The 57671-nt window shown below is 64.6% G+C and carries 56 protein-coding genes (1 of these 56 running past the window's edge); 22 read left to right on the top strand and 34 right to left on the bottom strand.

Going from position 1 to position 57671, the window contains the following annotated elements; all coding sequences use genetic code 11:
• Window positions 1-2578, bottom strand: the 5' portion of a protein-coding gene (locus tag CXY72_RS04110; RefSeq protein ID WP_104126437.1) for an efflux RND transporter permease subunit. It extends 722 nt beyond the left edge of the window; the window shows 2578 of its 3300 coding nt (coding positions 1-2578); the start codon lies at window positions 2576-2578; its stop codon lies beyond the left edge, outside the window.
• A 52-nt stretch (window positions 2579-2630) separates the two neighbouring features.
• On the opposite strand from CXY72_RS04110, the gene CXY72_RS04105 reads away from it, so the two are divergent.
• Window positions 2631-3245, top strand: coding sequence for a YitT family protein (locus tag CXY72_RS04105; protein WP_233197649.1), 615 nt, complete (start codon window positions 2631-2633; stop codon window positions 3243-3245).
• Between the two features lie 95 nt (window positions 3246-3340).
• Here CXY72_RS04105 and CXY72_RS04100 read toward each other — a convergent pair whose 3' ends face one another.
• Window positions 3341-4519, bottom strand: a complete 1179-nt coding sequence (locus CXY72_RS04100) for a M20/M25/M40 family metallo-hydrolase (RefSeq protein ID WP_104126428.1) — start codon at window positions 4517-4519, stop codon at window positions 3341-3343.
• A 141-nt stretch (window positions 4520-4660) separates the two neighbouring features.
• On the opposite strand from CXY72_RS04100, the gene CXY72_RS04095 reads away from it, so the two are divergent.
• From CXY72_RS04095 to CXY72_RS04080, 4 genes are all read left to right on the top strand, one after another.
• The gene (locus CXY72_RS04095; protein ID WP_104126427.1) at window positions 4661-5455 is read left to right on the top strand and encodes a CPBP family intramembrane glutamic endopeptidase; all 795 of its coding nucleotides are present in this window, start codon (window positions 4661-4663) and stop codon (window positions 5453-5455) included.
• An 87-nt stretch (window positions 5456-5542) separates the two neighbouring features.
• The gene (locus CXY72_RS04090) at window positions 5543-6451 is read left to right on the top strand and encodes a DUF4097 family beta strand repeat-containing protein (protein WP_104126426.1); all 909 of its coding nucleotides are present in this window, start codon (window positions 5543-5545) and stop codon (window positions 6449-6451) included.
• A complete protein-coding gene (locus CXY72_RS04085; protein ID WP_104126425.1) occupies window positions 6448-7197 on the top strand; it encodes a PadR family transcriptional regulator in 750 nt (249 codons plus the stop codon). Before CXY72_RS04090 ends, CXY72_RS04085 begins: the two co-directional genes overlap by 4 nt.
• Window positions 7198-7345: 148 nt before the next feature.
• Complete coding sequence (locus CXY72_RS04080) at window positions 7346-9487, top strand: APC family permease (protein WP_104126424.1); 2142 nt, start codon at window positions 7346-7348, stop codon at window positions 9485-9487.
• A gap of 37 nt (window positions 9488-9524) precedes the next feature.
• Here the strand turns inward: CXY72_RS04080 and CXY72_RS04075 are convergent, their stop codons facing one another.
• A complete protein-coding gene (locus CXY72_RS04075) occupies window positions 9525-10610 on the bottom strand; it encodes an NAD(P)-binding domain-containing protein (RefSeq protein ID WP_104126423.1) in 1086 nt (361 codons plus the stop codon).
• Between the two features lie 152 nt (window positions 10611-10762).
• Here CXY72_RS04075 and CXY72_RS04070 point away from each other — a divergent pair, with 152 nt between their 5' ends.
• The gene (locus CXY72_RS04070; RefSeq protein ID WP_104126422.1) at window positions 10763-11056 is read left to right on the top strand and encodes a DUF3073 domain-containing protein; all 294 of its coding nucleotides are present in this window, start codon (window positions 10763-10765) and stop codon (window positions 11054-11056) included.
• Window positions 11057-11181: 125 nt separating this feature from the next.
• Here CXY72_RS04070 and purM read toward each other — a convergent pair whose 3' ends face one another.
• Genes purM through CXY72_RS04055 form a run of 3 tightly spaced genes read right to left on the bottom strand, consistent with a single transcriptional unit; the run spans window position 11182 to window position 14411 of the window.
• Window positions 11182-12303 carry a phosphoribosylformylglycinamidine cyclo-ligase gene (purM, locus tag CXY72_RS04065; RefSeq protein WP_104126421.1) on the bottom strand — a complete coding sequence of 374 codons (1122 nt, stop codon included), beginning with the start codon at window positions 12301-12303 and terminating at the stop codon, window positions 11182-11184.
• Window positions 12300-13889, bottom strand: coding sequence for an amidophosphoribosyltransferase (purF, locus tag CXY72_RS04060; RefSeq protein ID WP_104126420.1), 1590 nt, complete (start codon window positions 13887-13889; stop codon window positions 12300-12302). The genes purM and purF overlap by 4 nt, the downstream gene beginning before the upstream one ends.
• 12 nt (window positions 13890-13901) lie before the next feature.
• Window positions 13902-14411, bottom strand: a complete 510-nt coding sequence (locus CXY72_RS04055) for a hypothetical protein (RefSeq protein ID WP_104126419.1) — start codon at window positions 14409-14411, stop codon at window positions 13902-13904.
• A gap of 38 nt (window positions 14412-14449) precedes the next feature.
• Here CXY72_RS04055 and CXY72_RS04050 point away from each other — a divergent pair, with 38 nt between their 5' ends.
• The gene (locus CXY72_RS04050; protein WP_104126418.1) at window positions 14450-15367 is read left to right on the top strand and encodes a ribokinase; all 918 of its coding nucleotides are present in this window, start codon (window positions 14450-14452) and stop codon (window positions 15365-15367) included.
• 281 nt (window positions 15368-15648) lie between these two features.
• Here the strand turns inward: CXY72_RS04050 and CXY72_RS19465 are convergent, their stop codons facing one another.
• The gene (locus CXY72_RS19465) at window positions 15649-15825 is read right to left on the bottom strand and encodes a hypothetical protein (protein ID WP_158252460.1); all 177 of its coding nucleotides are present in this window, start codon (window positions 15823-15825) and stop codon (window positions 15649-15651) included.
• Between the two features lie 31 nt (window positions 15826-15856).
• On the opposite strand from CXY72_RS19465, the gene CXY72_RS04045 reads away from it, so the two are divergent.
• Entirely contained in the window at window positions 15857-17260 is a 1404-nt protein-coding gene (locus tag CXY72_RS04045; RefSeq protein WP_104126417.1) for a recombinase family protein, read from the top strand.
• A gap of 165 nt (window positions 17261-17425) precedes the next feature.
• Here CXY72_RS04045 and CXY72_RS04035 read toward each other — a convergent pair whose 3' ends face one another.
• The 5 genes from CXY72_RS04035 to CXY72_RS04020 all read right to left on the bottom strand — a co-directional run bounded on the left by CXY72_RS04035 (window position 17426) and on the right by CXY72_RS04020 (window position 22100).
• A complete protein-coding gene (locus tag CXY72_RS04035) occupies window positions 17426-18211 on the bottom strand; it encodes a hypothetical protein (protein ID WP_233197648.1) in 786 nt (261 codons plus the stop codon).
• A gap of 340 nt (window positions 18212-18551) precedes the next feature.
• A complete protein-coding gene (locus CXY72_RS04030; RefSeq protein WP_104126415.1) occupies window positions 18552-19553 on the bottom strand; it encodes a GTP pyrophosphokinase family protein in 1002 nt (333 codons plus the stop codon).
• The gene (locus CXY72_RS04025) at window positions 19505-20800 is read right to left on the bottom strand and encodes an HNH endonuclease signature motif containing protein (protein WP_233197650.1); all 1296 of its coding nucleotides are present in this window, start codon (window positions 20798-20800) and stop codon (window positions 19505-19507) included. The genes CXY72_RS04030 and CXY72_RS04025 overlap by 49 nt, the downstream gene beginning before the upstream one ends.
• Window positions 20761-21240, bottom strand: a complete 480-nt coding sequence (locus CXY72_RS19975) for a hypothetical protein (RefSeq protein WP_233197647.1) — start codon at window positions 21238-21240, stop codon at window positions 20761-20763. The genes CXY72_RS04025 and CXY72_RS19975 overlap by 40 nt, the downstream gene beginning before the upstream one ends.
• Window positions 21241-21722: 482 nt before the next feature.
• Entirely contained in the window at window positions 21723-22100 is a 378-nt protein-coding gene (locus CXY72_RS04020; RefSeq protein ID WP_104126413.1) for a sterol carrier family protein, read from the bottom strand.
• 52 nt (window positions 22101-22152) lie between these two features.
• Between CXY72_RS04020 and purD the strand changes: the two genes are divergently transcribed.
• Window positions 22153-23418 (top strand): phosphoribosylamine--glycine ligase, encoded by a 1266-nt coding sequence (gene purD, locus CXY72_RS04015; protein WP_104126412.1) that lies wholly within the window; start codon window positions 22153-22155, stop codon window positions 23416-23418.
• Between the two features lie 56 nt (window positions 23419-23474).
• On the opposite strand, the gene CXY72_RS04010 is transcribed toward purD, so the two are convergent.
• From CXY72_RS04010 to CXY72_RS04000, 3 genes are read right to left on the bottom strand one after another with little or no spacing between them, the layout of a single operon-like run.
• On the bottom strand, window positions 23475-25001 hold the full coding sequence (locus CXY72_RS04010; protein WP_233197646.1) for an acetyl-CoA carboxylase carboxyltransferase subunit alpha/beta: 1527 nt from the start codon (window positions 24999-25001) through the stop codon (window positions 23475-23477).
• 2 nt (window positions 25002-25003) lie between these two features.
• On the bottom strand, window positions 25004-26212 hold the full coding sequence (locus CXY72_RS04005) for a CaiB/BaiF CoA-transferase family protein (protein ID WP_104126411.1): 1209 nt from the start codon (window positions 26210-26212) through the stop codon (window positions 25004-25006).
• 38 nt (window positions 26213-26250) lie between these two features.
• Window positions 26251-27618, bottom strand: coding sequence for an SLC13 family permease (locus CXY72_RS04000; protein ID WP_104126410.1), 1368 nt, complete (start codon window positions 27616-27618; stop codon window positions 26251-26253).
• A 125-nt stretch (window positions 27619-27743) separates the two neighbouring features.
• On the opposite strand from CXY72_RS04000, the gene CXY72_RS03995 reads away from it, so the two are divergent.
• The 3 genes from CXY72_RS03995 (at window position 27744) to CXY72_RS03985 (ending at window position 30373) form a co-directional block, all read left to right on the top strand.
• A complete protein-coding gene (locus CXY72_RS03995) occupies window positions 27744-28445 on the top strand; it encodes a FadR/GntR family transcriptional regulator (protein WP_104126409.1) in 702 nt (233 codons plus the stop codon).
• A gap of 14 nt (window positions 28446-28459) precedes the next feature.
• Window positions 28460-29410, top strand: coding sequence for a phosphoribosylaminoimidazolesuccinocarboxamide synthase (locus CXY72_RS03990; protein ID WP_104126408.1), 951 nt, complete (start codon window positions 28460-28462; stop codon window positions 29408-29410).
• Window positions 29411-29521: 111 nt separating this feature from the next.
• Complete coding sequence (locus CXY72_RS03985; protein WP_104126434.1) at window positions 29522-30373, top strand: VOC family protein; 852 nt, start codon at window positions 29522-29524, stop codon at window positions 30371-30373.
• A 41-nt stretch (window positions 30374-30414) separates the two neighbouring features.
• On the opposite strand, the gene CXY72_RS03980 is transcribed toward CXY72_RS03985, so the two are convergent.
• Entirely contained in the window at window positions 30415-31134 is a 720-nt protein-coding gene (locus CXY72_RS03980; protein ID WP_104126407.1) for a TetR/AcrR family transcriptional regulator, read from the bottom strand.
• Between the two features lie 96 nt (window positions 31135-31230).
• Here CXY72_RS03980 and kynA point away from each other — a divergent pair, with 96 nt between their 5' ends.
• From kynA to purQ, 5 genes are all read left to right on the top strand, one after another.
• Window positions 31231-32085, top strand: coding sequence for a tryptophan 2,3-dioxygenase (gene kynA / locus CXY72_RS03975; protein WP_104126406.1), 855 nt, complete (start codon window positions 31231-31233; stop codon window positions 32083-32085).
• The gene (locus tag CXY72_RS03970) at window positions 32082-32981 is read left to right on the top strand and encodes an amidohydrolase (RefSeq protein WP_104126405.1); all 900 of its coding nucleotides are present in this window, start codon (window positions 32082-32084) and stop codon (window positions 32979-32981) included. Before kynA ends, CXY72_RS03970 begins: the two co-directional genes overlap by 4 nt.
• Entirely contained in the window at window positions 32978-34270 is a 1293-nt protein-coding gene (locus CXY72_RS03965) for a kynureninase (protein WP_233197645.1), read from the top strand. The genes CXY72_RS03970 and CXY72_RS03965 overlap by 4 nt, the downstream gene beginning before the upstream one ends.
• Window positions 34271-34366: 96 nt before the next feature.
• The gene (locus CXY72_RS03960; RefSeq protein WP_104126403.1) at window positions 34367-34651 is read left to right on the top strand and encodes a phosphoribosylformylglycinamidine synthase subunit PurS; all 285 of its coding nucleotides are present in this window, start codon (window positions 34367-34369) and stop codon (window positions 34649-34651) included.
• Window positions 34651-35349 carry a phosphoribosylformylglycinamidine synthase subunit PurQ gene (gene purQ, locus CXY72_RS03955; RefSeq protein ID WP_104126402.1) on the top strand — a complete coding sequence of 233 codons (699 nt, stop codon included), beginning with the start codon at window positions 34651-34653 and terminating at the stop codon, window positions 35347-35349. The genes CXY72_RS03960 and purQ overlap by 1 nt, the downstream gene beginning before the upstream one ends.
• A gap of 230 nt (window positions 35350-35579) precedes the next feature.
• Here purQ and CXY72_RS03950 read toward each other — a convergent pair whose 3' ends face one another.
• Window positions 35580-36005, bottom strand: coding sequence for a (2Fe-2S) ferredoxin domain-containing protein (locus tag CXY72_RS03950; RefSeq protein WP_104126401.1), 426 nt, complete (start codon window positions 36003-36005; stop codon window positions 35580-35582).
• Between the two features lie 226 nt (window positions 36006-36231).
• On the bottom strand, window positions 36232-36747 hold the full coding sequence (locus CXY72_RS03945; protein ID WP_104126400.1) for a hypothetical protein: 516 nt from the start codon (window positions 36745-36747) through the stop codon (window positions 36232-36234).
• A gap of 46 nt (window positions 36748-36793) precedes the next feature.
• Between CXY72_RS03945 and ykgO the strand changes: the two genes are divergently transcribed.
• Window positions 36794-36916, top strand: coding sequence for a type B 50S ribosomal protein L36 (gene ykgO / locus CXY72_RS03940; RefSeq protein ID WP_104126399.1), 123 nt, complete (start codon window positions 36794-36796; stop codon window positions 36914-36916).
• A gap of 378 nt (window positions 36917-37294) precedes the next feature.
• Window positions 37295-37756: a DUF3817 domain-containing protein gene (locus tag CXY72_RS03935; protein WP_104126398.1), complete on the top strand. Its 462-nt coding sequence runs from the start codon at window positions 37295-37297 to the stop codon at window positions 37754-37756.
• A 42-nt stretch (window positions 37757-37798) separates the two neighbouring features.
• Here CXY72_RS03935 and CXY72_RS03930 read toward each other — a convergent pair whose 3' ends face one another.
• Genes CXY72_RS03930 through CXY72_RS03905 form a run of 6 tightly spaced genes read right to left on the bottom strand, consistent with a single transcriptional unit; the run spans window position 37799 to window position 44480 of the window.
• Complete coding sequence (locus tag CXY72_RS03930; RefSeq protein ID WP_233197644.1) at window positions 37799-39001, bottom strand: alcohol dehydrogenase catalytic domain-containing protein; 1203 nt, start codon at window positions 38999-39001, stop codon at window positions 37799-37801.
• Window positions 38968-39756 carry a phosphonatase-like hydrolase gene (locus CXY72_RS03925; protein WP_104126396.1) on the bottom strand — a complete coding sequence of 263 codons (789 nt, stop codon included), beginning with the start codon at window positions 39754-39756 and terminating at the stop codon, window positions 38968-38970. Before CXY72_RS03925 ends, CXY72_RS03930 begins: the two co-directional genes overlap by 34 nt.
• A complete protein-coding gene (locus CXY72_RS03920; RefSeq protein ID WP_104126433.1) occupies window positions 39753-40919 on the bottom strand; it encodes a TIGR03364 family FAD-dependent oxidoreductase in 1167 nt (388 codons plus the stop codon). Before CXY72_RS03920 ends, CXY72_RS03925 begins: the two co-directional genes overlap by 4 nt.
• Window positions 40916-42610, bottom strand: a complete 1695-nt coding sequence (locus CXY72_RS03915) for an ABC transporter permease (RefSeq protein ID WP_104126395.1) — start codon at window positions 42608-42610, stop codon at window positions 40916-40918. Before CXY72_RS03915 ends, CXY72_RS03920 begins: the two co-directional genes overlap by 4 nt.
• The gene (gene phnC, locus CXY72_RS03910; RefSeq protein WP_104126432.1) at window positions 42607-43509 is read right to left on the bottom strand and encodes a phosphonate ABC transporter ATP-binding protein; all 903 of its coding nucleotides are present in this window, start codon (window positions 43507-43509) and stop codon (window positions 42607-42609) included. Before phnC ends, CXY72_RS03915 begins: the two co-directional genes overlap by 4 nt.
• A 17-nt stretch (window positions 43510-43526) precedes the next feature.
• Window positions 43527-44480 (bottom strand): phosphate/phosphite/phosphonate ABC transporter substrate-binding protein, encoded by a 954-nt coding sequence (locus CXY72_RS03905; protein WP_233197642.1) that lies wholly within the window; start codon window positions 44478-44480, stop codon window positions 43527-43529.
• 195 nt (window positions 44481-44675) lie between these two features.
• Here CXY72_RS03905 and CXY72_RS03900 point away from each other — a divergent pair, with 195 nt between their 5' ends.
• Window positions 44676-46268, top strand: coding sequence for an AMP-binding protein (locus tag CXY72_RS03900; protein WP_104126394.1), 1593 nt, complete (start codon window positions 44676-44678; stop codon window positions 46266-46268).
• A 127-nt stretch (window positions 46269-46395) separates the two neighbouring features.
• Here CXY72_RS03900 and CXY72_RS03895 read toward each other — a convergent pair whose 3' ends face one another.
• The 6 genes from CXY72_RS03895 to CXY72_RS03870 all read right to left on the bottom strand — a co-directional run bounded on the left by CXY72_RS03895 (window position 46396) and on the right by CXY72_RS03870 (window position 52511).
• Complete coding sequence (locus tag CXY72_RS03895; protein WP_104126393.1) at window positions 46396-47763, bottom strand: NAD-dependent succinate-semialdehyde dehydrogenase; 1368 nt, start codon at window positions 47761-47763, stop codon at window positions 46396-46398.
• A 144-nt stretch (window positions 47764-47907) separates the two neighbouring features.
• Complete coding sequence (locus CXY72_RS03890) at window positions 47908-49107, bottom strand: S9 family peptidase (protein ID WP_104126392.1); 1200 nt, start codon at window positions 49105-49107, stop codon at window positions 47908-47910.
• On the bottom strand, window positions 49104-50087 hold the full coding sequence (locus tag CXY72_RS03885) for a hypothetical protein (RefSeq protein ID WP_104126391.1): 984 nt from the start codon (window positions 50085-50087) through the stop codon (window positions 49104-49106). The genes CXY72_RS03890 and CXY72_RS03885 overlap by 4 nt, the downstream gene beginning before the upstream one ends.
• Window positions 50084-50572, bottom strand: coding sequence for a hypothetical protein (locus CXY72_RS03880; protein ID WP_146071044.1), 489 nt, complete (start codon window positions 50570-50572; stop codon window positions 50084-50086). Before CXY72_RS03880 ends, CXY72_RS03885 begins: the two co-directional genes overlap by 4 nt.
• A 164-nt stretch (window positions 50573-50736) precedes the next feature.
• Complete coding sequence (locus CXY72_RS03875; protein WP_104126389.1) at window positions 50737-51384, bottom strand: response regulator transcription factor; 648 nt, start codon at window positions 51382-51384, stop codon at window positions 50737-50739.
• Window positions 51381-52511 carry a sensor histidine kinase gene (locus CXY72_RS03870; RefSeq protein WP_104126388.1) on the bottom strand — a complete coding sequence of 377 codons (1131 nt, stop codon included), beginning with the start codon at window positions 52509-52511 and terminating at the stop codon, window positions 51381-51383. Before CXY72_RS03870 ends, CXY72_RS03875 begins: the two co-directional genes overlap by 4 nt.
• Window positions 52512-52671: 160 nt before the next feature.
• On the opposite strand from CXY72_RS03870, the gene CXY72_RS03865 reads away from it, so the two are divergent.
• Both CXY72_RS03865 and CXY72_RS03860 read left to right on the top strand, forming a co-directional pair.
• Window positions 52672-53385: an ATP-binding cassette domain-containing protein gene (locus CXY72_RS03865; RefSeq protein WP_104126387.1), complete on the top strand. Its 714-nt coding sequence runs from the start codon at window positions 52672-52674 to the stop codon at window positions 53383-53385.
• Window positions 53382-54158 carry a hypothetical protein gene (locus CXY72_RS03860; RefSeq protein WP_104126386.1) on the top strand — a complete coding sequence of 259 codons (777 nt, stop codon included), beginning with the start codon at window positions 53382-53384 and terminating at the stop codon, window positions 54156-54158. The genes CXY72_RS03865 and CXY72_RS03860 overlap by 4 nt, the downstream gene beginning before the upstream one ends.
• Window positions 54159-54275: 117 nt before the next feature.
• Here the strand turns inward: CXY72_RS03860 and CXY72_RS20535 are convergent, their stop codons facing one another.
• The 4 genes from CXY72_RS20535 to CXY72_RS03840 all read right to left on the bottom strand — a co-directional run bounded on the left by CXY72_RS20535 (window position 54276) and on the right by CXY72_RS03840 (window position 57137).
• A complete protein-coding gene (locus tag CXY72_RS20535) occupies window positions 54276-54548 on the bottom strand; it encodes a GNAT family N-acetyltransferase (protein ID WP_104126385.1) in 273 nt (90 codons plus the stop codon).
• Window positions 54549-54643: 95 nt separating this feature from the next.
• The gene (locus CXY72_RS03850; RefSeq protein WP_233197641.1) at window positions 54644-55144 is read right to left on the bottom strand and encodes a hypothetical protein; all 501 of its coding nucleotides are present in this window, start codon (window positions 55142-55144) and stop codon (window positions 54644-54646) included.
• 134 nt (window positions 55145-55278) lie between these two features.
• Entirely contained in the window at window positions 55279-55689 is a 411-nt protein-coding gene (gene lepB, locus CXY72_RS03845) for a signal peptidase I (protein WP_104126384.1), read from the bottom strand.
• Window positions 55690-55694: 5 nt separating this feature from the next.
• On the bottom strand, window positions 55695-57137 hold the full coding sequence (locus CXY72_RS03840) for a multicopper oxidase family protein (protein ID WP_233197640.1): 1443 nt from the start codon (window positions 57135-57137) through the stop codon (window positions 55695-55697).
• Window positions 57138-57671: the final 534 nt, after the last annotated feature.

Here is a 57671-nt window from a genome sequence, read left to right as displayed (position 1 = left end):
GGGTGTCGAGGGCGACCGATCCTGCGCGGGTCGGGATCTGCAGGGCTGCGAGATCAGCGGATGTCGTCGGCGGCGACTGCGCCGACAGGTACACGGTCAGGTTGGTCTCGTCGATCACAAGCGATCCAATGGAGCTCGGCTGCATGGCCCGTGACACGAGCGTGCCGAGAGCGAATTCGCTCAACCCGGCAGCAGCCGCAGCCTTCCGGTCGACCGTGACGGCCAGGTACGGAAGCGAGGAGGCGAGAGTGTTCGCGCTCTCCCTGATCGCCCCGAGTTTTTGCACTGCAGTGAGAATGGACGTCGTCGCGGTCTGGAGGTCGGCATCCGTTGCGGCCGTGATTTCGACGGCGATGTCGGAGGAGGCCCCGAATCCGCTTGCCGCAGCCACCGAGATCTCGCCCACGTCGCCCAGTGCCGCCAGTGCTGTGCGCGCCTGGTTTTGCACCGCATCGGCGTTGGCACCGTCGGCTGTGGTGATCGAATAGGTCACGGCGCTCGAGCTGGGCGCACCGCCGCGGAACGCGCTCGCTGCGCTTCCGCCGCCGATCGACAGCTGCACGATGTCGATACCGTCGAGGCCCTGCAGCGCGGTCTCGACCGAAGCGGATGCCGCATCCTGCGCGGCCAAGCTGCTGCCCACTGGCAGTGTTTGCGTCACTCGAAAGGTGTTCTGCCCGGTTGACCCGAGAAAGTTCACCTTCATGAACGGCACGAGCGCGGCCGTTCCGCCGAGCACGAGAACCGCTAGCAGCAGCGTCGCGACGGCATGCTTGAGCGTGAATCGAATGACCGGCAGATACCTCTGCTGCAGCCGTCCCGGGTTCTCTCCGGCCTCGGCTGCTGCCGATAGCCCGATTGAAGCGGATGCCGCTGCTGCGTGCCGCGAGTGGGCGCCGTTCGCCGGAGCGAGCGCGTGATCCACCGCAGCCGGACCGGCACCGAGCACGCCGTCAGCGGCCAAGCCAGCAGGGGCCAATCCGGCAGTGGCTGCCTCCTGCGGCACGATTCCGGGTGCCAGGTCGGTGGGGCGCTCATCATCGACAGCCACCAGAGTTCTCGGCGCCCGCAAAAACCAGAACGCGAGCACGGGAACGATGGTCAGTGACACGAGCAGCGAGGCGAGCAGGGCGATCGTCACGGTGAGCGCGAATGGGCGAAACAATTCCCCGGTCGATCCGCCAACGAAGGAGATCGGCAGGAACACCGTGACCGTGGTGACCGTCGACGCGGTGATGGCCCCCGCCACTTCGCGCACCGCGAAGACGATCGTGGCGGCGCGGTCGGCGCCGGCAACAAGGTGCCGTTTGATGTTTTCAATGACCACGATCGAGTCGTCGACAACCCGGCCGATGGCGATCGTGAGCGCTCCGAGGGTGAGGATATTGAGCGAATATCCCACTCCCTGTAAGCCGATGAAGGTGATCAGTACCGAGGTCGGAATCGAAATGGCGGTGACAAGGGTGGCGCGCACCGAAAGCAGAAACAGCAGAATCACGATGACCGCGAAGCCGAGACCGAGCAGACCTTCCTGGGTGAGTGCGTCTATCGACTGCTGGATGAACGGCGCCTGGTCGAACACGACCGTGAACGTGGCCGGTGCGACGGCCGCCTCGAGCTGCGGCAGGATCGCACGCACCGCCCTGGACACGTCGACCGTGTTCGCGGCGGGCACCTTGGTGACGGCGATAGTGAGGGCCGGTTTGCCGTTTACCCGGGAAATGCTGGTGATCGGGTTTTGCACCAGGGCGACCGTCGCGACGTCGCCGATGGTTGTGGGGGCGGCATCCGCTGCGGCACCGATGCCAGCACCGACGCCGGCGCCGGTGAAGCCGGCCGAGCTGGCCACGAGCGGGAGCGCGACGATGTCCTCGACCGAGCCGAGTTTGCTGCCGGCCTGCACGGACAATGTCGTGTCACCCTCGGTGATGGCGCCGGCCGGAACCAGCGACCCGTTCTGCTGGAGTGCATCCCGGAGGTTTTGCGTGCTCCACCCGCGCGCGGCGAGCTCATCGACGTTGGGCGTGATCGTGACGCGGCGGCCGATATCGCCGACCAGGGCGGCGTCGCGCACGCCGGCCACGTCCCGAATGTCACCGAGCACGCTGCGCTTCAACTGGTCAGCGAGCGCCACGGTGTCACTCGAGGCGACCGCGAGCGAGATCACCGGAAAGTCATCGATACTGCCGCTGATCACCTGCGGGTCGACGTCGGCCGGCAGCACGCTCTTAATGCGGTTGATTGCCTGGTCGATTCGGGATTCGGCCTTGACCAGGTCGGTGCCGTAGGTGAACGTGGCGCTCACCAGCGACGAGTTGGTGTTGCTCGTCGTCGATGTCGTTTCGAGGCCGACGAGGCCCTGGATGGCGGTCTCGATCGGGGTTGAAACGTCGTCGTTGACGACCTGCGGCGACGCCCCCGGGTAGCTGGTCGACACGAGCAGCTGCGGGAGCTGCAAGGACGGAATGAGCTCCTGCTTGAGGCCGGTCAGGGCCAGGCTGCCGAACACGGCCGCCACAATGGTGATGAGGGCGATCAGTGCCCGGTTCTTCATGCTCACTACCGCGAGAAAATGCACCCGCTCAGTATGCCAGTACACACAGTGCGCCCGACCTTTAGACTGAATCCTCGTGACTCGTCGACTGATCCAATTGCTGATTGGCCTTTTTCTCTACGGAATCGGCATTGCACTGATTGTGCGCGCTGGTATCGGCGTGGCCCCCTGGGATGTGCTCACCCAGGGGATCGACAATCACACGCAGCTCGGCTTCGGGCTGATCACGATTCTGCTGAGCGGGGTCGTGCTCCTGCTGTGGATTCCCATTCGACAAAAGCCCGGTGCCGGAACGCTGCTGAACGCCGTGCTCGTGGGGCCGGCAGCCGATGTAGGCCTGTGGCTGATTCCTGCCAACCTCGATCTCTGGGCGCGCATCGTGCTGTTCGCTATCGGTCTCCTGACCGTGGCCGTCGCCACCGGCCTCTATATCGGGGCGCACTTCGGCCCCGGCCCGCGCGATGGCCTGATGACCGGCCTGCACAAGCGCACCGGCTGGAAGATCTGGATCGTGCGTACCGGCATCGAGGTGATCGTGCTCGGCATCGGCTGGGCGCTCGGAGGCAACGTGGGAATCGGCACCGCACTGTTCGCCGTACTGATCGGCCCTCTCTGCCAGCGCACGATCCCACTCTTCGCAATCAAGCGTGCCGTCCGCGCGGCCGATCCCGCCCCCGCCACAACCGCCTAGGGGCGCCGAACGGTGCGCGAAAGGATGCGGTCGACGGAGGACAACATCAGGTCGCGCGCACACTCCGTCTTCCCCAGGTCAAGCGGTCAAGCGGATCAGATGGCTGCAAGCCCGCAGAACTCGGTGATCGTGCCCTCGAGAATCTCGGCGAGCGCCCGCACCGATTGCGCGTCAGCCCACTCGATGTCGGCGTGCAGACCTTCACCGTCGGCGCCGAAAACGACGCAGGGTATGCCGGCTTCAAGAATGAGTCCCGCGTCGGTCCAGAACGGTTCGCCTCGCGTGACCGCTGGGTGCCCGAGGACCCGCTGCGCATTGGCCGTCAGCGCCCGCACGATAGGCCATTGCGGCTCGGCCTCAAAGGCAGCGCGGGCCACCAGTCTGGTCAGCGCGAACTGGAACTGCGGTTCTTCCACAGTCAACGCGGTCAAGAGTGCGAGCAATTCGGTCTCGACACTCTCGGGTGACTGACCGGGCAGCATCCGTCGTTCGACGGTGAGTACGCAGCGAGCAGCGACCGTGGCCGCGTCGTCGCCGCCGGCAATCTGCGACACCCGAACGGCGCCGTGGCCCAGGGTGGCATGCGCCGGGGCTGCGTTGAGCCGTTGCTGCAGGCCGTCGAGGGCGCGTAACACGAGGCCGGCATGCCAGATGGCGTCGACGCCGAGCTCGGGCTGTGAGCCGTGTGCGGCGCGGCCGGTCAGCTCGAGTTCAAACCAGGCGAAGCCGCGGTGCGCTGTGGTGAGTTCGAGGCTGCTCGGCTCGACCACCAGGGCGGCGTCGGCCCGAAAGCTGCGCAGCACCTCCTCGGTGCCGATGCTGCCGAATTCTTCGTCGGCGACCAACGTCACGATCACATCCCCGGCCAACTCACCAGCGGATGCCCGCGCCGCCGCCACAAGAATGGCCGCGACCCCGCTCTTGGTATCGACGGCCCCGCGCCCGTACACCCGGCCGTCTCGGAGATCGCCGCTGAACGGATCGATCGCGCCGAAAGCGACGCCGACCGTATCGAGGTGGGCGTTGAGCATGAGTGAGCGGCCGGTGCCGGTGCCGGTGCCGGTGCCGCGCTTCACGCCGACGACCGACGGGCGCCCGGGGGTCTGCTCCAGCACCGTGACGTCGAAACCGTGCTGCCGCAGCCATTCACTGCACCAGATCGCGATCTCGCCCTCCCCCGAGGCTCCCGGCACGAGGTCGGGATTGACCGAATCGATGCGCACGAGCTGCTGCAAAATCGTGACGGGGTCGCTCGCAGGGGGTAGACGGGTCATCCCTAAAATCTAGGCCCTCCCGCGAGTGCCACAGAATCGTTGCTGCCGGCGTGGTGAAGCATCCAGTCGCCCGCATCGCGGTGCCACGCAACCGTTTGCCCGATCTCTCGGAATTGGGCGCTGCTCTCGGTAGGGTGCAGCATGGGCGAAAGGGCGCGGTGGGGGCTGGTTCCGGCGGCGCTGGTGAGCGCATCCGCTGTGCTGCTCTGTGCCTTGCGGATGCCGCTTCCCGGCTACGCGACGCTGGCCGCAGCGCTCGTGCTCGCGTTTCTGATCGACCGGGCTTTGTTTCGTGACCTGTTGCTGCTTGCCATTGGTCTTGGCATCATCAGCTCGATCTCGGTCGCGGCGAACATCAGCTACCCCAACATCGCGCTCATGGGCACGGTACTGAGCCTGTCGGTGCTCGTGCCGTACCTGCTCTCGCGCTACTACTTTGGGGACCACGCGATTCGATTTCCGATTCGCACCGGGCAGCGCTGGACCAGGCTCGAACGGGCCTACCTGCCGCTCGTGGTGCTGCTCGGATATCTTATTCTGCCGAGCTATTTCATCGGAAGCGGTGCGTACCAGAACTGGCCAGCGGTGACCACGCCCGATGAGATCGCCCGGCTGTTCGTGGGTGTGGGTTTTGTGGGCATCTGGGATGAACTGTTCTTCATCTGCATCGCGTTCGCCCTGCTGCGGCGGCATTTCCCCGACTGGCAGGCGAATATCCTGCAGGCCGTGATCTTCTCGTCGTTCCTCTGGGAGCTCGGCTACCAGTCGTGGGGTCCGCTGCTGACCGTGCCGTTCGCGCTGCTGCAGGGATACACCTTCGCCCGCACCCGATCGCTGACCTATGTCGTCTGCGTGCACCTGCTCTTCGACCTGGTGGTGTTCCTCGTGCTCGTGCACGCTCACAATCGCAACTGGCTGGCCATTTTTCTGTACTGACGCTCGTGCACCTCTCAGGAACGCGCTATATCGTGTCTTCACAACACGCGATATAGCGCGAGTTTATATTTGTGAAAGGACAACCCAGTGTCACTGGAAAAATGGCTGGTCACCCCCGGGCAGACCAAGATAATCGACGTCGAACTGGTGCGTAAGCTCAAGGTCGGCCTCATCGGCGGGACGGTCGACATCATCGGCCACGACGAGCCCGGTGCGCGCATCGAAGTGCACGGCGTCCTCGGCAAAGACTTGAAGATCTCGATGGACGGCGACCGCCTCGAGATCGACCACCCGCAGCTGCGCTGGGATAACTTCATCGAGGTGTTCGCGTCATTTCGTGGCACCGCACGCGCCGAGGTGAGCATCTCCGTCCCCCGCGACGTCGCGCTTCGCTTCGGAGTCGTCACGGCCGATGCCCTCGTCTCAGGACTGCGCAACGACGCCAAGCTCAGCACCGTCTCGGGCGATATTGTCATCGACGACGTGCAGGGCAACCTCGACCTCAACGCGGTGAACGGAGAAATCTCGGTGCGCAATCACGTCGGAGCGATTTCCGTGCACACCGTATCGGGCGATATCACAGCCAGCGGCAGCATCCGTCAATTCACGCTCGACGGGGTCTCGAGCAACGTGTTCCTCGACCTGGCCGGTTCGCCGGACCAGATCGTGACGAACACGGTCAGCGGCAACCTCACTGTGCGGCTCGAACCCGGCGTCACCGCGCGCTACCACCTCAACACCCTCTCCGGCACACTCCAGCTCGACGAGCACACCGTGCGCACCGCTTTCGGCAAAGGCTACGAGGGCTCCACCGGCGCCCTCGACGGCAGCTGGCTCGACCTGCGCTCCAACTCCGTCTCTGGCGACATCTCGGTCGTGCGCACCGAGACCGTGCGCACCGAGACCGTCGGCGCCGAACCAACCAGCGCGACAGCAACCAGCGCAGCGGATGCCGCACCGCCAGCCTCCCCCGATACCCGGCAGGACCCGGCATGAGCGCCATGTTCGCCCACGGCAGCCTGCGCCTCTACCTGCTGAGTCTGCTCGCCGAGCGGCCCCGCCACGGCTACGAGCTGATCCAGACGCTGAGTGACCGGTTCGGCGGAACGTACAGCCCGAGCGCCGGCACGATCTACCCGCGGTTGGCCAAGTTCGAAGAGGAAGGACTCGTCACCAAGCAGTCCGACGGCCGCAAGACCGTCTACGAGATCACCGATGCCGGGCGCGCCGAACTGCTCGCCCGCAACGGCGAACTCGGAGCACTCGAAGACGAGATGACTGACTCCGTGCGGCGCCTCGCCGACCAGGTGCGAACCGGCGTCAATTCCGCCATGAAAACCCTGCGCGCCGACCTCGCCTCGGCCGCGCGGCAGGCCCGCGATGCCACCAAGGCCGACCCGCGCGGCTACGACGGCACAGCCGGTTCGTGGGATCCATCGGGCTCGCCGACCTGGGAGCGACCGCGCCCGACGCCGACAGCCGCCGAAGAACCGCCGCCCGAGACCTCGAGTACCGAGACCTCGACCACCGAGACCTCGACCACTTCGGCATCGACTGCGCGCCACGACTCCACGCGTGCTCTGCGCGAGGCTGACATGGTGCTGAATGAGTTTCGGCAGCAGCTGCGTGCCGACCTGCGCACGCGGGCCTACCGGTCCACCCTGTCGCCCGACACCGTGCCGTCACTCCGCCGACAGCTCGCCGACGTGCGCGCAAGCATCCTCGCCACCCTGCACCCGTAGCCCCGCACGGCCTGGTCTGGTCTGGTCTGGTCTGTAAGGCCGGCAATTTTCGGGACACGCCGTTTCTTTCGGCTGCGACGCACGGCGTGTCGAAAATTTGCCGGTTGGACATCGGCCGATCGATTTGACACGGAACCGGGTAGGTGTAATGTCAACCCTCGTGACACCCGAGGCGAATGCCCCCGTACCAGAGAACCGATCACCCAAGCGGTGGATCATCGGCGATCCGCTCCCCACCGAGCATTTAGACGGCCAACTGCTGCCCAAACACCTCGCCCTGCCCATCTTCGCGAGCGACCCGCTGTCGAGCGTGGCGTACGCGCCGCAAGAACTCCTCATGATCCTGACCCTCGGTGGGCTTGCCTTCCTGAGCTTCGCTCCGTGGGTCGCCGCGGTCGTCGTCGTGCTGCTCGTCGTTGTGGTCGCGTCCTACCGCCAGCTGATCAAGGCGTACCCATCAGGCGGCGGCGACTACGAGGTCGCCCACAAGAACCTGGGTGAGAAAGCCGGCTTGGTCGTCGCATCCGCCCTGCTGGTCGACTACGTCATGACCGTGGTCGTGTCGGTCGCGAGCGGCGTGGACAACATCATCTCGGCGATACCCGCGCTGGCCCCCCTGCGCGTCGAACTCGCCGTCGTGTTCATCATCTTGCTCGCGGCAGCCAACCTGCGCGGCGTTCGGGAGTCGAGCAAGGCCTTCGCCGTGCCGACCTACCTGTTCATCGGCAGCGTGCTGCTCATGATAATCGTCGGCCTTGTTCGCGCACTGCTCGGCGATGCACCGGTGGCCGAATCGGCTGGCTATGACGTGCAGGGCGAGAACCTCGCGCAGGCCGCTTTCATCTTGCTGCTGCTGCGCTCCTTCGCGAGCGGATGCTCCGCCCTGACCGGTGTGGAAGCGATCGCCAACGGGGTGCCAGCGTTCAAACACCCCAAGGTCAAAAACGCCCAGCGCACGCTCACCCTCATGGGCGGAATCGCCATCGTACTGTTCGTCGGGCTGACCACCCTCGCCCTCATCTCCCAGGTGCACTACGCAGAACGTGCCTGCGACCTGATTGGCTGGGCCGAGTGCGCCACGGCTCCACAGCGCAGCCTCATTGCGCAGGTCGCCGCGGCAACGTTCGGCGACTACTCCATCATGTTCTTCGTGCTGCAGGCAGCCACAGCGGCCGTGCTGCTGCTCGCTGCGAACACGGCTTTCAACGGCTTCCCGCTGCTCGGATCGGTGCTTGCCCGCGACTCCTACGCGCCGAAGTCGCTGAGCACGCGCGGTGACCGTCTCATCTACTCCAACGGGGTTGTGCTGCTCGCCCTCGCCGCCTGCGTGATCATGGTGGTCTATCGGGCCAACCTCACCGTGCTGATCCAGCTCTATATCATCGGTGTGTTCGTGTCGTTCACGCTCGGCCAGACCGGCATGGTGCGACACTGGCTGAAACTACTCAAGAAGAATCCGCCGAACCGGGGCTCGATCATTCTGAGTTTGTCGATCAACGGTTTCGGCGCGGCACTGACCGGTGTCGTGCTCATCGTCGTCACCGTGACGAAATTCACCCACGGCGCCTGGCTGGTGTTCGTGATGATGCCGGTGCTGTTCTTTCTCATGATGGGCGTCAACCGCTACTACCGCGACGTCGCGAAGGAGATCGAAGTCGACCCGATCACGACCTTCGGCTCGCAGGGCGATCATGCAATCGTGCTCGTGGGCAAAATGCAAAAGCCCGTGCTGAAGGCCCTCGACTACGCCATCGCGGCGCGGCATGTCAGCTTGGAGGCCGTGCATGTCTCCATCGACACCGTCGAGACCAAGGAACTCAAACGTGCCTGGGTCAGGCAGAACATCCAGGTGCCGTTACGCATCGTCGCCTCACCTTACCGCGACATCAGCTGGCCACTGATCAACTACATCAAGGAGCGTCGCGAGGATCATGGCTCCGAGGTCATCACCGTGTACACACCGATCTACATCGTCGGACATTGGTGGGAAGGCCTGCTGCACAACCACAAGGCGCGCCGGCTGCGTCAGAAACTCATGCTCGTGCACGGCGTCACCATTGCCCTTGTGCCCTGGCTGCTCGACTCCTCTGAGCTCATCTACGGCCGCCGCTCCCGTCCGATCCCCGGTCAGGACCGTCGCGGCGAGCCCGTGCGCTCCCGGCCGGTGTCGCGCCGGCCGCTCGCTCCCCCCACGGGATCGGCCGAGACCGCGACGAAGTCGACCCCGATCGTCGGAACTGTTCCGTCGCAGTCGCGACCGTCGGCATCCCGTCGCCGCAAGCGCAAGTAGCAGCGTCACCGCTCCAGCAGAACTGTCGGGCGTCGCGCTATAGCCTGGCCATGATCTGCCGGGCGATGATGCGACCGGCCCGATTGGCGCCGACGGTGCTCGCCTGCGGGCCGTAACCGGCGAAGAAGATGCGCGGGTCCGTCCAGGACGCACCGGATGTAACCGAGACGCCACCGGCCTTCTCGCGCAGCTTGAGCGGGGCCAGGTGTCGCAGCTCCGGGCGAAAACCGGATGCCCAGACGATCGCGTCGGCCTCGGTGAAGGTTCCGTCACTCCACCGCACGCCGGTTGGCTCAATGCTCGAAAACATCGGACGAGCCACGAGCAGTCCCCGGTCGATGCCGGCCGCGATGCGGCGGGTGACCGGCACCCCGGCACCGCTGACAATACTCGGGAGGGCTTTGCCAGCCCGGGCCGCGCGATCCTGCGACATCACGGCAGCTACAGCGGTCACCTCCGCGAGCTCGTCGGTGTGACTGAAATCGATCGGACGACGTGCTACCCAGGTCAACTCGCTCGCCACCCCTTCGAGCTCGAGCAGGAACCCGATCGCCGAGGTGCCGCCGCCGACGACGATCACCCGCTGGCCCGCGAATTCGTCGCTCGAGACGTAGGTCGCCGTGTGCACCTGGGTACCCTCAAAGGTGCTCGCTCCGGGGTAGTGCGGCACGAACGGCGCACCCCAGGTGCCGGTCGCGTTGACGATCATGCGCGCGTCCGTTTTCTGGTCACCGAACACCGGGGAACTCGTGGCCACGACCAGGTTCGACTGCATCGGAACGACGCTGGTGACGCTCACGGGCCGCACCACGTTCAGCTCGAAGTGCTGCTCGTAGTCGCGGTAGTAGTCGCTGACAACGTCGCGGGCCGGCACTGTGTGGTCGGCCGTGTCAAAGCTCAGGCCGAGTTCTTTCATGCCGGGAAGGTCGTTGACACGGTGCGCCGACCCGAGCTGCAGGGCCTGCCAGCGGTGCTGCCAGGCGCCGCCGGTGCTCGGGCCCCGGTCGAAGATAATGAAATCGCGGCCGGCCACCAGCTCAAATCGACGCAGGTAGAAGCCGACGGACAGCCCGGCCTGGCCGGCGCCGATGATGACGATGGGCACGCTGACGTTGCCCGTCATGTCCCCCCATTCCTACGGATTAGCCGTGCGAACGACGTCCGCGGGGCACAAGGCCCATCATGCTAAACTAAACTCTAGTTTTTACACATTCCGTTCGGCAAATCCCGAGGGTCTCGCGACCTGCTCGGCCAGGCATCGTAAGGGGGTCACGCATGGGGCGCGGCCGTCAAAAAGCAAAGCACACCAAGGTAGCTCGGGAGCTGAAGTACTTCAGCCCGGATACCAACTACAACGCGCTCGAACGCGAGTTGACCGGGCATCCATCCGATCCTCGCCTCGACGAGGACCTCGCCAAGTGGCCCGAGTACGAAGCGGACAAGGCCAAGAGTGCGAGCGGTGACGGAGCCACGGATTCGTCGGATTCCACGGAGGACGACGATGATCCTGACGATGATGACCGGTACGTGGACCACTACGCGCCCGAAGACGAGAAGAAGCGCGCCTAGTCCGTAACGGCGGGCGGTGATATCCGCTCGCCCGTGGCGCGCTGCTTGACTACGGTCGGCGTTTCATTCGGCGTTGCCCGTGTTGCCGACAGCAGTCGTGCCCTGCCTTCGACGGTTACGCAGCGCTACTTCGCGTACGTCCCGACGAGGCGCACTGCGCCGCCGTTGACGCCCTTGGCACCCTGCTCGAACCCGGTTAGGTCGTGCGCAGCGCGCGAGACGCGGCCGGTGACCCAGGCGGGAATTCCGCTCGTGGCCAGGCGGGCGATGACCGATGAGGCAGAGGCCGCATCCACGACGGCGAACATACCCACTCCGAGGTTCCAGGTTCCCTCCGCGCTTTCCAGCGTGGACCTGGCCATGTCGCCGAGCACCCGGAACACGGGCGCCGGCGACCAGGTGGACCGGTCCACCTCGACCCACGACCCGACGGGTAATACGCGAGCAAGGTTTGCGGCGATGCCGCCGCCGGTGACGTGGCTGAGCGAGTGGATGGCGCCGGCCAGCTCGGGCTCATCGAGCACGTCGAGCAACGGGCCGGTGTAGAGGCGGGTCGGCTCCAGCAGGACTTCGCCGACCATGCCGCCCAGTTCAGCCGACATGTCGGTGTAGCCGATGCCGCGTTGCGCCAGGATGTGGCGCACGAGCGAGTAGCCGTTGGAGTGCAGGCCGCTGGAGGCCAGCGCGATGACCACGTCACCGGAGAGCACCTTCTCGGCGCCGAGCACCTGGTCGGCCTCGACCACGCCGGTGGCCGCGCCGGCCACGTCGTAGTCGTCTGGGCCGAGCAGGCCGGGATGTTCGGCGGTTTCACCACCGACGAGGGCGGTTCCGGTCTCGGAGCAGGCGCGGGCGATGCCGGCCACGATCGAAGCGATGCGCTCGGGCACGACCTTGCCGCAGGCGATGTAGTCGGTCATGAACAGCGGGCGCGCACCGACCACGATGATGTCGTCGACGACCATGCCGACCAGGTCTTGGCCGATGGTGTCGTGCTTGTCGATCGCCTGGGCGATGGCGACCTTGGTGCCGACACCATCCGTCGACGTGGCCAGCAGGGGCTGGCGAAATTTGGTGAGGAACGACACGTCGAACAAGCCAGCGAAGCCGCCGACACCGCCCCAGACCTCGGGGCCGTGGGTCTTGGAGACGGCCGACTTCATAAGCTCAACGGCAAGGTCACCGGCCCGGGTGTCGACTCCGGCTGCTGCATAGCTCGCGTTGGTCGAAGTGCTGGAGTTGCTCATTCTGGTCTTCCCGGGTCACCGAACGGTACTTGGCCCAATCGCGCAAGGGCTTCTTCTCTGCGTACGGCCGGCTCCAGTACGGCTTCCAGTTCGGAATCCGGGCCGGGGTCGCATCCGTTGGAGGCGGCAGGGCGCTCGAGCAGGTTCTTGCCAAGGTGCTGCGCTTCCGGCAATGCGATCGGGTAGATGCCCGTGAAACAGGCGGTGCAGAGGCGTTCGCGCGGCTGTTCGGTGGCTTCGATCATGCCGTCTTCGGAGAGGTAGCCGAGGCTGTCGGCGCCGATCGACTGGCGTACTTCGTCAATTTCGAGGCCGGTTGCGACGAGTTCGGCGCGGCTGGCAAAGTCGATTCCGTAGAAGCACGGCCAGGTGATCGGCGGGCTCGAGATGCGCACGTGCACCTCGGCGGCGCCGGCCTCGCGCAGCATGCTCACGAGAGCGCGTTGTGTGTTGCCGCGCACGATCGAGTCATCGACCACGATGAGTCGTTTGCCCTTGATCACGTTCTTGAGCGGGTTCAACTTCAAGCGGATGCCGCGCTGCCGGATGGTCTGCGACGGCGCGATGAACGTGCGGCCGACATAGGAGTTCTTGACTAGGCCCTGGCCGAACGGGATACCCGACGCCTGCGCGTAACCGATGGCTGCGGGGGTGCCGGATTCCGGCGTGGGAATGACGAGGTCGGCCTCGACGGGGTGCTCGGCGGCGAGCCGGCGGCCCATTTCGACCCGGGCTTCGTGCACGCCGCGGCCCGCGATGGTGGTGTCGGGGCGGGCGAGGTAGACGTACTCGAAAACGCAGCCCTTAGGGTCGGCCTTCGCGAATCGTTGTGTGCGCAGCCCGTTCTCGTCGATGGTGATGAGCTCACCCGGCTCGACCTCGCGCACGAAGCTGGCGCCGACGATGTCGAGGGCCGCGGTCTCGGAGGCGACGACCCAACCACGTTCGAGGCGACCGAGCACGAGCGGCCGCACCCCCTGCGGGTCGCGGGCCGCGTACAGGGTGGTTTCGTCCATAAAGACGAGGCAGTACGCGCCGCGGAGGCGCGGCAGCACTTCGAGCGCTGTGGCTTCGAGAGTGTGGTCGAGATCGCCGGTGAGCAGGGCGGTGATCACTGCAGTGTCGGTGGTGTTACCGCGGGCCAGTTCGCCATCAACCTGCGGATATCGTTCGCGCACGAGCTGCAGCAGCTCGGCGGTGTTGGTGAGGTTGCCGTTGTGGCCGAGGGCTACCGTTCCGCTCGAGGTACGGCCGAGGGTCGGCTGCGCGTTCTGCCAACTCGATGAACCCGTCGTGGAATACCGGGTGTGGCCGACGGCGATGTGCCCGAGCAGGGTACTCAGCGAGGCCTCATTGAAGACCTGCGAAACGAGTCCCATGTCTTTGTAGATGAGGATCTTGCTGCCGTCACTCGTGGCGATTCCAGCCGATTCCTGACCGCGGTGTTGCAGCGCATACAGCCCGAAGTAGCTGAGTTTAGCTACCTCTTCGCCGGGAGCCCAGACACCGAAGACGCCGCAAGCGTCTTGCGGCCCCTTTTCGCCTTGAAGAAGATCGTGATTTAACAGTCCGTCGCCACCGGGCAAGCCGCAGCCTCTTTACTTCTCGTTGAACGCTTGAAAATCATCGGTGGGAGCGCCGGAGCCAGGCTCAGCGGTACGCAGTTCGTTGGTACGTGCTTCGTTCGCCCCCAGTCTATCGGCGACGACGGACACGTGCGATCGACCGATGATCCGGTCGATGATGAGGGCAACGACCGCGCCGAGCGTCGTGCCGACGGCGAGACCGCCGAGCAGCAGGAAACCGAAAATCTGCACCCGGTCGTACTCGTTGTTCTCGGGAAAGGAGATCGTGAGGATCAGGGCGAGCAGCACGCCGACAATGGCGCCGAGCAGCATGAAATTGCGGTACCGCGGCGCCCGATGCACGGTCACGGTCGCGTCCCCCAGTACGGTCTCGCTAGCGGACGCGCTGCCAGTTGCGCTGTCGGTCTCGCTGTCAGTCGGGCTGTCGGTCTCGCTGTCAGTCGGGCTGTCGGTCTCGCTGTCAGTCGGGCTGTCGGCAACGGTATCGTTCGACGGGTCCTGGGGCTGCTCGGTGGAACTCACCCGCTCATTGTCCCATGGACAGATGGAAGACTGGCTCTATGAACACGATTGCGGTACTCGGAAGCGCCAATATGGACCTCGTCGTACGCCAGGCGCGCCTCCCCCTGCCCGGTGAGACGATCTTCGGGGCCGGTTTCAGCACGGTCCCGGGCGGCAAGGGACTGAATCAGGCGGTTGCTGCCGCTCGACTCGGCGCGGACGTGACCTTTCTGGGAGCGGTGGGAGCGGATGCCTACGGAACCGAGCTGCGCGCGCTGCTGGTGAGCGAGGGCATCCGTTCTACCGAACTCGCCACAGCGGATGCCCCCACCGGCACCGCCCACATCTCCGTCGTGGACAGCGGCGAGAATTCCATCGTCGTGGTGTCGGGAGCCAACGCCACCGTCACCACTCTGAGTGTGGAGCAGCGCGCGGTCGTTGCCGATTCGTCGTTTCTGGTCATGCAGTGCGAGCTGCCGACCCGGGTATTGGTCGAGGGACTCGCGCTCGCTCGCGCGGCCGGTCTGTTCACGGTGCTGACCCCGGCGCCGGTGGTGCCGCTGCCGCCCGGCTTTCTCGCCTCGGTCGACCTCGTCGTGCCCAACCAGGGTGAAGCCGCCGAACTCACCGGGGAGAGCGACCCGGTTCGTGCGGCGGAGGTGCTCAGCGCCGGCGGCACCTGGGCGATCGTGACTTTGGGTTCGGAAGGATCGGTCGTGGCCTTCGACGGCGAAGCCCTGGGCCTCGCCCCGGCTCGCCCGGTGACGGCGGTCGATACGACTGCGGCGGGCGATACCTTCGTCGGAGCGCTCGTGGCGCACCTGGCGGTCGGTTACGTGCGCGGCACCGCGATCACGCCCGATCAGATGATCGAGAGCGTGCGGTACGCCACGATCGCGTCCTCGATCGCGGTGACCCGCGCCGGGGCCACCACCTCGATGCCCGCCCAAGCCGAGGTTGACGCAATCCTCCACTAGCGCTCGAGCGCACAACAAAAACCCGATTGGGTAGCTCTACCGGGCTCTTTCGCGCTCTCCCGGTTCAGGAGTGGGTGCGGCGTGCGGGGTCACGGCAGCAGAATCCGGTGCGAGGGATTCTGCATCGACGTCATGCCGAAGGCCGCCCATCCCGAACGTGTCATCCACATCAGCAAACGGGACCTCCACCCCTGCCAAGCGTGTGTCCAGGTCAGAGCCTCGGAACGTCGTCCGTGACGGCGGCGCGAGCTTGATTCGCCTGCAGTAGCAAGGTGAGGGTGTTACTTGTTCCAGGTGGGTTTTTCGACGGATGTGGCCGCGCGGTTTTGGCCGGCGGGGCGCCAGGTTTCGGTGGGGTCGAAGACGAGGGGGCCGCGGATCCAGGGTCGGCCGTCTCGCATGTCGATATCCCAGCCGGAGGTCTCGATGCTGGCATGGCCGGCGTTACACAGCAGCACCGCGTTAACGATCAGTTGCTAATGTGACCTTATGACCAAGAGCGCTCACGCAGCGATTTACGCCCGCATCTCACGCGATGTTACCGGCGAAGGTTTGGGCGTAGAGCGCCAGCTCGCGGACTGCCGACAACTGGCCGCCGACCGCGGCTGGACTGTCGCGGAGGAGTACGTGGACAACGACATCTCCGCCTACAAGGGCAAGCGTCGCCCATCCTATGAGCGGATGCTCGAGGACATCGCCGCCGGACAGCGTGACGCGGTGATCGTCTACAACACCGACCGGTTGACCCGCCGCCCGATCGAACTCGAAGAGTTCGTGCAAATCTGCGAATCCGCTGGGGTGCAGCAATTTGCCACCGTCACAGCCGACATCAATCTCGGCAATGACGACGGCATGTTCATGGCGCGCATCCTCGCCGCCGTTGCCGCGAAAGAGTCGGGCCGGAAGTCGGAACGGCAGAAGCGCAAGGCCCGCGAAACAGCCGAGGCTGGAAAGCCCAACGGGGGGAATCTTCGCCCGTTCGGGTACGAGCGCGACCAATTGACTGTCGTCGAATCCGAAGCTGTCGTGGTCCGCATCCTCGCGGGGCGTTACCTTGCGGGCGAGTCGTTGATGTCGCTGACGAGTTGGTTGCAGGAGGAGGGTGTGTCCTCAGTGGCGGGGATGCCGTGGCGGACGAGCGCACTCCGCCAGACGCTTACCAATCCCAGAATCGCTGGACTGCGGGCTCACAACGGTGAGGTCGTCGCCACGGCGGTATGGCCGGCCATCATAACGCCGGCCACACACGAACAACTGGTGGCGATGTTCGCCCGAAAGAAGGTCACGGGACGACGCGCCCCCCGCCGCTATCTGCTGTCGGGCCTTCTGCGCTGTGGCAAATGCGGGAACAAGCTTTTCAGCGCCGCACGCCAGGACACCCGCCGCTACGTATGTATGTCCGGACCCGACCACGGCGGCTGCGGGAAGTTGACCATCGTCGCAGCGCCGGTCGAGGAATGGCTCGCGGAAGCCGTGCTTCTGCGCGTGGACAGTCCCGCGATGACGGATGCCCTCGCAGGACGAGTCGCCTCCGACGAGCGCCACGCTGCGCTTCTGGCTTCCTTAGAAGCAGACCGAGCGCAGGCGAAGGAACTTGCTGAGCTGTGGTCGGCCAAAGTCATCTCCACGGAGGAGTGGAAAGCCGCCCGTGAACCACTGCAGACTCGGATATTCAACACCGATCGGCAACTGGCGCAGCTCACGGGCACCAACACTCTCGACGGCGTTGTTGGCCACGGTGAAGAACTCCGCACAAGCTGGGAGTCCTTGAATCTCACCAGGCAGGCAGCGATCGTCGCCGCCGTCCTCGACTACGCCACCATCACGCCAAAGACCAGCTCCGGACGCTCCACAGTGGACCCGAACCGAATCATTGCAACTTGGCGGCTGTGAGCGCCGGGGGGCTGCGGTCGCCGCTCCGCGGCGCTCCCGCAGCATCCCGACCCCTCATCAGGACGCCCAACTGGGCAACAACCCCGGCATCGGTGACCACCACGGGCACTCCCTGGGCCAGACAAGACGCTTCAAGCCACACCTTGAGAGCTTCACGATCGACGCTCATCGGCCCCACTGCGCCCAAATAGCCGGGGGAGCTTTCCAGTCCTCCACCGTGGACGATGACCATTGGGAGGACGGCTCGCCCCCAAAAATGCTCGATACCTGAGCGAGTACATCGGTTGCAGAATCGCCCGTCACAACGACCGGTTGTGGTTGGAACCCTTGCCCGACGTCATAGCGGTGTAGGCCCAACACGCGAGCGTCCGGGTCAGTGAACGTTTTGGCCACGTACTTTGACAGGTAGCCAGCGGCGACCCTCGCTTCGGATAGAGACCCCGAACCGACCGGCAGGTTCCCCAGGAGCTTTATGTGCACGAACCCGTGCCCCCAGGCTTGCTCGATCAATTTCCTCTGGACGAATCGACCGACCGCGAAATGGGCATGCAATCCGTGCCCGGTCTTGTGCCACTCCGGTACCCACACATACGGGAACGCCTCGCCGCCGAGCTGGGTGCGGAGGGAACGAAAGAATTCGCCCAGATGTTCCCGAACGACTTCGGGATCATGGCATCCGTCGCCGCGATAGGTGAGCGTTCCGAGTCGGTTCAGCCGATTGGCAGCGCAATAGCGGCGTAGACGAGCGCGGGCACGTCGGCCAGCTTCAATGGCCGCCCGCTCCGGATCCGCCGCGAAGCCGCGGGCCACGTACTCAGGCGTGCGACGGCTGGCTGAGATGATCGTCCCGCCGCCCTCGTGCGCATCGACGTAGAGCGAAAACGTCCACCGCGGGCCGGAGCGACGCAACGGGTTGAGACGTGGAAGTGGGTCAGTGAAAACAGTAGGCAAGTGGACCTTCTCGATGGCAGCGAAATATGGAAGGTCACATCCATAAGCTGCTGCCCAACGAGCGATGGGCGCCTGACCTATGGCGTCGCTCAACCCCTCCGAGTAGGGTCCCTCTACAAATTGGTTTATGCGGCAGGCTCCTCGGAGGCACCCGTTTATTCCGCTACTCGCCCCAAGGCGGTATCTGCAAACCCATGTCTAGCAGACCAAACGACGACCTTGTCATTCCCACAGCAAACCCCAACCTTAAGCACCGTGGTTCTGCCGCGGGCTAGTGGCCCTGCGGGCCTCTAGCCCTTGCCATCAGGTTTGTTTTTCTGTTCCGAGTTATGTTGCTTATTCAAGTAAAGCGGCGCGCTGCGCGCGCGCACATGTCGAGGAAGACTTGGTCGTCCTCGGAGGTGGCCGGGGATAGTTCATCCCGCACCAAACCGAATGATCCATCTCGCGAAGCCACTCTGTACAGATACAGGTAGAAGAGACCGATGCCACCTGAAAAGCTGGCGAATCGTTCGCAGTCCCCCCGCTCGCCGCTAGTATCTGGCAGGTTGAGCCAATCAACCGCCACTGTGCTGACTGCCGCGGAATGCTGTTCGAGAGCCTCTCGAACGTCACCGAGGGTCTTATAGCCAAATCGGATTAGCTCTTGGGCCCGCGCCCCAGCGAATCTCGGTGTAATCGATTCGAGAGGGGCTCCGTACTGGGTTGAAATACTCGTGTCCAGGTCGTTCATCGCGGAGTCTTCTTGAACAAATGCCATGATCGATTCTTGGTTGATCTCGGCATCCCCACCACCTTGAATCCTTTTCGTGACGTCTTCTGCGTACTTGATTGCAGCATTCCTGATGCTTTTGAATTCCTCATCCGCGAGTTCAAGAAGTCCAGCTAATCTGGAAAATCGACGACGCAGCGGTTGTGGGATGGCATCCGGTGACTTATACCCGAGGTCGTGTTCTATCTCGGCCCACGTATGTTGCAAGATTGATCGGATCTGTATCTCGAACTTTAGTCCCGCATATCGAGCGTATTCCGGGAGTTGAATTCGTGCGCTGTTTAAGGAAACAACGTAGTGAAGCGAGAGGTACCCGAAGCGATCGGGATCCAGCAGCGTACGCTTATCTACCGAATAAGTCTCGTCTACGGCAAAATGCTCCTCTATTTCTAAGCCTACGAGGTCCACTTGATCAGCAAAATATGTGATTATCCGGAGACCCAAAAGGTCATGCAATCCTTCTATACCCGCCAATCTTGCACCTTGACGAGTGCCCTTCGTGACAGCGCTTGACTTGGTTTTTACGCGACTTGAGATTGTGTGAATGGGGATGTTGGCGGCCAGCAACATCTGCTCGACGATGGACTCCGTAACCGGACCAAAAGCCTTGTACCGGCCAATTTTCGTCTCATAGTCATCCTGTAATTCCAACGTGTCCAATGGTGCCCCCAACCAATGCCAACCAAATGGCGAATTACCTGCACTCTACCGTCAAGTGGGGTGAGGTCGTATTGACGATTTTTGCCGTTGTCGATATCGGTGCGGCCACCCTCACGCCATGGTTTCAGGTGGTGTACCTGGGTGAGCTGGGGTGGCACGGTGCAGCCGGGGATGACGCAGCCGCCGTCCCGGACAGCCAACGCTCGGCGTTGCTGGGCGGTGAAGAATCGGTTACTGGTGCCGAGGTGCAGGATCTTGCCGTTGTGGCCGAACAGCACCGGTTGATACCCGCCGGCGCAGATCAATTCGTCGACCTGGGTGGTGGTGAGCGGTCCGTCGATGCCGCCGATCCAGCCGGCGCCGCGGCCAGTGAGGAGGTCGTTGATGTTGATGCGCACGAGCACGGTGGGCGCCGCGCCGCCCATGGTCGGGGCACCCGGGTGCCGTGCGGCGGCTTCGAACACTGCGCGGAGGATGCCAGCCTGTTTTTCGCTGCGCGAGCGGGTGTCGTCGGGTTGCTGCGGGCACGGATCGTGCACGTCTGGACTCGGCGGGTCGAAACTGAGCGGGTCGGGTGGGTCGCTGCCCAGCCTGTCGCCGACCTCGCCGACTTCGCCGGCCGCGACGACCTCGACGCTCGTTTCCGAAGCTGGCTTGTCGTTGCTTTCGGTTTCACGAAACGCGACCCGGGCACGCGGAGTGCTGTCGAAGACTCGGGTCGTGCCGGGAACCGGGGTCGCGGTGTTTTCGGCCCCGGGGACCGGGTTGGCCGCCGCGGCGGAGAGGAAAGCGTCGAAGACGTTGCTGACAATGGCTCGATCGAGGGTGGTGAACCAGCCGTTTAGGCTGTAGCCGCCGTTACTGAGGTTACCGAAGGTCAGCCAGCTGCGCCGCTCGGGCGGGGTTTCGCCGGGCGCGGTGCCGTCGGGGGCGAGGCGGGCCTTCCATTGGATGCCCTGCTGCCGCAGCAACTCCGGCGCGAACGCGATACCGGCACCGGGAAGCCCCTCGGTTTCAGGGGCGATCGCGCCGGAGCCGCTGGCGACCAAGGAACGTTCCACCCGGTCGAGATCCTCCACCAGGACGGAGGATCGCAGGCCGTCGAGCACCGACACGATCACGCGCGCCTGCTCGAGCCCGAGTTTCCCACACTGCAGTGCTTCACCGAGAACGGGGTAGGTGGGGGGCGGCCGAGGAGCATCCGCTGGCCGGCTTTCTCGCCGAGCGCGGACCGCTGGCGAACCTCGGCTCGGGACAGCCGGGCGAGGGTGCAGATCAGGTCTACGCCGCTGCGACAGCCGAGGCGACGGGCCAGCGTCGGCGCGGCCTGAGCGGTAGATGCCTGAGCGGTAGATGCCTGAGCAGTAGATACCTGAGCAGTAGATACCTGAGCAGCGGCGCTCTGGGCCGCGGCAGCATCGAAATACACGGACCGGCGCAGCACATCTGTGGTGGAAAGCACCCGGGCACCATCGAGCACCCGGCCCACACTTTCCAGCGCGAGCAGCACGGTCAGCGATTCTTCATCACCGAGCAGCCCGAACGACACACCACGCAACGCCGCCAATAGAATCTCCCGAGCCTGCTCCACCGCCACAATCACGGGTGTGAACTGGACTCACTCGGGTTTTCCATGAACATGGGCGCCATTGCCTCCTTTGCACCATTTTACCGCGAATCGAACACAAAAACGAGAAAACCTCAGAAGTATTCCAGGTTCCAAATTGGGGCGATCGATGCAAATTCGCGATGGTAGCTGCTAATTCTGCATGGTATTCCCTTGGCCAGCCCTCGTGATTCACCGCCGCGGCGGTCTGGCTTCTATCGAAGTCATAAACGATTCTTCGTCAGAATTAAGCCCCCGAACAATTTCGCCGGCCCCACGGCTCGACACAGCCAATTCTCCGCCACCGATGAATGACCGCAACGGTCATCGTCACTGAGTTGGCTCGTGGTCTCCCTGCACCCTGACGACCCTGACGACCCTGCACCCTGACGACCCTGCACCCCGACGACTGTGCACCGCGACGACTGTGCACCACCTTCCGCCCGTGCCTCGCTGGCATCGAAACTCAACGCTCAGGGGAGGGGCAGCACCGGCACATGCCCGATCAGGGTGGCCCGGGACCCGGAGGCGTGGATGGCGCCGCTCGCCAGGCCGTCCGCCCAAGGCAGGGCGCCGGTGGCGAGCGCGAGCCAGGTAACGGCATCCGTTTCGATGACGTTGGGCGGTGTGCCGCGGGTGTGGCGCGGGCCGGCGACACACTGCACGGCGCCGAACGGCGGCACGCGCACCTCGAGGGTGTTGCCCTCAGCCTGTTCGGCCAGCAGCTGCAGGGTGTAGCGCACGGCTTGCGCCCGGATGTCCCGGCTCGCGCTGGTACCCGCAGCGACCGCCGCGAGGGCCGCTCGCACGGCCGCCCGGCCGGCTCCGTCGTCGATGCGCGCTCGTGCCATGCTTCCAGTCTGCCCGATCCGCCGGGCCCGGGGCATCGGGTAGCCTGAAGTGGTGAAAATTCTGGTCCTTGGTTCCGGTGCCCGCGAGCACGCCATCATCACCGCGCTGCTTCGTGAGCAGCCGCGACCGAGCGTCGTATGCGCTCCCGGCAACGTCGGTATCGCCGCCGAAGTTGCGGTTGTAACGCTTGACCCCAACGACCCGGTCGCCGTCACCGACTATGCCGTGTTGAACAGCATCGAACTCGTCGTCATCGGCCCGGAGGCCCCGCTCGTGGCCGGAGTCGCTGACGCCTTGCGTGCCCGCGCTATCGCCGTATTCGGGCCCGACCGGGCCGCCGCTGCCCTCGAGGGCAGCAAGACCTTCGCCAAACGCATCATGGATGAGGCCGGGGTTCCCACCGGCCGCGCCGTGCGCGCGGGCTCACTCGCCGAAACCGAGGCTGCGCTCGACGAGTTCGGAGCGCCCTACGTGGTCAAGGCCGACGGCCTCGCCGCCGGCAAGGGCGTGCTGGTCACATCGGATCACGCCGCAGCCCTCGCCCACGCCACCTTCTGGCTCGAACACGGCAGCGTGCTCATCGAAGAGTTCCTCGACGGCCAGGAGATCTCGCTGTTTCTGCTCAGCGACGGCCACAGCGTGTTACCGCTCTCGCCCGCCCAGGACTACAAACGCGCCCTCGACCATGACGCCGGCCCGAACACCGGCGGCATGGGCGCGTACTCGCCGCTGCCCTGGCTCGACGCCCGGTTCGGCAGCGAGAACGAGTTCGTCGACGAGATCATCGAGACGGTGGCGTTGCCGACGATCCGCCAGCTCGCCGCCGAGGGAACCCCGTTCGTCGGGTTGCTCTACTGCGGACTTATTTTGACGGATGCCGGCATTCGCGTCATCGAATTCAACGCGCGTTTCGGAGATCCAGAGACCCAGGTCGTGCTGCCGCGCCTGATCACTCCGCTGTCTGGCCTGCTGCTGGCCGCCGCGACCGGCGTGCTCGGCGGGCTGCCCCGGCCCGAGTTCTCCGCCGACGTGGCCGTGACCGTGGTCGTCGCGAGCGAAAATTACCCAGAAACCCCGCTGGTCGGGCGCGAGATCACCGGATTGGACGGCGCGCTGCGGGTGCCCGGCGTCACGATCGCACACGCCGCGACGGCGGCTCGGGGTGACACGATCGTGTCCACCGGCGGCCGAGTGCTCAGCGTCGTCGCCGTGGGCGCCTCATTCCTCGAGGCCCGCGCGCGCGCCTACGAGGCGCTCAGGCAGGTGTCGCTCGCGGGCTCACACTATCGAACCGACATCGCCGCCCGCGTCGCCTGACTGACGCCGCGACGCCGCGCGACAGGCGATGGCGGGGCCATCGCCTGTCAGCGAGCTCAGGTGCGTCGACCCATGGCCCGAAACTTTGCTACCCGGCGCGGCAGCAGCTCGTCTACCGGCACGCGTGCGAGTGTGGACAGCTCGTACTCGATGGCCGCCGCCATCCGCTGGCAGAATGCGCGGCCTTCCTTCGCTGCATCCGGGCGCTCGTCGACGATGTGGTCGACGATGCCGTTGGCACAGAGCGACGCAACGTTCACGCCCTGTGCTTCCGACATAGCCGGGGCGAATTCCGTCGTTCGGTGCACGATGGCGCTCGCGCCCTCGGGCGGCAGCGGGGACAGCCAGGAATGCTGCGCGGCGATGGTGCGGTCGGCCGGTAACAGTGCGAGCGCCCCACCGCCCGCTCCTTGGCCGAGTAAGACCGACACACTGGCCGACCGCAGGCCGATGAGCTCGTGCAGGGAGCGGGCGATTTCACCGGCCATCCCACCCTCCTCGGACTCTTGCGACAGGGCGGCCCCGGCCGTATCGATCACGGTGAGCAGCGGCAGCCCGAGTTCCTCGGCGAGGCGCATACCCCGGCGGGCCTCGCGCAGCGACCCCGGGCCCATCGCGGTGTCGCGTGACGGCCGCGGACGGATGTGACCCAGAACGATGCAACTCTGCTGCCCGAAGCGCGCCAGAGCGAGCATGAGCCCCGGGTCGTTCTCGCCCTCGCCCGTGCCGTTGAGCGGCAGCACGTCATGGGCGCCATAGGCGAGCAGCTGGCGCAGGTCGGGCCGACGCGGGTTCCGCGAGATTTCGATGGATGCCCACGCTCCAGCGGGAGCGGGCCGCACCTGCAGGCTCTCCGGGGCCGCCACCGGGGTGGTCGCCTTGCCGGTGAGGATGGTGAGCGCCCGGTCGACGATTTCCGGCAGCTGCTCCGGCGGCACGACGGCATCGATCAGGCCGTGGTTGAACAGGTTTTCGGAGACCTGCACATTTTCCGGAAACTTTTTTCCATAAAGTGCTTCATAGACCCGCGGGCCCAGGAACCCGAGCAGCGCGCCCGGCTCCGCCACCGTGACGTGCCCGAGCGATCCCCACGATGCCATCACCCCGCCCGTAGTGGGGTGCCGCAGGTAGACGAGATACGGATGCCCCGCCTGCCGGTGCGCCCGCACTGCGGCAGTGATCTTCACCATGGAGAGAAAGGCGAGCGTGCCCTCCTGCATGCGGGTACCGCCGGAGGCCGGCCCGGCCAGTACCGGCAGCCCCTCGCGGGTGGCGCGTTCGATCGCGTCGACGATCCGGTCCGCGGCGGAGAGCCCGATGGAGCCGGCCAGGAACGCGAACTCGCTCACCACGATCACTACCCGATGCCCGCGGATCAGACCCTCACCCGTCAGCACGGATTCGTCGGTCCCGCTCTTCTGCCGAGCCTTCACCAGAGCCAGCCGGTACGCCTCGTCCGGGTCGGGATCGACCACGGGCTGGTCCCAGCTCGAAAACGATCCGTCGTCGAGTACCACCCCAATGAGTTCGGCGGCGCTGAGGTGACGGGTTTTCGGTTCGGTCAACGCGTTATCATTCGGCACGGTCAGATCCCTTCCACTGCGCGATTGAGCCAGTCACGTATTTCGCTGCCGTGCTGGTTGAGCACCGGCGGAGCAGAGTGCGTGGTGTTGGTCGTCTCGGCGGTGTCGGCGGGGCTGAAGAACCGCAGCGGCGGGCCCGGGAGGCTGATCTTGCCGAGCACGTCATGCTCGACGTCGATCAGCAGTCTCTGCGACAGCGCCTGGTCCCACTGGTAGACCTCATCCAATGAGCGCACCTTTCCGGCCGGAAGCCCGGCCTCGCCGAGCTTGTGCAGTAGCGGCGCGGCGTCGAAATGGGCGAAGGCATCCGTTATCGCCGCCTTGAGGCTCTCCCGGTTGCGCACGCGATGGGCGTTGGTGGCCCACTCGGCCCGGGCAGGATCAAAGCCGAACTCGGCCGCGAAGGTGGCCCAGAGCTTCTCACTGCCGATACTGATCTGCACGCTGCCGTCGCGGCACGCGAACAGGCCGTAGGGCGCGATCGACGGATGGTGATTGCCCTGAGCCTCGGGCACCTCGCCCGCCACGGTGGCGCGGGTGCCCTGAAAGGCGTGCACTCCCACGAGTGCGGCCAAAAGCGAGGTGCGAACGATCTGCCCCTCCCCCGTTCGCTCGCGCTGCAGTAAGGCTGCAAGGAGCCCGAAGGCGCCGTACATTCCCGAGAGCAGATCGGCGATCGGTACCCCCACCCGTTGCGGGTCGTCTGGGCCGGATCCGGTGAGAGACATGAGGCCGGCTTCACCCTGCAGAATCTGGTCGTAGCCGCTGCGGCTCGACTCGGGGCCGTCGTGGCCGAACCCGGTGATCGAGAGGATCACGAGCGACGGGTTGAGCTCGTGCATCGCCTCGGGCGAGAATCCGAGGCGATCCAGAACGCCGGGGCGGAAGTTCTCGACCACCACGTCGGCGCGTAGCAGCAGGTCGCGCAGCACCGCGCGGCCGTCGTCGCTCTTCAGGTCGAGGGCGATTGACTCTTTGTTGCGGTTGCAGGAGAGGAAATACGTGGATTGCAGGTTGTCGTCGGGACCGACGAACGGCGGACCCCAGCCCCGGGTATCGTCTCCCGTTCCAGGATTTTCCACCTTGATGACGCGTGCCCCGAGGTCGGCGAGCATCATGCTCGCATGCGGCCCGGCGAGGGCACGACTCAGGTCGACGACCAGATAGCCCTCGAGTGGACCTCGTGCTCGGGTCTGGGTGTCCGTGCTCATAGTCAGTCCTCTTTCAATGTGCGGTATGCGGGGTGCGTCTACAACCAGCCGGGCAGGACCAGTACCGCCCAGGCGATGGCGGGGCCGGCCACCACGACGATGCCGCTGTAGGCCAGGATCTGTTTGTAGAAACGATCCTTGTCGACGTCGTCGGGGGCGTTGGCCAGCACGAGAGCGCCGTTCGTAGAGAACGGCGACACGTCCACGATGGTCGATGCCACGGCGAGGGCGCAGATCACGCCGATCGCCCCGATTTCGCCGCTGGCCAGGAACGGGACGGCAAGGGGAATGAGGGCAGCCAGGATGGCGGTCGACGAGGCGAAGGCCGAGACGATGGCACCGATATAGCAAATAAGCAGCGCCGCCAGCAGGGGCATACCCAGGTTGGCTACGGCATCCGACACGTATGCGATGGTGCCGGCCTCTTCGAGCACGCCCACGAAGGTGAGCATGCCGCAGATGAGCAGCACGGTCGACCAGCTGATCTTGTTGACGGCACCCTTTTGCGCCGCGGGCGAGACCAGGGCGAGGATGACGGCGATGGTGATGGCCACGAAACCGACATCGACCTTGAAACCGAGTGCGATGACGGCCAGGGCGATGAGGCCGGCCACGGTGATCAGCTGAGGAATGCGTTCCGCACGGGTCGATCTCTCCTGTGCGCCGTCACCGGCGGGGTCGCGGGGGCCGTAGATGCCGGAGCCGAAGCCCTTGAATGCCACGTCGCCACCGGCCCGGGCGCCCACGCTGACCGCCATCCGCGCTTCGGCGGCCTGCTCCACGAAGTGTCCGACCCGGCTCGAGAGGAGCTTCCGGCCACCGAGCACGATGAACAGTACGACGGCGATCAGGAAGTTGAAGATGAGGCTCGACAGGAATACCGCCGTGGGGCTCGCATCGAGCCCCGTGGTCGAGATGAGGCTGTTGACGATCACGCCGTAGACGGCGATGGGCGAGAATCCGCCGCCCTGCGCTCCGTGAATCACCATCATGCCCATGAGCAGGGGGCTGATCTTGTACTTGCGGGCGAAGCCGAGCGCGATCGGCGCCACGATGGCCACCGCGGCCGGGGACAGTGCACCAACGGCGGTGATCACGGCCGTGATGATGAACATGATCCAGGGGATGAGAGCTACCCGTCCACCGACCAGTCGAACCGATCCGCGCACGAGCAGGTCGATCGTGCCGTTGCCCTGCGCGATCGCGAAGAGGTACGTGACCCCCACGAGGGTCAGGAAGAGCCCGCCGGGAAAATTGGCGAGGATGTCAGCGGTCTCCATGCCGAGAAAGACGGTGCCGAGCAGGAAAGCACCAACGAAAGCCAACGCCCCCATATTGACGGGCAGTAGCGTAGCGGTCAGAAACATCACCGCCAGGATGATGATCGAGATGATGGGAGCGGACATCCTTGTTCCTCCATGATTTAAGCGAATGTGGGCTATTGGCTCACTGGACTAGCCTCCTAGATAGTAGGTGAGTTTGTCAACGTCCGTGTACCCTAGGGTCACACTTCGATGCGGGAGGCACACGCGTGGCCCAGGAACTAGAACCCCAGCCCCTGTCGCGCGTGTCGAAACCGCGGCTGTACGAACAGCTCGTGGCGCAGCTTTTGTCATACATCGAATCGGCTCACCTGGGCCCCGGCGACCTGTTGCCCGCCGAACGCGATCTCGCGGAACGTCTCGGCGTCTCGCGCGCCACCCTGGCGCAGGCGCTCGTCGCCCTCGAGGTGCTTGGAGTCATCGATGTTCAGCACGGCACCGGAGCCGTGCTTGTCTACCGGCCCAGCATCGCAACGGTGATCAAGGGTCTCCGCGACCACCGAAACCGGCTGCCGGAAATCGTCGAGGCCCGCAGCACCCTCGAGGGGAAGCTGGCCGAGCTCGCCGCGCTGCGGCGAACCGCTGCCGACCTGGCGGCGATCGAGAACGCCGTGCAGATCATGGCCGAGGAAATCGCGGTCGGCAACCGCGGCGCGCACGGCGACGAACTCTTTCACCAGGCCGTCACGGCCGCCGCCCACTCCCCCGTACTGGCCCAGCTCATGACGTTCATCGCCGAGATGATTCTCGAAACGAGATTGGAGTCCCTGGCCCAGCCCGGCCGGCCCGAGCAGTCCCTGGCCTCGCACCGCACGATCATCGCGGCGATCCGGGCGCAGGACGTCACGGCCGCGAGCGCGGCGATGCTCTCGCACATCGAGCTCGTCTCCGACGTTGCCCTGCTGAAGTAAGAGAGAATACAAGCGTGACCGAATCCGCGCAGCCCACAGCATCCGTCGCCCGCGATCTGCCCGGATGGCTTCATGCCTATTCGGGCAAGGTGCGGGACCTCTATATTCCCACCGACGGGACGACGGATGCCCCGGCCGATCTGATGAGCGCCTCCCGGGTACTCGTGGTCGCCAGCGACCGGGTGAGCGCGTTCGACCATGTGCTGGCGCCGGGTATCCCGGGCAAGGGCGAGCTGCTCACGACCCTCAGCCTGTGGTGGTTCGACCGCTTGACCGGCATCCCCAATCACCTCGTCGCCGACCACGAACAGGTCGGCAGCACCGTGCACGAGCTCATCCCCGCGCCCGTCGCCGGCCGGGCAATGCTCTGCCGCACCCTCGACATGTACCCGATCGAATGCGTTGTGCGCGGGTACCTGACGGGCAGCGGCTGGAAGGAATATGCCCAGTCGCAGTCGGTGTGCGGCATCGCGCTGCCGGCCGGCCTCGAGAACGGCGACCGCCTGCCGGAACCCATCTACACCCCCGCGTGGAAGGCTCCACGGGGCGAGCACGACGAGAACATCACGTTCGAACGCACGATCGAACTCGTCGGACCGGGCATTGCCGCCGAGCTCCGCGGCCTCTCCCTCACCCTCTTCGCCACCGCCGGAGCGATCGCCGAGAAGGCCGGCGTCATTCTCGCCGACACCAAGTTCGAATTCGGCGCCGACCGGCAGACCGGCATGACCGTGCTCGCCGACGAGGTGCTCACGAGCGACTCCAGCCGGTACTGGGACGCCGACGCCTGGCACACGGGCACGACACCCGACGAACGCATGGCGAGCTTCGACAAGCAGATCGTGCGCGACTGGCTCGCCGCCCACTGGGACGGTACCGGTGCCCCGCCCGAGCTGCCGGCCGAGATCGTGGAGCAGACCGCGGCCCGCTATCGCGAACTGCTCGAGCGCCTCACCAGCGCCTGAACCGCACACCCGGGTACGGATGCTCTCGGATAGCGGAATAGCTTCGGCAGTGCCTGAGTTGTGCCTGCTGTGACCCCACATGCGAATGACCTGCTGGCCGCCGAAACCGGAATGGGCGCGGTGACTTTGCGCGTGGGCAACCTCGACGCCATGCTCGCCTACTACCGCGACATCGTGACGCTCGAGTTACAGCGCCACGACGGGCCGGTCGCCGTGCTCGGGCGTGGCCGGATACCGCTGGTGATTCTGCAGCACGCGCCCGAGCTTGCCGCTGCCGAACCGCGCTCGGCGGGGCTCTACCACACGGCCATCCTCTTCAACACGCAGGCCGATCTTGCCGCCGCCGTCTTCTCGATCGGCACGAAGTCCCCGGGAACGTTCACGGGCAGTGCCGACCACTTGGTCAGCCAGGCTTTCTACTTCACCGACCCTGAGGGAAACGGCATCGAGTTGTACTGGGACCGCGACCGCACCCTGTGGAGCTGGGCCCACGGCCAGGTCGAAATGGCCTCGCTTCACCTCGACCCGAACGCCTTCATTTCTGAGCACCTGTCGGCCGAGCCGAGTGAAGGCACCGCCGTCGTCGGTCATGTGCACCTCTCGGTCGGAGACGTCGCGAGCGCTCGCGAGTTCTACGTGAACCGTCTCGGCTTCGAGGCGACCGCGAACTTCGGCCCCTCTGCACTGTTCGTCTCAGCCGGGGGCTACCATCACCACATGGCCATGAACACCTGGGAGAGCTCGGGCAGCGGCAAACGCCGCCTAGCGCTGGGCCTCGGCGAGATCAGCATCATCGTGCCCGGTACCGATGACATCGGCGCCCTTGCCGAGCGCATGGCCCACTACAACGTGGGCACCAGCCACGACGGACAGACACTCGCATTTGACGACCCATGGGCCAACCGCATCCGGGTGCGCGCCGGCACGTCGGCATCCGCTGAAAACCCGGTCGCGACGGTCTAGACGCGCGCAGCGCCGAGCTATGCCAAACAGCACCCGGTGATTCAGCGGGCGGCGCGGGCGGCGCGGCGGGTGAGACCGTGCACGGTGGCCTGGTAGTCCTTGACGTTGAGCGGGCGGCCGGGCAGCTTGGGCCGGGGTGCGTCGGCCGCACGCAGGCCGTCAAGCACGATGGAGAGCTGACGACGCCACTGGCCGGCATAGCCGGCGCCGAGGCCACCCAGCGATCCGACCATGGTGACGAGCACAGCAAGGTCGACCGCGTCGACGTCTCGGCGCAACGTGCCATCTTTTTTCGCACGGGCCACGAGACTCGCGATGAAACCGTCGAACTCGGCGGCGGGTCGGGCTGACGGGTCCAGCTGGGCCATGCGCCGTAGGATCGGCGGCAGTGCCGGATCGGCGACGAGCCATTCCGCGACCCGTTCGGTGTAGATCACGAGCGCTTCCCACGCGTTGGGCGCCGCCTCGATCTCCCCGCGCACCACGTGTAATTCGGCGAGCGCGAGGTCATAGAGCGCGCGCACAAGGTCGTCTCTGGTGGGAAAGTTGCGATAGAGAGTCGCTACACCAACCTCGGCCTGACGCGCGATCTCCTCGAGCGAAGCGTCGATGCCATGCTGCGCAAACTGGACACGAGCCGTCACCACGAGACGGTCTCGATTCAACCGGGCGTCTCGGCGACGGGGCGGAAGCGGCGCGGTTCGCTCGGGCGCAGTCGGGGCTGGCACGCCATCCTGGGGCTTTCGGGTCGGCGGGGTCATGCGCTCCAGTCTAGAACCGAGACCTGCACGGTTCGCCGTGGTGTTGCGCCCGCAGCCGCAACCTGCGCACAATTTGGACAAGCCGAATGGAAACCGATGACTCTCAAGAACAACACTCGCGAATTCGACCCCGAGATCGTGACCGATTTTCGAGAAAAGATGAGCTACGGGGCCTATCTCGACCTGCCCACGCTCCTCGCTGCCCAGAAACCGGTGAGCGTTCCGGAACACCACGACGAGTTGCTTTTCATCATCCAGCACCAGACCACCGAGCTCTGGCTCAAGCTTGTGCTGCACGAACTCCAAGCGGCCATCGAGGCACTGCGGCAGGATCAGCTCGCGCCAGCCCTCAAGGGAATCGCTAGGGTCAAGCACGTTCAGCGCACGCTCACCGAGCAATGGTCGGTGCTCGCAACCCTCACGCCCACCGAATACGCGCAGTTCCGGCATGTCCTCGGCAACTCCAGCGGGTTCCAGTCATACCAATACCGCGCGGTCGAGTTCGCGCTCGGCAACAAAAATCGCCGTATGCTCACCGTTTTTGAAGCGGATGCCGCCGCCAACGCCCTACTGACCGCCACCCTCGAAGCGCCCAGCCTCTACGACGAGTTCCTGCGCTATCTGCACCGAGCCGGCTTCGACATTCCCGCCTCAGTGCTCGAGCGCGACGTCACCGAAGCCTGGACCTTCCACCCCGAGCTCGTGCATATCTTTCGCGAAATATATGAGAATGCTTCCGAGCACTGGGCTGCCTATGAGGCCTGCGAAGAACTCGTCGATCTGGAAGACAATTTTCAGCTCTGGCGGTTTCGTCACCTCAAAACGGTGCAGCGCATCATCGGGATGAAGCACGGCACCGGGGGCTCGAGCGGCGCGGCCTTTTTGCAGAAGGCCCTTGAACTCACTTTTTTCCCCGAACTGTTCGCCGTGCGCACGGAGATTGGCGCGTGAGCGCTCATTTTCAGGTCGGACGCGGCACCGTGCTGCCGGGCTTTCTCGATGCGCACGTGCACCTCGCGCTGATCGACGGGACTGTTCTACCCAGCGGTGGAATCGCCCGAGTACTCGACCTTGGCGGCTGGCTGCCTGACGACCTCCGCGCTTCCCTGCCCGATCTTGCATACGCGAACCAGTTTATGACCGCTCCAGGCGGCTACCCCCGCCACTCCAGCTGGGCCGAGCCCGGCTGGAGCTACGCGGTCGCCACGGCAGCGGATGCCGATACCGCGGTCGACCTGCAGGTGGGGGCCGGGGCATCCGTTCTAAAAATCACGCTCAACTCCGTCGACGGGCCGGTGCTCGGCACCGAGGCTCTGGCCGCTGTCGTCGGCCGGGCACACGAGCTAAGGATGCCGGTCGTCGCGCACGCCGAGGGTGCGCGGCAGGCCGGTCGCGCGTTCGTGGCCGGAGTGGATGCGTTCGCCCACACCCCGTTCTCCGAGCAACTCGCCGACGATCTCGTGACCGCGATGGCGGCACGCATGACCTGGATCAGCACGCTGGACATGCACGGCTGGGGTCACCCCACCCCCGCATTCGAGATTGCGAGCGATAATCTGCGCCGGTTCCACGCGGCCGGCGGCCGGGTGCTGTACGGTACCGATCTCGGCAACGGCCCGCTGCCGCTCGGGCTGAACTCCCGGGAAATCGCGGCACTGCTCGGCGTCGGCCCGACCCCCAGCGACATCCTGACCGCGCTCTGTTCGCCGGCACCGCTCGGCCTGACCCTGGGCGATAATCGGGTGACCTTCATTCCGGGCGAGCGGCCGCAGGACCCACGGGATTTCACCGACTGGCTCGTCACCGCCCGCGCCCTCACCCGCTCCGAACTCGAGGTTCTCGCATGACACCCACTATGAACGGCGCGACCGGCCTCGACGTCCCCCTCGCTTTTGCCCGGCGGATGGACCGCATCGACGGTCTGGCACATTATCGCGCCAGATTTCTGGGAACAGACGCCGACCCCGAAACCGCCAACCCGCGCTCCTACCTCGACGGCAACTCCCTCGGCCGCCCGCTACGGGCCAGCGCCGAGCGTATCGCCGATTTTCTCGCGCGAGACTGGGGCACCCGACTCATTCGCGGCTGGGACGAGCAGTGGATGGACCTGCCCCTGCAGATCGGTGACGACCTCGGCCTGGCCTGCCTTGGCGCCGAAGCCGGCCAGGTTTTCATCGGCGACTCGACCACCGTGCTGCTCTACAAACTGGCCAGGGCCGCCGTGGATTCACGGCCGCACCGTACCGAAATCGTGCTTGACAGCGACAACTTTCCCACCGACCGCTACGTTCTGGAAGGCATCGCGCGCGAACGCGGCCTGACGCTCCGGTGGATCGAATCCGATACCGAGGGCGGCGTCACCGCCGAACACGTGCGCAACGTCGTCGGCCCGCAGACCTCGCTCGTGCTGCTCAGCCACGTGGCCTACCGTTCCGGCTACCTCGCCGACATGCAGGCCATCACGGCCGTCGCCCACGAGCATGATGCCCTCGTGCTCTGGGACCTGAGCCACTCGGTCGGCTCTGTTCCGATCGAACTCGACCGCTGCAACGTCGATCTCGCGGTCGGCTGCTCCTACAAATACCTGAGCGGGGGCCCGGGCGCTCCGGCCTTCGGGTATGTGAAAAGCGACCTGCAGGCTGTACTGACCCAGCCGATTCAGGGCTGGATGGGTTCTCAAGCCATCTTCGAAATGGGGCCGGAGTATCAGCCGGCCACCGGCATCCGTCGATTCATGAGCGGCACGCCCGCCGTGGTGGGCATGCTCGCCCTGCAGGACGCCATTGCCCTGCTGGGCGAAGCCACGATCGGGTCGGTACGAGCCAAGTCGGTCGCGCTGACCGAGTTTGCGATCACCCTCGTTGATGCGTGGCTCGCGCCGATGGGGGTCACCGTCGCCTCGCCGCGCGAGCAGACCCATCGCGGCGGGCACGTGACCATCAACCATCCGCTGATGCGCCAGGTCACAAAGATTCTGTGGGACAACGATGTGATTCCAGATTTTCGGGCACCCAACGGGCTGCGGCTCGGCCTCGCCCCGCTCAGCACAAGCTTCGTCGAGACCTACGACGGGGTGGCCGCTGTCCGCGACGTACTGCGCGGCATTCTGCTCGGCCGGAGTGGCGTAGCCGAGTAGGGCGACACCGAAGCGGGCCGGTGCGGCCCGCCTCGGCCTGTAGAATCGGAGTGATTTGCCACGACTATTAGCCCCAGACTGTATGCGGAGTGCCCAGTGCCAACGATCGTCGTCGAAGTAATGCCCAAGGCCGAGTTGCTTGACCCCCAGGGCAAGGCCATCGCCGGCGCCCTCGGTCGCCTCGGTCAGACCCAGACAGCGCTGGCCAACATCAGCGGCGTGCGCGTCGGCAAGCGCTTCGAAATTTCCATCGATGGCGCCGCGGATGCCGATGTCCTGGCCGCCGTGCGCGTGCTCGCAGACTCGGTGCTGTCCAACTCCGTGATCGAGGACGTCGTCGGCATCCACGTGCAAGACGCTCCTTCGTCAGCGGTCGCCTGATGCGCATCGGCGTCGTCACCTTTCCCGGCTCACTCGATGATCGCGACGCAGCGCGCGCCATCCGCCTGGCCGGCGCCGACGCCGTGGCCCTCTGGCACGGCGACCATGACCTGCACGGCGTTGACGCCCTGGTACTGCCCGGCGGGTTCAGCTACGGCGACTACCTGCGGGCCGGCGCCATCGCCAGCCTCTCGCCGATCATGACCGAAGTCATCGACGCGGCGAACCAGGGAATGCCCGTGCTGGGCATCTGCAACGGATTCCAAATGCTCACCGAGGCCCACCTGCTCGACGGCGGACTCATTCGAAACGACAAGGGCCGCTTCATCTGCCGCGACCAGGGCCTGCGCATCGAGAACAACACGAGCGACTGGACGACCGGCTTCGCCGCCAACGCCGAGATCGTCATTCCGCTCAAGAACGGCGAGGGCTCGTTCATGGCCTCCGACGAGACCCTTAAAGCGCTCGAGGGCGAGGGCCGCATCGTGGCCCGTTACATCGGCGGCAACCCGAACGGGTCACTGAACGACATCGCCGGCGTCACCAACGCCCGCGGCAACGTCGTCGGCCTCATGCCACACCCCGAGCACGCCGTTGAGGCCGGGTTCGGCCCTGACACCGACGACGCCATGGCGAGCGGCGTCGACGGTCTCACCTTCTTCACCTCGGTGATTGCCCGGGTGCTCGTCGCGCGCTAGCCGATGCCCTCCCACAGCCTGCCCTACCCGTGTGCGTCGCGCTTGCACTGGCGTGGGAGTGCTGTTCGACAACCGGCGGTCACAGACCAGCATCCACCTGTTCACGGATCGTTCTTGCGCGACGGCGCGTGAGACATATTCATGTAGACGCCGCCGCGGAAAAGTTCATCGACCATCTGAGCGATCCGGCGTGAACGAGTCTCGGGGCCCTTGGCCGTACGGCCCAAAAGTCAGTGCAGAGGGCTGTGCGCGCGGATAGGTGTGCCGATCCCGAGGATGGCGCTGTGCAGCACGGGTGGCATGCTCAGTGCCGGTTCGTCGATGCGTGTCGGGCCGCCGGATGCTATCCAGGCCAGAAGGGCCTCCAGGGCGTCGGGCTGCTCCATTCCGCCCAGCCACACCGACGGCCCGGTGACTCCCGTGCTTCCCTCACGGCGGGCCACCGCCGCGATCGCTCCTTGGGCGCAGGCGCCCAGACATTCTGTGGAGACAAGGACACCGCCTGTGCCGGTCGTAATCGTCGACCGCAAGCGGTCGGCACCATCTTGACCGGCGGCTAGTCGGTGGAGCGCACTGCAACGATGCCCCGCACACACGGCGACCAGTGGGCCGCTGGCTCCCTGGTCGATCGGGGACGAAGCTTGGGTGTGTTTCATGGTGGTACTCCATTCTGTTCTGTCGTACGAATGTCTTCTCGGTGAAGCGTCAGTTCGAATCCAGGTCCCAGGCAGGGAAAGGATCGGCCAGGCATTTCCATTCGCTGGGAGCATTGAGAAATTCACGATCGCTGACAAATTCGCGATCGGTGAGTAGGCAGGCGTCGAGGTTGGCGGTGAGCGTGGCTGCGTCGAAGTCTTTGCCGAAGAAAGCAATTTCCTGGCCTTACGGCGGCTCAGGGTCGTGGCTGCCCATGGTGGTCGGTTCGAAACCGATGGTAGAACCGGCGCTGGACAAATCAGTTTTATTGATGACCACGACGCTGGCCCATTCGATCTGCTCGACCAGTGCGTCGGCAATTGTGCGGTCGTTCTCTCCGTACGTGAGGCAGGACACCGCAGGAATCGGTGCACGAGCATCGCTGCGAAGGTCCTCCCAGAACGTGGACGCGTCCAGCCCGCTCACTAAACTGCCGAGGCGAAGTGCTTCAATACGGGGTCTCAGAGCACCATCGTCGACAGCAGCGATAACCGACACGGTTACCTCGATCGGCACTGCGGACGGGTGGATCTCCAACATCACGTCACTCCGAGTGATGCTGGCTATGACTTCGGATACGGCGCTTCGCCCGGAACCGGCGAGACTGAGCGAGGTCGCGCCGCTGCCTCGCACTATGGATGATTTGCCGGCACCGGGCAGTCCGCTGATGAGGTTCACGGTGAAAATACGTGGCTGGGTCATGACTGCTACTCTAATTGATAATTGTTATCAATAAGTCGAGGTGGCTATGAAAGTTCGAAATCCCCTCAAAGCGCTCAAGAAACTCCCGGGCGCACAGATCGTGCATCGCCGGGGACGAGTGTTCGTGATCAATAAGAAAAACCCACGCTTGAAAGCCCGTCAGGGTTAGCAGAGTGGTGCTGAAGACGGTTTGGTCGAGGAAGGTGACGATCACGAGAGTCCGTGTTCGGTCGCGTCTATCTGCGCCTAAAGGCCAGGGATCGTGGCGTGCATACTCTCGCAATAGTTGAAGACCGTGCGCGGCGATGGAGGGTGACCGCGGCTTCTTCGAGACGCAGCCGCGTTTCACAGCGCTTGTGGTTACGCAGCCCGAGGTGTGATGTAACCATCACGAGGAGAATTCGGGCGCACACTGTGTTTTGCGTGATCGCAAAATTTCAGTCACGTGGGTTTTTCGGCGACGGGTCAGGACGTCTGGAACGGGGGCTTATTCAGGTGCGGCTGCGACGATGGACGTCTCCTCCCCCGCCACGAGTCGAAAGTCACCATGACCCCGCGTCTGCTGTTCCGTTCCGTCGCTATCGCCGAAGCCATTACCTGGGCACTACTCATCGCCGGGATGCTCATGAAGTACGTTCTCGAGGTCGGCGAGATCGGGGTGCAGATCGGCGGTTTTGTGCACGGCCTCGTCTTCATCGCCTTCGGAATGACAGCCCTCCTGGTGGGCGTCAACCAGCACTGGAACTTTCGGCTCACCGCGATAGCGATGGTGACCGCAATCGTTCCCTTCGGCACGATCCCTCTCGACCGCCGATTCGAGAAGAATGGGCTGCTGAACGGAGAGTGGCGGCAAACCCGCACCGCCGACCCTCGAGATCACACCCGGGTCAGCGCGCTGCTCCGCTGGATGCTGGCTCGGCCGGTGCTGCTCGCCTGCATCATGGGGATCGCCCTGGTGTCGATCATGGCCACGCTGCTTTCGATCGGTCCGCCCGGCGGCATCAGTTAGCGTTCTACGCCATGATCCCCCGCACCAGACGCACGGGGCCGGTCAGCCGAGTGTCGCTGGCTGCTGCGGGGTGATGCCGACACGGGGGTGGCGTGCGGTGGCGGCCAGCGTGAGCGCGGCATCCGCTTTCTCGAGGGGAAACGTCGTTCCGACCAGCGCCGAGAACGGATGTCGATGCCACGCTCCGCGCAGATACGTCACGGCTTGCTGCAGGTCGTCCGGCGTGTAATTGTGCACGCCGCGCACGGTGATCAGGCGGCGCACGATCGACTCCGGGTCGAGCAGCACCGGCTCCCCCGGTGAGACACTGCCGACCAGCACGACCACGCCGCCGATACCGATCAGGTCTATCACCGTCTGCACGGCCAGTCGGGCGCCACTCAGTTCGAGCGCGATCGTCGGCTCGGCAGCCCCCGCATCCTGGAGCGCGGCGAGCACGCTCGCTACCCCGGTCGGCGATTCCCGCGGTGCCCCAGGGTCCGCGACCGCCGCCGCCCCGAACGCGAGCGCGAGCTGTCGGCGAACCGGATCGGGGTCGCTGACGAGTACGAGCGCCCCGGCATCCGTCGCCATCGCGCAGGCCGTGACCCCGAGCATTCCCCCGCCGGTCACCAACACGGTAGCCCCGGCCAGCGGCACGAGAGCGGATGCCGCCCCCAGCGCCGCGACAACCGTGGCGGTCGCGCAGGAAGCCGGCGCCAGAACCGTGGCGGGAACCTGCTCGTCGACGACGACGACCGCCGTTCCGCCGCGCACCTGCACATGGCTGGCGAAACCTCCGCTCAGTTCCCAGCCCCGCTGCATCCGTTCGTGGCCGTATTTGACCAGCTCGAGGCATTTCTGGGGCACTCCACGGCGACAGCGCGGGCACGTTCCGCAGCTCACGGCGACCGACCAGACCACGCGCTGCCCGACTCGGAGCGGCATTCCGTTTGCGGCATATGACCGTTCGGTGACGGCGACGATCCGGCCGATCTGCTCGTGCCCGAGCACGAGCGGTTTCGCGGCCGAACGGTGACCGAGCACTGTGTGCACGTCTGAGCCGCAGACCGTGGCCAATTCCACTTCGACCAGCACATCACCGGGCCGCAGGAGCACGCCGGGTACCGCCACGCACGCGAGGGGCTGGCCCACGCCCGACCAGACCATAGCCTCCGCGGCGCGCGGCAATACCACCTCACGACCGAGTCCGAGGGTGAGGGCGGGCAGCGTCATGTGGTCAGCGACCGGATCGTGTTCGGGCATGACGACTCGATCGTCTCCTCACGCAGGCCGAGCAGTTCGGCGAGGTCGGCGACGCTCGCGATGACGACATCGGCCCCGGCGTCTTCGAGGGTGGCGGTGTCGTGCGTGCCGGTCAGGACTCCCACGATCAGGCCGGCGCCGGCGCTCTGGCCGGAGAGCATGTCGCTCGCGGTGTCGCCGACGACAACCATGGCAGCAACGCTCGACGCCCCGGTGCGCAGCAGCGCGGTCAGCGGCAGATCGGGATAGGGGCGGCCACGGCCGGCTTCGGCCGGGCAGAGGCTCACGTCGATGAGGTCGTTCCAACCGAGTGAGTCGATGAGGGTGTCCTGCGTCGCTCGGGAGAATCCGGTCACCAGCGCCACCTTCACGCCGGCGTCGCGCAGTTCCTGGAACAGGTCGGCCGCACCCGCGATCGCCGTCACCCCGACCTGTTCGACGAGTTCACCATAAGCGGTTTCGAACTCGGCCGTCGCGGCGACGGCCGCTTCTTCGGAGTCGGTCAGTTCGCGAAAGACATCGAGTTTGGATTGCCCCATGGTCTCGCGCACGAACTCGACAGCTTCCGCGAGCTCATCGGCGGTGTCCGCCAATCCGCTGCGCTCGGCGGCGAGCATGAACGCCCGCTCGACCAGTCCGTCGTCGGTCACGGTGGTGCCGGCCATGTCGAAGACGACGAGCTCGACGTCAACGTCTTCGGTGTCCAAATCGTCCAGCTCAAGATCACGATCAAGGGAAAGAGGTGCGGTGCTCATGGGGTGCCTTTCAGGGTGAGGGAGATGGGTGAATCGCACACGGTGGCAATGACGTGCTCAGCGAGACCGAGTCCGGTCGTCATACCGATCCCGGTGGTTGCCGCGACGAGATAAACGCCGGGTTCGGGCTGGTCGATGAGAAAGTCGGCGCGCCCGGAGGCGTAGACGCCTTGCCACCGTTCCAGCACGCGCGGGCGCGTCACGCCGAATAGTTCACGCGTGAGTTGCAGCAGTTGCTCGAACGCATGCTCATCCTGGAATGGAGAAACGGACGCCCCGCGATAATGGGTGTCCCCCACAATCAGCGAGCCGTCGGGCAACTGGGTATACATCTGGTTGAGATCACGTTCGGCCAGCGCCGGGTACTCTCGCCGCAACCGGTCGCCCAGTACAGCAGCGGCCGGCAGACTAGAGAAGGCCCCGTAGCGCAGAAGCGACCAGCCGGTCAGCACCGGCGCGGGCAGGGGGGCGCGCAGGCCTGCGTCGACGCGCAGCATGTCCAGGCCACAGCGCACGATGCCGTCGCGCTCCGCGACCTCCGGGTACAGCTGGTCGATGTCATGGTTGACTGCCACGATGACCGTTCCGGTATCGATCGACTCCCGGGTCGTGGTGACCCGACCGGCACGCACGGCCGTCACTGCGGTTCGGTAGCGAAATTCGACGCCGCGACTGGCCAGGTACGCAGCGAGACCGCCTCCGGCCTGGCGCGGATTGACCTGAAGATCCCACGCAAGCATCGCCCCGCCCCGTGCCGTGCCGGGGGCGAGCGGCACACGAGCACTGACCTCGGCAGCGCTCAGCATCACCACGTCGGGTTGACCAATACCAAAGAGCGACTCGGTTCCCCGCTGGAGCGCCAGCTCGTTCAGAACGGCCAGTTCGTCATCCTGCCGGGCAAGGACGACCGTGCCAGACTCGCGCAGCCAGACACCGGCATCCGCTGCCAGTTTCAGCCACAGCGGGCGCGATCGCAGCGCGAATTCGCGGGCCAGGCCGCTCTGCGGGGTGAAACACAGGTGTCCGAAATTTCGAACGGATGCCCCGCCGATGGCTCCCGCTCGGTCCACGACGACCACGGACAGGCCTCGGTCGATGGCGGCGAGCGCGTGCCCGAGGCCGACGATTCCGCTGCCGACGACGACCACGTCGAAGTGGGTCATCGGAACACCCGCCGCATCCACACTGCCAGCCCTTCGACCATGACCACCGTCACGAAAATCATCAGCACGATCGTGGTGACCAGGTCGTACCGCGACCCCTGCCCGGCATTCAGGAGGTAGTAGCCGACCCCGCCGCCGCCGACCAGGCCGAGTATGGTGGCCGCGCGAATATTGGTGTCCAGCATGTAGAAACTGTGCCCGATCAGCGCCTTCATGCCCTGGGGCGCCGTAGCACCGGCGTAGACCTGCAGCCCGGTGGCACCGGCGGCCTTGAGCGCCTGCTCCGGGCCGGGCCGCACTTCTTCAAGCGAGTCGGCGAGCAGCTTGCCGAGCAGGCCGATACCGCCGATGGCCAGCGCGATGGTGCCGGCCTGGGTACCGAGGCCGGTCACGACGATGAGCACGATGGCCAGGATGATCTCGGGAATGCCGCGAATTGTCACGAGCACGAGCCGAAAGCCGGCCCGGACGCGCGGGTTCGGCGCCACGTTGCGGGCCGCGAGGGAGCCGATCATGATCGAGGCCAGCAGCGTGAGAATCGTCGCCGCGAGCGCGATGGCGATGGTTTCCCCCATAGCCGCCAGCATGACCGGGGCGTCATAAGAGCCAAAGCTCGGCGGCCAGAACTTGGCTGCGGTTTCGGGCAGGTAGGACCAGAAGGTGAGGATGTCACCCCATTTGATGTCACAGATCCAGATGCTACCGATGACGATCAGCGCGGCGAGCGCACCCCACACCGCGTTACGTATCCGGGCGTAGGCCCAGGGACGGCGCGAGGCATCTGCGCTCACACCGATGACGCCGATACGACGCAGTAGCCGGTCTCCGATCCCGTGGCGAGTGGGCGCGAAGCCGAGCATGACGGTGCGCACGGCGCTGGACACGATCTCCATGACCACGCACAGCGCGAAGATCACCACGGCGATACCGAGCCCGAGCGAATAGTTGAGCGATTTGAAGGCGTAGGACATCTCGAGGCCGAGCCCGGCCACGCCCACGTATCCGAGAATGACCGAGCCGCGCAGGTTGATGTCGTTGCGGTGCAGCACCGTGGCGACCCAGGACGGCAGCACCTGCGGCAGCACACCCGAGAAGAATTCCTGCAGCCGGGTTGCGCCCGCAGCGCGAATGGCCAACCGGGGCCCGTCATCGATCTGCTCGATCGCGTCGGCGAACATCTTGCTGATCATTCCGATCGAATGGATGCCGATGGCGAGGATTCCTGGCAGAGTCCCCAGGGAGAACATGAGCACAAAGACCATCGCCAGCACCACGTCGGGCACCGCCCGAATCGCTACGCCCAAAAAACGGGCGAACACCATCCATCCGCGCCCGGGCGACGTGTTGGCGGCCGCGAGCCAGGCCAGCGGCACGGAGAAGACTGCGGCAAACAGGGTGCCGAGCAGCACGAGGCCCACGGTGAGAGCGGTCAGGTAGAGCAATTCGCCCGGCGCGGGAAAGCTGATGACCCCGACCCGATCAAAGAACCGGGTGGCGTTCGACCAGCTCGCTATTATGTGCGGCAACGAGATATCCACGCTGATCAAGGACACAACGGATGCTGTCACGAGCACACCCAGGGTCAGTCCGGCCGCGACTTTTTCCGGGCGGGCTCGGCGCTGCGAGCGGCGCGGGGTCAATGCGACGGCATCGGCTTGACCGGGCTGTGGGCGTTCGAGCGTGAGCGTCACCGGCGGTTATCCCGCGCCGAGCTGAAAGTCTGCAGGTCGAGTTCGCCCTGCTCATCGGGCTCACCCTGCTCATCGGGCTCATCGGGCGCGGTTCCCAGTTCGGTGTCGATCGCGCCGAGCTCGGCGGTCGACGTAGTGACCCGGCCGTAGATCTCCATCATGTTCTGCTTGGACAGTCCTTGGGTGGCGGTGTCGAGCACGACTTCGCCACGGCGGAGACCGACGATGCGATCGCCCCAGGACAGCGCAAGGTCGACCTGATGCAGGCTGCACACCACGGTGAGGCCACTGTCGATGGCGATCTCCCGAATGAGTGCCATGACCTGGGCACTTGATTCCGGGTCGAGGGAGGCCACCGGTTCGTCGGCGAGCAGAATACGTGGATTCTGCATGAGCGCCCGGGCGATACCGACCCGCTGTTGCTGCCCGCCGGAGAGGGTGTCCGCGCGCTGATAGGCGTGGGTGAGCAGGCCGACGCGGTCGAGGTGACCGAGCGCGGCCAGCTTGAGCTCGCGGCGGTAGCCCCAAAGGCCGAGTCGCGGGCCGCGCATCTGGAATAGCGCTCCGGCCAGCACGTTTTCGAGTACAGTGAGTGGCCCCACCAGCTCGAACTGCTGAAAGACAAAGCCGACCTGACCGCGGAGCGCGCGCAGCGGCCGTCCGTGCAGCCGCGATACCGGAGCATCCAGCACGGTCACTGTGCCGGTATCCGGCCGGTCCAGACCATCGAGGTGTCGCAACAGGGTCGACTTTCCCGAGCCCGACAGTCCGAGCAAAACCACGATTTCACCGCGAGCGATCGTGAGCGACACGTCATGGAGGGCTGTTGTCTCGCCGAAGGTCTTGGTGATATCGCGCACAGCGATCACCGGTCCCGCCGCGACGGCGGGACCGGTGATCGCTTGTGGAGGCTGGGTCAGCCCTGGCACTGCGAGGCCGACGTCTTCACGCAAATGTCGCGAATGGTGTCGTAATACTGGTCATCCACCGGCTCGGTGGCAAAGAACGTGTCGCGGAAGGCTTGCGTATCGGCGCTCGTCACGCCCGAGGCGATGATGTCGTCGATGGTGACCTCACCGAGCACCTCGGTGAGTTGGGTCTTCAGCTCGGCGGGGAGGGTGTCAGAGACAACAATGGGCGCACCGGGAACCAGGGTCTCAGCGATGACCTTCACCCTGTCACTTTTGGCGACCTCGCTGTCTTCGGCGAAGCCGACGTCGCATTCCTTTTCTTCGCCCACCTTCTGCACGCTGACGTCGTGCTTGCCCGCGAACACCGGGGTCACGTCGGACACCGGGTCGACGCCAGCTTCGAGCAGGTTATAGGAGGGAAACAGGTAACCGCTGGTCGAGGACGGGTCGACGAAGCAGACCTTCTTGCCGGCGAATTCCTCGAGTGATGAAATGTTGCTCTCAACGGGCACGATAGCCTGGGAGTAGTACCCGGGCGCCTCACCCTCGGTCGTCACGATCGAGGAGATCGGGGTGATGGCCGCACCGTTGTTGGTGGCGGTGATGTAGGTGAAGCCGGAGAACGAGGCTACGTCGATCTTGCCGGCGATCGCCGCCTCGATCAGCGCGGCATAGTCGGTGGACTCGTGATACTCCACGTTCTTTCCGGTCTCCTGCTCGATGTAGTCCATCAGCGGCTGGTAGTTGGTCTGCGTATCGACGGAGTCCGGAACCACTCCGAAGACAAGGGTGTTCTCATCGACGGCGTAGCGTGCGCCGGCTGCGTCGTTGCCGGCTGCGTCGGCGGTGTCCGCTGAGCAGGAGGTGAGGCTGAACAGGAGCAGAGCGGCGGCACCGGCCGCGAGCACCGTCGTGCCGGTCCGAGTAGAGGTGCGGGAAAAGGCGCTGCGGATTGCCACGTGAAACCTTCCTAAATCGAAGCCATTACGTCTAGTCACGTTAAGGAGGTCGTGCCAACAACGATGGTGCGCCGGGTGACCAGCAGGTGAACGGGCAGCGGCAAGTGAACGCGCGTGACTGTGGTCATATGCACAGTTTCGCCCCAGCACGGGGCGGTACCGTGGGCAAGCCACATCCGATCGAAGGAGATCCCTGTGTTCACGAGCCCCTACGCTCCCGTTGAGATTCCCGATGTCAGCATTTTCGAGTACCTGTTCGACGATTTGAGCGAGGCCGAACTCGATCGCACCGCCGTCATCGACGGTGTCGGCGGAGCGGAGCTCAGCTATCGTGCTCTGGTCGACCAGATCACCCGGGTGGCTGGGGCTCTTGCCGCTGACGGCGTCGGCCCCGGCACGGTAGTGGGCCTGCTCTGCCCGAACACGCCGCAATTCACGGCCGTCTTCCACGGCATCCTGCGCGCGGGCGCCACCGTCACCACCATCAACTCGCTCTACACCCCCGACGACATCCATCGCCAGCTCCACGACTCCGTCGCCACCTGGCTGATCACTGTCTCGCCGCTGTTACCGGGCGCCAAGGCGGCGGCGCACGCGTCGGGCATTCCAGACGAGCGCATCGTGGTCATCGATGGCGAGGCAGGGCATCTGTCGCTCGCTGATCTGCTGGCAACGGATGCCCCCGCGCCGGCCGTGACCATCGACCCGGCCACGCACGTGGCCGTTCTGCCCTACTCCTCTGGCACGACCGCAGCGCCCAAGGGCGTCAGGCTCAGCCACCGCAACCTCATCGCGAACGTGCAGCAGGCGCGCGACCTGATCGGCGTCGTTCCGGAGGACAAGGTGCTCGCGCTGCTGCCGTTCTACCACATCTATGGAATGACGGTTCTGCTCAATCTCGCCTTCAAACAGCGGGCCTCCCTCGTCACCATGGCCAAGTTCGACTTCGTCGAATTTCTGCGCATGATCCAGGACCATCGCTGCAGCTACGTCTTTATCGCGCCGCCCATCGCGGTGGCCGTGGCGAAGCATCCGCTGGTCGAAAAATATGACCTATCAAGCGTGCACACCATTCTCTCCGGGGCCGCGCCGCTCGACGGTGCCCTGGCCGCGGCCGTCGCCGCCCGGCTGGACTGTCGCATTCTGCAGGGCTACGGCATGACGGAGGTGAGCCCGGTGAGTCACCTGATTCCGATCGATGCTCCGCACCTGTCGCGCGCCTCGGTGGGTGTGACGGTGCCGAACATGGACTGCAAGCTCGTCTCGACTGAGACCGGGGCAGAGATCGACGCTCCCACGAGCGGGGTCAGCGAACGGGGTGAACTGCTGGTACGCGGCCCGAACGTGATGCTCGGCTATCTCAATAACGAGCAGGCCACCCGCGAGACCATCGACGCCGACGGGTTTCTGCACACCGGCGACATTGCCACGGTGAACGCGTTCGGCGAGGTGACCATCGTCGACCGCAGCAAGGAACTGATCAAGTACAAGGGCTACCAGATAGCGCCGGCCGAACTCGAGGCGTTGCTGCTCACCCACCCGCAGATCGCGGATGCGGCCGTGATCGGTGCAGCGGATGCCGACGGCCAGGAGATACCGAAGGCCTTCGTCGTCACCGTGGCTGAGTCTGCGGTCACGGCCGAGGAGGTCATGGCCTTTGTCAGCGATCGGGTCGCCCCACACAAGAAGGTGCGTGCGGTGGAGTTCATCGAGCTGATTCCGAAGTCGGCCTCCGGCAAGATCCTACGCAAGGACCTGCGCGCACGGGAACGTGCGGCCGCGGTTTAGCCACCACGCCCCCGACGGCCCGCTGTGGCGGGCTCGTGACGGATCTGCCTGCGGTCTGGTGTCGCTGTCGCCCCTAGGTCGGCGGCCACACGGCAATCGCCACATCGGCCGCCGAGTTCGGCGATGCTCAGCCGATGCGGATGAGCTTCTTGTTGACGAATTCGCTGGCACCGTAGCGTCCGAGTTCGCGCCCGAAGCCGCTTCTTTTCACACCGCCGAACGGTAGCTCTGCGCTGCCGGCGTCGACGAGGTTGACGAAGACCATGCCGGCTTCGATGCGGTCGGCAACTCGCAGTGCCTGCTCGGGATCGGTCGTGAACAGGTAGGAGCCCAGCCCGAAGGGAGTGTCGTTCGCTATGGTGACGGCGTCATCCTCGGAGGCCGCCCGGTAGACGAATGCCACGGGGCCGAAAAACTCCTCATGGTACGTGTCGTTGTCTGGCGTGACGTCGGTGAGCACGGCCGAGGGGTAGAAGGTGGTCGACCGTTTGCCCGTGGTCGCCAGGGTCGCTCCCTGCGCGACTGCGCGTTCGACCTGCTCCTCGAGATGCTCGGCCGCGGCGAGGGACGAGATGGGTCCGTAGTCTGCCCCGGGGACGGTCGGGTCGCTGGGAGAGCACGCCAGAATTGCGGCGGTGAACTTCTCCGTGAACTCATCGTAAAGTTCATCGATCACAATGAATCGCTTGGCGGCGTCGCAGGCCTGCCCGCCATTGCGGAGGCGACCGGCAACGGCGGCATCCACTGCGGCAGCCATATCGTCGGTGCTCAGCAAAATGAACGGGTCTGATCCGCCCAGTTCCAGCACGACCTTCTTGAGGTGACGACCGGCGACCTCGGCAACGGCCGCGCCGGCGCCCTCCGAACCGGTGAGGGAGACGCCCTGTATCCGCGGGTCGGCGATGATCGTGGCGACCTGCTCGCTGTCCGCGTACACATTGGTATAGGCGCCAGCCGGAAAGCCTGCGTCGTGAAAGATTTGCTCAATCGCCGCGGCCGACTCCGGGCACTGCGACGCATGCTTGAGGATGATCGTGTTGCCGGTCATGAGGTTCGGGGCGGCGAAGCGCGCCACCTGGTAGTACGGAAAATTCCACGGCATGACACCGATCAGTACACCGAGCGATGTGGAGCGCATGAAGGCGGAACCCTCGCCGCCGCGCAGGGTGATTGGTTCGTCCTTCAGAAATTCCTGCGCGTTCTCGGCGTAATACCGGTAGATGTCGGCTGCGTAGTCGACCTCACCGAGCGCTTGATCGACAGGCTTTCCCATCTCGCGCACGATCATGGCCGCCAGCTCGTCGCGACGCTCCTCATGCAAATCACCGACCCGGCGTAGGAGGGCGGCCCGCTCGGCGGTCGAGGACGACCGTGACCAGCCGACGTGGGCCTTATCTGCCGATGTGATGACCTGCTCGAGTTCATCACCCGAAATTTGTGGATACGTCTTGATGGTCTCGCCGGTGGCGGGGTTGATAACGGCGGGGTGGCTCACGAGCCACCTCCTTTCACGGGGCTAGTGTTCCGGAGAAAATCACGTAATACGAGCCAATCATGTTCGCGGCAATTGTCAAGGCTCAGGAAAACGGTCCGGTCGTCTCGTCACAGGCAGCTGCAGACTCAACGTTGGATCCGGGCCTTATTCCGACCTGGGCCAGAGACTTCTCGACAGCTGTACGCGATAGAGCCAATCGGAGAGAGCGGATTCCCACAGGTGGGGGCTTCTGTTCCATTCGAGGGTGTGCGGAGCTGGGGGTAGCGTGACGAGCTCGACCAAGCCTGTGTGGGTATCCGCGAACGCCCGCGACAGGGCGATCGGAACGGAGAGGTCGCCGAAACTGTGCAGTACCAGCGTTGGGACGTTGAGGTCGGCACCGTTGTCGATCCAGTTGAGATCTACAAGGCGCATCGACTCCGGCAGTCCGGTTGCCCGGCGCCACAAGGGACTTCCGAGCGAACCCAGCGCCAGGCGAGTCACGAGAGCCGGCATGCGCGCTCGGCGGCCGGCGGCGAGAATCGTCGACCGCCAATCCACGACCGGGGCGATGAGGCACAGCCCGATGATTCGCTTCCGATGCTGCGATGACCGGGTGAGCTGCAGAGCGATCATCGCGCCCATTGACCAGCCAACGAGAATGATCCGTTCGGCGCCGTGGGCCACAGCGTAGTCGAGGGCCGCGTCGACATCGCGCCACTCGGTCTGGCCCAGCATCGATTTTCTATCGCGCGAACGCGGGGCCTCGTGGTCGTTCCGGTACGAGACCACGAGCGATGTGAGGCCGGCCCGATGGGCGACGGGAACACCGCGCAGCGGGCTTGCCCTGCTCGCGCCCTGCCCGTGGATGTGGATCGCCCAGGTCGAGGCGGGTGGCCGGTCGATCGGGGCATCGAAGCGGTAGGCGGGCGCAGCACCGAGTGCGGTCGAAACGGTGACGGCGGTGAACGGCAATCCAACATCCACTGCCTGCGACGGTACGACCCCGCTCCACCTCGCCGAGAGGCCTGCTCGAAGCGGTGCGCCGCGCGAGCTGACGACCTCACGCGTGACGATGCGAGCACGCTCATCAACGGCCAGGACTGCCCCGAGCTGTGCGTAGCCGCAGCCGGAGTCGAACCAGATCGCGTACTGGCCCGGCGCCTGTGTCGCCGCGTTCAACGGTAGCGTCACGGTGTACGGCGACGACGACACGTCATCGACTGCGAGAACGCGGAGTCGTTCGCGCCCGGGCGCATCCGTTCTCACGATCTGTCTGACGACGGCCAGACTTGCAATCATCAGACTCGCAATCCCCAGCCCTCCGGCGACCAGACCGCCGGCGGCCAGATAAGCGAGTCTCATACGGATGTCCGCTGCGCACCGATGCGCGTCTCGGCCGCCGTAAGCAACGCGAGATCTCCGTCCTCAAGTCGGTCGTGAGCTGTCGGGTTGAGCAGAAGAGCGTCACGGATCTCGACGAGCATGCGGTGCACAACGGTGTTAACATCGCGTGACACCGAACCTGGCGCGTTGGGGTCAGCCACGCCGCCCAACTCGAGGTGTTGGGCAGAAACGTCGACCCAAATGCGCATGAGGTCGGGGAGAGCCGCCTGCAGTTTTCGCCGGTTGAACCTCGTGCTTACCCCACCCAGAATCGGCGGGAGAGATAATCCGAAGCAGAGAAGCAAAATAGCCGCCAGGTTCAGCACGTCGTAGGCACTCGCAAACAGGGCAAGCAGCGACATCGCTCCGAAGACATGCGCAAGATCCATGCCCACGACGCTGAGCACAGTGAGAACGGACGCGCCACAACCGGCGCCCACGATGCGGAACCCGAGTCGACGAGCGGGGGTGCTCATCCGTGCGGCAAAGCGCAGGCAGATCGTTCCAGTCAGGGCCATGACGATGCCCAAATAGATGAACTGGATCAGGGAGTAAGCGGCAGCTGCGGGTTGGTTGCCGAAGTCCTGCATGAACGTTCCCGAGGTTGTGGGCGCGTCGATGAAGACAAAGGTCGTCACCATGAGGCCGGCCGTGATGATGGCCCCGATCCGAAACGGCCTGGCCGACGCGTTCGCGCGGCTGGGCGACGATGCGCGCAAAATGGCCCGCGACAGGAAATAAATACCCAGGAGAAGGAGCAGGTTTGCGGGCAGGTCCGCGTAATTACGGCCCCCGAGAAGCCCGTCTGCTGCGAAGTACACCGCGTCGATGTTCAGGGTCAGCGAAACCGCAATCATGACGGCGGCATAGAGAATGCTCTGATCAGTACGCCGGCGGGTACCGAGGGACAGCGCACCTACGAGTCCCCAGAGGGCCAGGGCGACGATCAGTTGCATCATCCGAAAACTCCCTCGAAGCCTGCGGGCTCCTTGGTGCTGGTGCGGATGGCGCCGGTCAGGAGGTCGGCCAGCGCCTCGGCGGCCAGCTCGAACTCGTCGCGAAAATCGGACCGGCCGAACGCGATTAGCGGACTGTCCGCTCCGAGCAGTCCGTGCAACGTCGGGCCGGCGACCTCGTCATGGCGCAAGATCATGTGCGCCAACTCATGGCAGACAATCTGCTGCCGATGATGTTCCGAATCCGTTTCGACGTGAAAGATCAGGTCGTCGGTGTCGCGCGACAACCAGAGCCCGCAAATTTCGGTTCCATTCAGCAGCGGCGTGGAGGCGATCGAGATGTGGGTCTTCCGTGACTGCTCGACGAGGGACACGAGGCTCGGGATGGACACGCGTACGGGGAGGCCTAATGTCGCAAACGCGGCAGCAGCATGTTCGCGAGGGGTGCGGCGATCCCCCGGGGTCGCCGCGTCAGTTCTTTTTCTCATCAGATCCATCCTGCATCAGGAGGTCATTCGTAGCGAATCGCGGCCACATCCGTGGTTTTCCCCAGCCGAAGGGCGGCAGCGGCGACTGCGGAGGAATGTCCTAAAAGCAGAACGACGGGCCGTGATGCGCGCACTGGCTCACGATGGCAGGCACCGGTCGGGGATCAGAGCAGCCCCGCGTTGCGCACCACCATCGCGAGCTGTACCCGGTTGGTGGCGTCGATTTTCTGAAAAATGTGCGTGATCGTTGCTTTTACGGTCGCAACACTCATGAACAGATGAGTGGCTATTTCTGCGTTCGGCAGCCCGCGTGCAATTTGGATAGCGACTTCGCGTTCTCGGTCGGTGAGCGTGGCGAGTGACGCTAACGCTGCAGAGTCCAGTAGCGCTGTTGCAGCGGTGCTGGTGGCTGCGGCGATCAACCGACGTGTGATCGTTGGCGACAGCATGGGTTCGCCGGCTGCGACGGCATGGATTGCTGCAATGAGCCGCGCGGGCGAAGTGTCTTTCAACAGAAAGCCGGCGGCGCCGGCACCCAGAGCGCGAAGGACGAGGTCGTCCGCTTCGAAAGTGGTCAGCACGATGATGGCCGGCGCTGTGGGGTGCGCCATGAGCTTCTCTGTCGTCGTTACTCCGTCTTGTACCGGCATGCGGATGTCCATCAGCATCACGTCGACGTCACCGGCAAGTTTTTCGGCCTCCACGCCGTTGGCTGCTTCAGCGACGATCTGGATATCAGTTTCACCACCGAGAATGAGCCGTAACCCTGTGCGCACCAGCGCATCGTCGTCCACGATCGCCAAACGGATCACGAGGGCATCTCCCAGGGCAGTGTCGCATCGAGGATGAACTCCCCATTGGCGACGCGGTTCGTCAGGGTACCGCTGACCATCTTTACCCGTTCGGTCAGGCCGATCAGTCCGAGGCCACCGGAAGACGGATTGTCTCGCCCCAACATTTGCATATTGCTGATGCGCAGATGGAGTTCCTGCCCGGGTCTCCCGCGCATCAGCACGTCAACACGCGCGCCTGGTGCGTGTTTGCGTGCGTTCGTGAGGGCCTCTTGCACAATGCGGTAGGCGTGACGCCCTATCTGCGCGGGTAATTGCGCAGCATCGGTCACCTCGTCGCTGACTTCGACGATCTGGCCGGCCTCACGAACTTCGTCGAGGAGCGCGGGGAGTTCTGTCCACGATGGTTGCGGTGGCGCGGTCGACGACGTGTCACGAAGGCTGCCGAGGGTCGCGCGCAACTCGGTCAGGGCTTGACGCGCACTTTCGTGAATTACGGTTGCAGCCCTGCGCACGTCTGCGGCGCTGAGATCGGTTCGATGTGCAAGCGCTCCGGCGTGCAGGGAGAGCAGCGAGATGCGATGGGCGAGCACGTCGTGCATCTCGCGCGCGATGCGGGCTCGTTCGCTCAGTCGGGCCTGCTCGAGCTGTTCGATTTGGCGACGTTGTTCCTCTGCGCGCCGGTTGGCGCGTTCGGTTTCGAGATCTTGGCGGCTGCGCAGGTACAGGCCCGCGACGGTCAGCGCGATGATCGACAATGTCATCGTCGAGACGGCGAGGATCAGCTGCTGGGTGAGGCCATCACCGCTGGAGTAAACGGCGGTGGCGATCCAGAGCAGGAGGGCGGCCAGCGCGATGCGGCCCCAACGGCGGTGTTTGGTCAAGGAGACGTAGGCGACGAAGGCTGGCCCGATGACGGTGGTTGACAGGAGCGCAGCGGCAGCGGTTATGAGCGCGACGACGAAGGGTGCGCGGTGTCGGGCTCGGAGGAGAACCAGTCCGCTGATCCCGACGGCGAGATCACCGGCCACCCACCATCTGCGTTCGGGTTCGGTCACGGCGATCCAGACGAGGATGATGCTAAAGAATCCCATGACGGCGAGTGCGCCGGCGTAGGGAACCGCGCGCATCCACTTTGACTGGTCCATGCTTCGAGCCTACGTGAGCGACGCCTGATGAAGAATTGACCTTCGTCTACGTCTCCATAGAAGAAAGTACACAGTATGGCGTCACCGTCGCGCCATACGGTCATCACCCTCTCGACCTTCGCACGATGTGCTGCGGCTAACGACGGGCTGAACTGGATGCATGATCGAATTCACCAGAATCACTAAACGTTACCGCGGCCGCATTGCTCTTGACGATGTCAGCTTCACTGTGCCGCCAGGCTCCGTGACCGGGTTTCTCGGCCCTAACGGAGCTGGCAAGACGACGGCGATGCGAATTCTCCTCGGCCACGCCCGAGCGACCGTTGGCACCGCGACAGTCCTCGGCTCCCGGTACGCCGAACTTCACAATCCGGGTCGCCACGTCGGAAGTCTGCTCGATGCGGGAGCTGTTCATCCGGGCCGGACCGGCCGGGAAACGCTCCGACTCGCGGCAAGGATGATGGGCGTGCCCATCTCCCATGTCGACGAGGTCCTCGACCGAGTCGGACTGACCCGGAGAGAAGGTACGACCCGTGTGCGCGGGTACTCGCTCGGTATGCGACAGCGTCTCGGTATTGCTCAGGCTCTCCTCGGCGAGCCCCGCGTGCTCGTCCTGGACGAACCAGCCAACGGACTCGACCCGCAGGGCATGGCATGGCTGCGCACACTTGTCCGATCGCTTGCCGATGACGGCTGCGCGATACTACTCAGCTCACACCTTCTGCATGAGGTCGAGCAGGTCGCCGACCGTATCGTGATGATCGGCAACGGTCGCGTGCTCGCCGTGGGCCCCACCCGCGAACTCGCTGCCGGGCACGACCTCGAGTACCTCTATTTTCAGCTCACCACCCCCACCGATCGGAGCGCCGCATGATCTCCCGAACAGCCTCTTCAACGTCGGCCATCAGCATCAGTAGCTCGTCAATCCCGTTCCACCGCCTCATCAACGTTGAGACCCGTAAGTTCTTCGACACACTCGTCGGGCAGGTGCTCACAGTCGTGACGATTGTGCTCGCAATAGGCATCATGACTGGATTTGCCTGGTTCATGGAGCCAACAGTGCAAGGCGTGATCATGATCTCCGGAGCGGTTCTCTCGATTCTCCTTCCGGCCATGGGCATCCTCGCCGTTACAAGCGAATGGAGCCACGGCACCGCCTCGACAACATTCGCCGTCGAACCCCGACGTGTGCGCATCGTCGCAGCGAAACTCTTCCCTCCGGTGATCGCGACTGCGCTGACCTGCGCCGTACTCGTCGCGGTCGCCTTCGTCATTACCGGAGCCGTCGCTGCTGCTCGGGGCGTCGCCGCCGACTGGACTATTAATCCGGCGGCCACTGCAGGCTGGTTCGTCGTCAACATGATACTCGTGCTCAGTGGGGTCGCACTCGGCACATTGATCCTCAATGCCCCCACCGCAATCATTATCGTCGCCATAAGCTCCATGGCCTGGAGCCTCATTGCCATCTCCAGCACGGCCGGAGCCGCCATCGCCGGGTGGCTCGACATCGGCACCACCACGACACCACTACTCGATGGCCGCGCCACCGCTGATGACCTCGAACGCATCACGGTCTCGATTGCGGTGTGGGTGCTATTACCGCTGATATTGGGTGCCCTGCGAGTGGTACGACGTGAAGTGCGCTGAGACTGCCCGGCCGAGGCCCTGAAACATCAGTCGTGCACCACCGTCATCCACCCAGCCCGCTACCGATAGCTGGAAGGCGAATCGGCCATCCCCCGACGGGGACCCCCAGCGGCCACGCTACGGTTGCTGGGATTTCCAGCGAGTTTCACCATCCCTCTTCGATGGGGTTGCATGGAGGGCTTGATTTTGTGCCACCTTCATAGAGGCCCGATGGTGTGGATGAATGTGCGCTGTGAAACGGTGGACTCCGTGTGATCGCAACCAGGTGACCATCGCCTGGGCGGCCTCAGAAGCGATCCCTTGTTCTTGCCATTTCGGTGAAATCACCCAGGCGATGTCAGCCACCAGACTCGACCCGTCGTCTTCGACGGTTGCCTGTACGAACCCCACCGGCTTCCATGCTCCACCGACAGCGGTTCCAACACAAGTCGCGCAGAAATAATGGGTTCAGTTGTGGGCCAATCCATCCTTTGAGAATGGCAGAGTCATGAGGCCTTCGTGAGCCGAACATGCTGCGAAACGCCGGAGGCAGCATCCCCTCGCCGTATCTCCCGGTCCGTCGCCGGGATACCAGGTCGATAGATCTCGCGCTTCTGGCCGAGCCGAGCGAAGAGCAACAGTACAAGCGCGGCACCCGATAACAGCCCGTCCAAGATACCAGCGGGAAGCAGAAAGATCATCAGCGTTAGCGTCACCATGCAATTGACCAGAGAAAGCCCCAGTCCCCATAGTCGGTTTCGCAGCAGCCCGACCGCGCCGAATATACGCAGAACCGCAAAGACTCCACTCATAACCATCATGAGATAAAGATTGTCCTGCAAGTAGGGGAGGGCGAAAACATCGGCGTGTTCGACAATGGATGTCTGCGGGATTTTCATAACGATAAGAACGAGGGCGCCAATGAAGACGACCCCTTCCATAAGTACGCCTTGAACCAGGAGCAACCCGGCCGCCGATCGATACTGCCGCCGCTGAGTTATATCCATGCCATAACCATAAGGTGCACGACGCTACCCCACCGACTGAAGTCACATCACTAGGATGAGGCCATGAGCGCCAAGATCACGTCGATTACCATCCGGTGGTTTTATAGTACGACTTAAGCGGCGAGCACCATTGCCTACTCTTGGGGCCACAATAATGACTCGTCAAAATTTTCCAGCGGTATAGCGCCGAATTCGCGCGAGTCGATGGATACAGCGCGGTTATCGCCGAGAACGAAGACGTGATNCCGCTGGCCTCCGACAGCGATCACTCGCTTGATCGTCGTGTGACCGTCCTTGGGGTTTTGGAAGACCACGAGCCGCCCGGGGGTGAAAGCATCCGCTGTCGGCGCGGTCTTCAGCAGAAAAATTATGCTTCCGCGAAGAACTGTAGGTTCCATGCTGTTGGACGACACGACCAGCGGTTCGACAACCCACAAACGCAACCCTAAAAGCAAGGTCAACGTCACGAGGACTGCCACCGTGGTGCGAACGCGCGTCGCGCTCGCACCACGGTGGCCAACCGTCACACTACGCCCCACTTCCATCTGGGTCAGGCTAGTCCGGTGTCCCATTGTGCCGGCGCCGCCGTTATCGGATTATTCGTGACGGTATCGACCACGTCCTCGGGACCAACGCGATACTGAACCATCATGTCGTGATCCTCGTGCACGGTGTTGTGGCAGTGAATCATGTACCGCCCGGTGTGTGGCCCGAACTTCATCAGCACCTGCACTTTCTCGTTCTCGCCCACATACACGACGTCCTTCGGACCCTTCTCGTATGCGAACGGGGCCTGCCCGTTTCGGCTGAGAACTTGAAAGTCGATCAGGTGGATGTGCATGGGGTGATACCAGCCGCCGCCTGGGTTGTGAAATTCCCAAATTTCTACCGCGTTCAGGTCTGGATTCGCCGCCACGTCACGGAATCCGCTGGCAACGATCGGCTCCCATGTCGTGCCATTGATGGTCCACAAACCGTTATTGCGGGCTATCTTGAATGGGCGCTGAATCGTCGTTGCGGAAGGCTTGAGCGCCATCACTTCACTAGGGGCAAGTTGCACGGGAATCGTGTTCCAGGTGGGATCGGTCGTGTCGACCGTGTCCGGAACGACGTCGAAAGCCATAATCGAATTCGTGAACTCGTAGTCGATGTTGTTTTTGTTGGACAGGTTGCGCAGCTCGATCCGTTGGCCCGCCTTGTACTTCCGGAAGTCGATCAGGATTTCATAGCGCTCGGCCGGGCCGTGGCGCCAGCTCGCCACAGACTGGGATACGGGCATCAGCCCGCCGTCGGTGGCGACAACTGTGACGGGATCGCCCGTGCTGAGGGTCGGACGCAACGACCTGGAAATGCAGGCGTTCACGATGCGGAACCGGTACACGCGCTTCTTGACCTTCATGACCGGCCACGGCCTGCCGTTTACCAAAATCACATCGCCCCAGAGCCCGGAGTGGCTGTTGTCGTCGAAAGCGAGCGATCCGTCGACGGCGAACATAGCGTCATTAATGGTCAACGCTACATCGAATTCTCCCTGGGGAAGGAGCGCTCGTTCCAGCGGATCGTGTAGGTGGTACTGCGCGGCTAGGCCCGAGTAGACGTTGATCGCGGTGTGATGCACCGCATGATCGTGGTACCACAAGGTGCGAGCCGGTTGAAAGTTGGGGTACACGTAGTCCTTGCGAAATCCCGGATTCGTGATGTCGTTTGCGTAGCCGTCATATTGCGGCAGCGAGGCCGATCCGTGAAGGTGCGTGGACGAGTAGAGCGGGTGACCGTCGTACGGATGCGTGGCGGGCAGCTGGTTACGCATGCGCACCACAGCCTTTGTTCCCTGTTCGACGCTGATGGTAGGGCCAGGGAAAATACCGTTATACCCAAGAATCGGGGTCTTTAGCCGGGGAAGAATAGCGGCACTGGCCGCCATCGCCGCGAGAGTGTAATACTGCGTGGGCGCCCCATCGACCGGGTCAATGCCCGATCGATCAGGTCGCAAAATGGGCGCCTGAACGAATGGTGTTTGATACGGTCGGGGCAATTCGCTTGGAGCAAGTGCGCTCGCCGCTCCCGCTTCCGCATTCCGCAGGGGCAGCGTCAATAAGCCCGCTCCCACCGCGCCTACACCACCTAATAACAAAACTTGCCGCCGAGAAATAGTCATGCTGTCGATCCCTTTCATACGGTTGATGTCGGTACGTTATCCCGCACCGGGGAGCGAGACTAGGGATCATTTCTTACAGAAGTGTGACGCCTAACGCCGGGAGAGGATCACGCACTGTGGCCGTCGCGGGTCAATATCGACTGGTCGTGTTACAGAATTGATTTATCGGCCGAATTCGAGGTGACGAGTTTGATCGTTCTCGGTGACTTTCCACTTCTTTGGTGATCACAAACCTTTACTGAATCCGACGCTAGACAAGGCGCCACTTCTAACCACCAATGTCGGGATTGGATGATCATGGTTTCTCCAAGGTCCCGGGACGAGAGTGCACTTGTGTGTGAATTTCTCATGCATTCTCATAAGGAGTGA

Source organism: Cryobacterium sp. Y57 (assembly GCF_002929505.1).
Lineage (GTDB): Bacteria > Actinomycetota > Actinomycetes > Actinomycetales > Microbacteriaceae > Cryobacterium.
Note: the sequence above shows the minus strand (reverse complement) of the source record. Positions and strands in the feature narration are given on the sequence as shown.

Coding starts and splice junctions, on each gene's coding strand:
- CXY72_RS03965 (WP_233197645.1), top strand. CDS start 32,978: ATGACACCCACTATGAACGGCGCGACCGGCCTCGACGTCCCCCTCGCT.
- CXY72_RS03865 (WP_104126387.1), top strand. CDS start 52,672: ATGATCGAATTCACCAGAATCACTAAACGTTACCGCGGCCGCATTGCT.
- CXY72_RS03920 (WP_104126433.1), bottom strand. CDS start 40,919: ATGACCCACTTCGACGTGGTCGTCGTCGGCAGCGGAATCGTCGGCCTC.
- CXY72_RS04000 (WP_104126410.1), bottom strand. CDS start 27,618: ATGTCCGCTCCCATCATCTCGATCATCATCCTGGCGGTGATGTTTCTG.
- CXY72_RS04080 (WP_104126424.1), top strand. CDS start 7,346: ATGTCAACCCTCGTGACACCCGAGGCGAATGCCCCCGTACCAGAGAAC.
- purQ (WP_104126402.1), top strand. CDS start 34,651: ATGCGCATCGGCGTCGTCACCTTTCCCGGCTCACTCGATGATCGCGAC.
- CXY72_RS03945 (WP_104126400.1), bottom strand. CDS start 36,747: ATGACCCAGCCACGTATTTTCACCGTGAACCTCATCAGCGGACTGCCC.
- CXY72_RS03885 (WP_104126391.1), bottom strand. CDS start 50,087: ATGATGCAACTGATCGTCGCCCTGGCCCTCTGGGGACTCGTAGGTGCG.
- CXY72_RS03985 (WP_104126434.1), top strand. CDS start 29,522: ATGGGCGCGGTGACTTTGCGCGTGGGCAACCTCGACGCCATGCTCGCC.
- CXY72_RS03935 (WP_104126398.1), top strand. CDS start 37,295: ATGACCCCGCGTCTGCTGTTCCGTTCCGTCGCTATCGCCGAAGCCATT.
- CXY72_RS03890 (WP_104126392.1), bottom strand. CDS start 49,107: ATGAGACTCGCTTATCTGGCCGCCGGCGGTCTGGTCGCCGGAGGGCTG.
- CXY72_RS03860 (WP_104126386.1), top strand. CDS start 53,382: ATGATCTCCCGAACAGCCTCTTCAACGTCGGCCATCAGCATCAGTAGC.
- CXY72_RS04070 (WP_104126422.1), top strand. CDS start 10,763: ATGGGGCGCGGCCGTCAAAAAGCAAAGCACACCAAGGTAGCTCGGGAG.
- CXY72_RS04005 (WP_104126411.1), bottom strand. CDS start 26,212: ATGAGCACGGACACCCAGACCCGAGCACGAGGTCCACTCGAGGGCTAT.
- CXY72_RS03850 (WP_233197641.1), bottom strand. CDS start 55,144: ATGGATATAACTCAGCGGCGGCAGTATCGATCGGCGGCCGGGTTGCTC.
- CXY72_RS03950 (WP_104126401.1), bottom strand. CDS start 36,005: ATGAAACACACCCAAGCTTCGTCCCCGATCGACCAGGGAGCCAGCGGC.
- CXY72_RS03880 (WP_146071044.1), bottom strand. CDS start 50,572: ATGAGAAAAAGAACTGACGCGGCGACCCCGGGGGATCGCCGCACCCCT.
- CXY72_RS04020 (WP_104126413.1), bottom strand. CDS start 22,100: ATGGCACGAGCGCGCATCGACGACGGAGCCGGCCGGGCGGCCGTGCGA.
- CXY72_RS03925 (WP_104126396.1), bottom strand. CDS start 39,756: ATGAGCACCGCACCTCTTTCCCTTGATCGTGATCTTGAGCTGGACGAT.
- CXY72_RS04095 (WP_104126427.1), top strand. CDS start 4,661: ATGGGCGAAAGGGCGCGGTGGGGGCTGGTTCCGGCGGCGCTGGTGAGC.
- CXY72_RS03980 (WP_104126407.1), bottom strand. CDS start 31,134: ATGACCCCGCCGACCCGAAAGCCCCAGGATGGCGTGCCAGCCCCGACT.
- CXY72_RS04050 (WP_104126418.1), top strand. CDS start 14,450: ATGAACACGATTGCGGTACTCGGAAGCGCCAATATGGACCTCGTCGTA.
- ykgO (WP_104126399.1), top strand. CDS start 36,794: ATGAAAGTTCGAAATCCCCTCAAAGCGCTCAAGAAACTCCCGGGCGCA.
- CXY72_RS04045 (WP_104126417.1), top strand. CDS start 15,857: ATGACCAAGAGCGCTCACGCAGCGATTTACGCCCGCATCTCACGCGAT.
- purM (WP_104126421.1), bottom strand. CDS start 12,303: ATGAGCAACTCCAGCACTTCGACCAACGCGAGCTATGCAGCAGCCGGA.
- CXY72_RS04085 (WP_104126425.1), top strand. CDS start 6,448: ATGAGCGCCATGTTCGCCCACGGCAGCCTGCGCCTCTACCTGCTGAGT.
- CXY72_RS04100 (WP_104126428.1), bottom strand. CDS start 4,519: ATGACCCGTCTACCCCCTGCGAGCGACCCCGTCACGATTTTGCAGCAG.
- CXY72_RS03930 (WP_233197644.1), bottom strand. CDS start 39,001: ATGCCCGAACACGATCCGGTCGCTGACCACATGACGCTGCCCGCCCTC.
- CXY72_RS04075 (WP_104126423.1), bottom strand. CDS start 10,610: ATGACGGGCAACGTCAGCGTGCCCATCGTCATCATCGGCGCCGGCCAG.
- CXY72_RS03870 (WP_104126388.1), bottom strand. CDS start 52,511: ATGGACCAGTCAAAGTGGATGCGCGCGGTTCCCTACGCCGGCGCACTC.
- kynA (WP_104126406.1), top strand. CDS start 31,231: ATGACTCTCAAGAACAACACTCGCGAATTCGACCCCGAGATCGTGACC.
- CXY72_RS04030 (WP_104126415.1), bottom strand. CDS start 19,553: ATGTTGCTGGCCGCCAACATCCCCATTCACACAATCTCAAGTCGCGTA.